Annotated in this window: 53 protein-coding genes (2 of these 53 only partly in view); 20 read left to right on the top strand and 33 right to left on the bottom strand. The window is 54.1% G+C overall.

Going from position 1 to position 57671, the window contains the following annotated elements:
• Nucleotides 1-220 carry the 3' portion of an alpha/beta hydrolase gene (locus NDQ72_19655; GenBank protein ID WKD28225.1) on the top strand. 761 nt of this gene lie to the left of the window's left edge, so 220 of the gene's 981 nt are visible here — the last part of the coding sequence; its start codon lies off the left edge, out of view; its stop codon occupies nucleotides 218-220.
• A gap of 74 nt (nucleotides 221-294) precedes the next feature.
• Here NDQ72_19655 and NDQ72_19650 read toward each other — a convergent pair whose 3' ends face one another.
• Nucleotides 295-1578, bottom strand: coding sequence for an esterase-like activity of phytase family protein (locus NDQ72_19650; GenBank protein WKD28224.1), 1284 nt, complete (start codon nucleotides 1576-1578; stop codon nucleotides 295-297).
• A complete protein-coding gene (locus NDQ72_19645) occupies nucleotides 1571-2563 on the bottom strand; it encodes an IS30 family transposase (GenBank protein WKD28223.1) in 993 nt (330 codons plus the stop codon). The genes NDQ72_19650 and NDQ72_19645 overlap by 8 nt, the downstream gene beginning before the upstream one ends.
• Nucleotides 2564-2927: 364 nt before the next feature.
• Between NDQ72_19645 and NDQ72_19640 the strand changes: the two genes are divergently transcribed.
• Entirely contained in the window at nucleotides 2928-3506 is a 579-nt protein-coding gene (locus NDQ72_19640; protein ID WKD28222.1) for an NAD(P)H-dependent oxidoreductase, read from the top strand.
• On the opposite strand, the gene NDQ72_19635 is transcribed toward NDQ72_19640, so the two are convergent.
• The 6 genes from NDQ72_19635 to NDQ72_19610 form a co-directional block, all read right to left on the bottom strand.
• Nucleotides 3503-5011 carry a YifB family Mg chelatase-like AAA ATPase gene (locus NDQ72_19635; protein ID WKD28221.1) on the bottom strand — a complete coding sequence of 503 codons (1509 nt, stop codon included), beginning with the start codon at nucleotides 5009-5011 and terminating at the stop codon, nucleotides 3503-3505. The two genes, NDQ72_19640 and NDQ72_19635, sit on opposite strands and share 4 nt — an antisense overlap.
• Nucleotides 5012-5097: 86 nt before the next feature.
• Nucleotides 5098-6003 (bottom strand): ABC transporter substrate-binding protein, encoded by a 906-nt coding sequence (locus tag NDQ72_19630; GenBank protein ID WKD28220.1) that lies wholly within the window; start codon nucleotides 6001-6003, stop codon nucleotides 5098-5100.
• Nucleotides 6004-6172: 169 nt separating this feature from the next.
• A complete protein-coding gene (locus NDQ72_19625) occupies nucleotides 6173-8299 on the bottom strand; it encodes a TonB-dependent siderophore receptor (GenBank protein ID WKD28219.1) in 2127 nt (708 codons plus the stop codon).
• Between the two features lie 172 nt (nucleotides 8300-8471).
• The gene (locus NDQ72_19620; GenBank protein ID WKD28218.1) at nucleotides 8472-9440 is read right to left on the bottom strand and encodes an AraC family transcriptional regulator; all 969 of its coding nucleotides are present in this window, start codon (nucleotides 9438-9440) and stop codon (nucleotides 8472-8474) included.
• A gap of 49 nt (nucleotides 9441-9489) precedes the next feature.
• Nucleotides 9490-11625, bottom strand: a complete 2136-nt coding sequence (locus NDQ72_19615) for a TonB-dependent receptor (GenBank protein ID WKD28217.1) — start codon at nucleotides 11623-11625, stop codon at nucleotides 9490-9492.
• 199 nt (nucleotides 11626-11824) lie between these two features.
• Nucleotides 11825-12166 (bottom strand): accessory factor UbiK family protein, encoded by a 342-nt coding sequence (locus NDQ72_19610; GenBank protein WKD28216.1) that lies wholly within the window; start codon nucleotides 12164-12166, stop codon nucleotides 11825-11827.
• A gap of 347 nt (nucleotides 12167-12513) precedes the next feature.
• Here NDQ72_19610 and NDQ72_19605 point away from each other — a divergent pair, with 347 nt between their 5' ends.
• The 4 genes from NDQ72_19605 to NDQ72_19590 all read left to right on the top strand — a co-directional run bounded on the left by NDQ72_19605 (nucleotide 12514) and on the right by NDQ72_19590 (nucleotide 16079).
• Complete coding sequence (locus NDQ72_19605; GenBank protein ID WKD28215.1) at nucleotides 12514-12852, top strand: P-II family nitrogen regulator; 339 nt, start codon at nucleotides 12514-12516, stop codon at nucleotides 12850-12852.
• Nucleotides 12853-12897: 45 nt separating this feature from the next.
• Nucleotides 12898-14145, top strand: coding sequence for an ammonium transporter (locus NDQ72_19600; GenBank protein WKD28214.1), 1248 nt, complete (start codon nucleotides 12898-12900; stop codon nucleotides 14143-14145).
• 203 nt (nucleotides 14146-14348) lie between these two features.
• The gene (gene glnK / locus NDQ72_19595) at nucleotides 14349-14687 is read left to right on the top strand and encodes a P-II family nitrogen regulator (protein ID WKD28213.1); all 339 of its coding nucleotides are present in this window, start codon (nucleotides 14349-14351) and stop codon (nucleotides 14685-14687) included.
• Nucleotides 14688-14901: 214 nt separating this feature from the next.
• Nucleotides 14902-16079 (top strand): IS3 family transposase gene (locus NDQ72_19590; protein WKD28212.1). Its coding sequence is split into 2 segments (ribosomal slippage): nucleotides 14902-15193 and nucleotides 15193-16079, totalling 1179 coding nucleotides; the frame shifts between segments, so codons are not numbered across the junction.
• Between the two features lie 58 nt (nucleotides 16080-16137).
• Here NDQ72_19590 and NDQ72_19585 read toward each other — a convergent pair.
• Nucleotides 16138-16914, bottom strand: a complete 777-nt coding sequence (locus tag NDQ72_19585; protein ID WKD28211.1) for a ferredoxin--NADP reductase — start codon at nucleotides 16912-16914, stop codon at nucleotides 16138-16140.
• Nucleotides 16915-17097: 183 nt separating this feature from the next.
• On the opposite strand from NDQ72_19585, the gene NDQ72_19580 reads away from it, so the two are divergent.
• A complete protein-coding gene (locus NDQ72_19580; GenBank protein ID WKD28210.1) occupies nucleotides 17098-18024 on the top strand; it encodes a LysR family transcriptional regulator in 927 nt (308 codons plus the stop codon).
• A gap of 20 nt (nucleotides 18025-18044) precedes the next feature.
• Here NDQ72_19580 and NDQ72_19575 read toward each other — a convergent pair whose 3' ends face one another.
• The 8 genes from NDQ72_19575 to phnD all read right to left on the bottom strand — a co-directional run bounded on the left by NDQ72_19575 (nucleotide 18045) and on the right by phnD (nucleotide 28325).
• Nucleotides 18045-19901 (bottom strand): methyl-accepting chemotaxis protein, encoded by a 1857-nt coding sequence (locus NDQ72_19575; protein WKD28209.1) that lies wholly within the window; start codon nucleotides 19899-19901, stop codon nucleotides 18045-18047.
• A 348-nt stretch (nucleotides 19902-20249) separates the two neighbouring features.
• Nucleotides 20250-22367 (bottom strand): methyl-accepting chemotaxis protein, encoded by a 2118-nt coding sequence (locus NDQ72_19570; protein WKD28208.1) that lies wholly within the window; start codon nucleotides 22365-22367, stop codon nucleotides 20250-20252.
• 10 nt (nucleotides 22368-22377) lie between these two features.
• Nucleotides 22378-24249: a methyl-accepting chemotaxis protein gene (locus NDQ72_19565; protein WKD28207.1), complete on the bottom strand. Its 1872-nt coding sequence runs from the start codon at nucleotides 24247-24249 to the stop codon at nucleotides 22378-22380.
• Between the two features lie 105 nt (nucleotides 24250-24354).
• On the bottom strand, nucleotides 24355-24786 hold the full coding sequence (locus NDQ72_19560) for a host attachment protein (protein WKD28206.1): 432 nt from the start codon (nucleotides 24784-24786) through the stop codon (nucleotides 24355-24357).
• 87 nt (nucleotides 24787-24873) lie between these two features.
• Nucleotides 24874-25683: a phosphonate ABC transporter, permease protein PhnE gene (gene phnE, locus NDQ72_19555; GenBank protein ID WKD28205.1), complete on the bottom strand. Its 810-nt coding sequence runs from the start codon at nucleotides 25681-25683 to the stop codon at nucleotides 24874-24876.
• On the bottom strand, nucleotides 25677-26486 hold the full coding sequence (gene phnE, locus NDQ72_19550; protein WKD28204.1) for a phosphonate ABC transporter, permease protein PhnE: 810 nt from the start codon (nucleotides 26484-26486) through the stop codon (nucleotides 25677-25679). Before phnE (NDQ72_19550) ends, phnE (NDQ72_19555) begins: the two co-directional genes overlap by 7 nt.
• The gene (gene phnC, locus NDQ72_19545) at nucleotides 26473-27279 is read right to left on the bottom strand and encodes a phosphonate ABC transporter ATP-binding protein (GenBank protein WKD28203.1); all 807 of its coding nucleotides are present in this window, start codon (nucleotides 27277-27279) and stop codon (nucleotides 26473-26475) included. Before phnC ends, phnE (NDQ72_19550) begins: the two co-directional genes overlap by 14 nt.
• 56 nt (nucleotides 27280-27335) lie before the next feature.
• Nucleotides 27336-28325, bottom strand: coding sequence for a phosphate/phosphite/phosphonate ABC transporter substrate-binding protein (phnD, locus tag NDQ72_19540; GenBank protein ID WKD28202.1), 990 nt, complete (start codon nucleotides 28323-28325; stop codon nucleotides 27336-27338).
• Between the two features lie 157 nt (nucleotides 28326-28482).
• Between phnD and NDQ72_19535 the strand changes: the two genes are divergently transcribed.
• The gene (locus NDQ72_19535; protein ID WKD28201.1) at nucleotides 28483-29076 is read left to right on the top strand and encodes a histidine phosphatase family protein; all 594 of its coding nucleotides are present in this window, start codon (nucleotides 28483-28485) and stop codon (nucleotides 29074-29076) included.
• Between the two features lie 124 nt (nucleotides 29077-29200).
• Here the strand turns inward: NDQ72_19535 and NDQ72_19530 are convergent, their stop codons facing one another.
• The 7 genes from NDQ72_19530 to hemE all read right to left on the bottom strand — a co-directional run bounded on the left by NDQ72_19530 (nucleotide 29201) and on the right by hemE (nucleotide 36801).
• Nucleotides 29201-29929, bottom strand: coding sequence for an amino acid ABC transporter ATP-binding protein (locus tag NDQ72_19530; GenBank protein WKD30449.1), 729 nt, complete (start codon nucleotides 29927-29929; stop codon nucleotides 29201-29203).
• A gap of 86 nt (nucleotides 29930-30015) precedes the next feature.
• Complete coding sequence (locus NDQ72_19525; GenBank protein ID WKD28200.1) at nucleotides 30016-31116, bottom strand: amino acid ABC transporter permease; 1101 nt, start codon at nucleotides 31114-31116, stop codon at nucleotides 30016-30018.
• A 21-nt stretch (nucleotides 31117-31137) separates the two neighbouring features.
• Nucleotides 31138-32328, bottom strand: a complete 1191-nt coding sequence (locus NDQ72_19520) for an amino acid ABC transporter permease (GenBank protein ID WKD28199.1) — start codon at nucleotides 32326-32328, stop codon at nucleotides 31138-31140.
• Between the two features lie 91 nt (nucleotides 32329-32419).
• Nucleotides 32420-33445 (bottom strand): amino acid ABC transporter substrate-binding protein, encoded by a 1026-nt coding sequence (locus NDQ72_19515; protein WKD28198.1) that lies wholly within the window; start codon nucleotides 33443-33445, stop codon nucleotides 32420-32422.
• A gap of 267 nt (nucleotides 33446-33712) precedes the next feature.
• On the bottom strand, nucleotides 33713-34723 hold the full coding sequence (locus tag NDQ72_19510) for an amino acid ABC transporter substrate-binding protein (GenBank protein ID WKD28197.1): 1011 nt from the start codon (nucleotides 34721-34723) through the stop codon (nucleotides 33713-33715).
• A gap of 105 nt (nucleotides 34724-34828) precedes the next feature.
• Complete coding sequence (gene speE / locus NDQ72_19505; GenBank protein WKD28196.1) at nucleotides 34829-35689, bottom strand: polyamine aminopropyltransferase; 861 nt, start codon at nucleotides 35687-35689, stop codon at nucleotides 34829-34831.
• Complete coding sequence (gene hemE, locus NDQ72_19500; GenBank protein WKD28195.1) at nucleotides 35689-36801, bottom strand: uroporphyrinogen decarboxylase; 1113 nt, start codon at nucleotides 36799-36801, stop codon at nucleotides 35689-35691. The genes speE and hemE overlap by 1 nt, the downstream gene beginning before the upstream one ends.
• Before the next feature lie 231 nt (nucleotides 36802-37032).
• On the opposite strand from hemE, the gene ribA reads away from it, so the two are divergent.
• The 4 genes from ribA (at nucleotide 37033) to NDQ72_19480 (ending at nucleotide 40328) form a co-directional block, all read left to right on the top strand.
• The gene (gene ribA / locus NDQ72_19495; GenBank protein WKD28194.1) at nucleotides 37033-37668 is read left to right on the top strand and encodes a GTP cyclohydrolase II; all 636 of its coding nucleotides are present in this window, start codon (nucleotides 37033-37035) and stop codon (nucleotides 37666-37668) included.
• A 226-nt stretch (nucleotides 37669-37894) separates the two neighbouring features.
• The gene (locus NDQ72_19490) at nucleotides 37895-39124 is read left to right on the top strand and encodes an acetamidase/formamidase family protein (protein WKD28193.1); all 1230 of its coding nucleotides are present in this window, start codon (nucleotides 37895-37897) and stop codon (nucleotides 39122-39124) included.
• A gap of 88 nt (nucleotides 39125-39212) precedes the next feature.
• Nucleotides 39213-39545, top strand: a complete 333-nt coding sequence (locus NDQ72_19485; protein WKD28192.1) for a zinc ribbon domain-containing protein — start codon at nucleotides 39213-39215, stop codon at nucleotides 39543-39545.
• An 84-nt stretch (nucleotides 39546-39629) separates the two neighbouring features.
• Entirely contained in the window at nucleotides 39630-40328 is a 699-nt protein-coding gene (locus NDQ72_19480) for a hemolysin III family protein (GenBank protein ID WKD28191.1), read from the top strand.
• Here NDQ72_19480 and NDQ72_19475 read toward each other — a convergent pair.
• The 5 genes from NDQ72_19475 to NDQ72_19455 form a co-directional block, all read right to left on the bottom strand.
• Complete coding sequence (locus NDQ72_19475) at nucleotides 40325-40951, bottom strand: glutathione S-transferase family protein (protein WKD28190.1); 627 nt, start codon at nucleotides 40949-40951, stop codon at nucleotides 40325-40327. The genes NDQ72_19480 and NDQ72_19475 overlap by 4 nt on opposite strands.
• A 62-nt stretch (nucleotides 40952-41013) precedes the next feature.
• Nucleotides 41014-41775, bottom strand: a complete 762-nt coding sequence (gene djlA, locus NDQ72_19470; protein WKD28189.1) for a co-chaperone DjlA — start codon at nucleotides 41773-41775, stop codon at nucleotides 41014-41016.
• A 29-nt stretch (nucleotides 41776-41804) separates the two neighbouring features.
• Nucleotides 41805-43730, bottom strand: coding sequence for a 1-deoxy-D-xylulose-5-phosphate synthase (dxs, locus tag NDQ72_19465; GenBank protein ID WKD28188.1), 1926 nt, complete (start codon nucleotides 43728-43730; stop codon nucleotides 41805-41807).
• A gap of 29 nt (nucleotides 43731-43759) precedes the next feature.
• Entirely contained in the window at nucleotides 43760-44656 is an 897-nt protein-coding gene (gene ispA / locus NDQ72_19460; GenBank protein WKD28187.1) for a (2E,6E)-farnesyl diphosphate synthase, read from the bottom strand.
• A complete protein-coding gene (locus tag NDQ72_19455) occupies nucleotides 44650-44946 on the bottom strand; it encodes an exodeoxyribonuclease VII small subunit (GenBank protein WKD28186.1) in 297 nt (98 codons plus the stop codon). The genes ispA and NDQ72_19455 overlap by 7 nt, the downstream gene beginning before the upstream one ends.
• 283 nt (nucleotides 44947-45229) lie before the next feature.
• On the opposite strand from NDQ72_19455, the gene serA reads away from it, so the two are divergent.
• Nucleotides 45230-46474: a phosphoglycerate dehydrogenase gene (gene serA / locus NDQ72_19450; GenBank protein WKD28185.1), complete on the top strand. Its 1245-nt coding sequence runs from the start codon at nucleotides 45230-45232 to the stop codon at nucleotides 46472-46474.
• A 73-nt stretch (nucleotides 46475-46547) separates the two neighbouring features.
• On the opposite strand, the gene NDQ72_19445 is transcribed toward serA, so the two are convergent.
• Entirely contained in the window at nucleotides 46548-47237 is a 690-nt protein-coding gene (locus NDQ72_19445) for a pirin family protein (GenBank protein ID WKD28184.1), read from the bottom strand.
• Between the two features lie 222 nt (nucleotides 47238-47459).
• Here NDQ72_19445 and NDQ72_19440 point away from each other — a divergent pair, with 222 nt between their 5' ends.
• The 5 genes from NDQ72_19440 (at nucleotide 47460) to ybiO (ending at nucleotide 53358) form a co-directional block, all read left to right on the top strand.
• Nucleotides 47460-48419, top strand: coding sequence for a rhodanese-related sulfurtransferase (locus NDQ72_19440; protein WKD28183.1), 960 nt, complete (start codon nucleotides 47460-47462; stop codon nucleotides 48417-48419).
• 106 nt (nucleotides 48420-48525) lie between these two features.
• Nucleotides 48526-49332 carry an enoyl-CoA hydratase gene (locus NDQ72_19435; GenBank protein WKD28182.1) on the top strand — a complete coding sequence of 269 codons (807 nt, stop codon included), beginning with the start codon at nucleotides 48526-48528 and terminating at the stop codon, nucleotides 49330-49332.
• A 117-nt stretch (nucleotides 49333-49449) separates the two neighbouring features.
• Nucleotides 49450-50271: a helix-turn-helix domain-containing protein gene (locus NDQ72_19430; protein ID WKD28181.1), complete on the top strand. Its 822-nt coding sequence runs from the start codon at nucleotides 49450-49452 to the stop codon at nucleotides 50269-50271.
• Between the two features lie 46 nt (nucleotides 50272-50317).
• Nucleotides 50318-50749 (top strand): DedA family protein, encoded by a 432-nt coding sequence (locus NDQ72_19425; GenBank protein WKD28180.1) that lies wholly within the window; start codon nucleotides 50318-50320, stop codon nucleotides 50747-50749.
• Nucleotides 50750-50976: 227 nt separating this feature from the next.
• Entirely contained in the window at nucleotides 50977-53358 is a 2382-nt protein-coding gene (ybiO, locus tag NDQ72_19420; GenBank protein WKD28179.1) for a mechanosensitive channel protein, read from the top strand.
• 92 nt (nucleotides 53359-53450) lie between these two features.
• On the opposite strand, the gene NDQ72_19415 is transcribed toward ybiO, so the two are convergent.
• Nucleotides 53451-53528 (bottom strand): BCCT family transporter, encoded by a 78-nt coding sequence (locus tag NDQ72_19415; protein WKD30448.1) that lies wholly within the window; start codon nucleotides 53526-53528, stop codon nucleotides 53451-53453.
• A 375-nt stretch (nucleotides 53529-53903) separates the two neighbouring features.
• The gene (locus tag NDQ72_19410; GenBank protein ID WKD28178.1) at nucleotides 53904-54650 is read right to left on the bottom strand and encodes an SDR family oxidoreductase; all 747 of its coding nucleotides are present in this window, start codon (nucleotides 54648-54650) and stop codon (nucleotides 53904-53906) included.
• 204 nt (nucleotides 54651-54854) lie between these two features.
• Between NDQ72_19410 and folK the strand changes: the two genes are divergently transcribed.
• Nucleotides 54855-55301 (top strand): 2-amino-4-hydroxy-6-hydroxymethyldihydropteridine diphosphokinase, encoded by a 447-nt coding sequence (folK, locus tag NDQ72_19405; GenBank protein WKD28177.1) that lies wholly within the window; start codon nucleotides 54855-54857, stop codon nucleotides 55299-55301.
• Nucleotides 55302-55399: 98 nt separating this feature from the next.
• Nucleotides 55400-56194 (top strand): flagellin FliC, encoded by a 795-nt coding sequence (locus NDQ72_19400; protein WKD28176.1) that lies wholly within the window; start codon nucleotides 55400-55402, stop codon nucleotides 56192-56194.
• A 17-nt stretch (nucleotides 56195-56211) separates the two neighbouring features.
• On the opposite strand, the gene NDQ72_19395 is transcribed toward NDQ72_19400, so the two are convergent.
• Nucleotides 56212-57671, bottom strand: the 3' portion of a protein-coding gene (locus tag NDQ72_19395; GenBank protein ID WKD28175.1) for a BCCT family transporter. It continues 94 nt past the right edge of the window; the window shows 1460 of its 1554 coding nt (coding positions 95-1554); the start codon falls outside the window, past its right edge; it ends in the stop codon at nucleotides 56212-56214.

Genomic DNA, 57671 nt, shown 5'->3' with positions numbered 1-57671 from the left:
ACCTAATCCGCTGCCGACGCTTATTTTGCAGGGTGAGCAAGACCTTACCGTCGATTGGGAGTGGAACTTAGCGGTGTTGGAGGAGAAGTTTCCCAATGCTGAGATCTACCGCCACCCAGAAGCGCGACACCACTTAGTTAACGAGGCCGACCCCATTCGTGAAGTGTTGTTTGAAGCTCTGGATGGCTTCGTAGATAACGTTGTTGAGCGTGGGCAATAACGTAAATATTGCAAGCCCAGGGGGCAACCCGAGGCTAGGGCGCTAGCGCGCGCCCTGCCTCACGCCTACTTTCGCTACTGAGCGTTCAGGAAGTCCTCCACATTGAGCAGTATCAGCTCATTATCATCAGCGCGTCCTTGCTGACGGCCAATCGAGAAAGGGTAGTTATTGTCATTGGCGACCACGATAGTGCTCTCATCAACACGGTCGACGTTCTCAATGGTCACAAAGGGAAAGTTAAAGGTGCCGTTGATCGTGCCGCGGGGTGCAATGCCATCTGGGTCCTGGATGTTCATCAGGTCTATATAGGCGATTTTATCAAGCACTCCCTGCTCGTCTGTACGGTCGAGGTCGATGAGATAGATACGTTTGAACTCAGCGGGGTTGTCTGCCCACGCTTCTCGCGGGTCGCCCTGGCGACTATCACGTTCGATAATCAGGCCACGAGTTCCGCCAATAAGATTGAAATCGCCAATCGCATGATCCGCTGACTCCAAGGGGTAATAGCGGGTTGTGTCGCCCCATTCTCCGGTTTCAGTATCGAGCTCGAACATTCTTAACACGGCGGTGCCGTCAATCGTTTCTGGGGCGTTGGCGCTGCTGTCCCAGATCGGTTTTTCTAGCAAGGGATAGAGCGTTGTTTGGTCTTCGGAGAGCGCCATGCCTTCATAACCGCCGGAGCGAAATACCACCACCTCATCTGCGAGAGATGCACCAGGGTTCGGGGTGAGGGCAAAAGCATTGTCAGGTGAGCGCATCAGCGTTCCACTAGGGTTAGTGGCCAGCACTTGCAGCACTTCGCCCTGATGATCGACCTGGAGAATCCAGGGGCCGAACTCATCGCCAATCCAGTAGTTATCGCCCACTGGCTGTATCGATTCAATATCGAAATCAGCGCCGGTTAGAAAGCGACCAGGCGTGGCTTCATTCATAATCGGGAAGGGCACCTTGCGGTTTGGGTCCGATAGTTGAACGGTCTCCTCAATGATGACACGCCCGGTGTCCCAGTCAGTCTTTATAATGTTAAACATCAGAATGACGTCAGAGGAGTTGGCTTTGGAACCAAAGCCGTTATCGGTTAATACCAAGAAACGGTCATCGCCCAGTGAGCGAATACCTGAAAACCCCTGTAATGGCTGGCTAGGGAAAGGGAGCGCTAAGCCGGTGGCCTGCATGTTGGTATATAGCTGCTCAGCCCGGCCCTCTGGGCCAGTAAAACGGCCTGAGACGTTGTAGTGCTCAGCGGCGCCTGAAGGAGCCGCCACAAAGGTGCTGCCGGGTAGCTGGGCATGGCCGGACAATGTGGCGCTAAAATCCTGCTGGGCGTGCGCGGCACTGGTAAACCTGAATTCAAGCAATAAGTGCAGCACCTGCTGTGTCCAGGGCTCCTGAGTACTCCCCCAGAAACACCTGTGCCGGTGTCCGGTAACCGAGTCGCTTTCGAGGGCGGTCGTTTAGTTTCTCGACCACCTTGCGCAGCTCGGCATCGGTGACCTGGCGGAAGTCTGTTCCCTTGGGGAAGTACTGCCGTATCAAGCCATTGGTATTCTCGTTGCTCCCACGCTGGCCAGAGCAGTAGGGATCGCAAAAGTAGGTCTTTGCGGTCACCGCCTTGCCTACGGCTATGTGGCCGGCGAACTCCGAGCCGTTGTCTAGGGTGATGGTCTTCACAGCACCCCGGCGAGGCTTCAACAGCCGGATCATGGCCGCTTGCGTCAGCTCCGCTGAGACCCTGGGCAACCTCGCCGCCAGCAGATAGCCGCTACGGCGCTCTACCAGCGTCACCAGCCCCGATTGCTTATGCCCCTGAATGACGGTGTCGCCTTCCCAGTGCCCGATGACGAGCCTGGCATCGACCTCTGCCGGGCGATGCTCAATGCCCACGCGGCTGGGGATCTTGCCAAGCCCAGCGCTCTTGGCCTGAGCCCGATGCTTGCTGCGACGCTTCGGTTGGCGGAGGTGCCGCCATAGATCGCCACCTTGCGCTCTGTCATCCCAGATCAAGGAGTAGATCCACTGGTGACTGACGCCTATGCCGGCCAACGGTGCCATGAAGCCGCTGATCTGCTCCGGACTCCACTCCTCTCGCAGCCGGTCGGCAACGGCGGTGATCAGGCTGGGCAAGCGCTTCGTCCACTTCCAGGCGGTGCGGCGGCGGTGATCACTGAGGGACTGGGCCTGCTCGGGGTCGTAGCCACCAGAAGTGGCGTTACGACGCAGCTCACGGCTGACCGTGCTGCTGTGGATTCCTAGCTCTCTGCCGATTTGACGCTGGCTCACGCCCAAGTCATAGCGGGCGTGGATCTGGTATCGTTGGGTCTGGGTCAGCTGTCGGTATCCCATGCTCTGCTTCACTTTGGTCGGTGAGCCGAGAAGGGTACCGGCGCTGACCCTCCTGCCTCCACCGTGGTGTCCAAAGTGCTGCGGTTATTCTATGAATCCAGGAAATACAAAGGCGAATAGAGCAGTTGCTAGTAACGGCTTGGTCATCACGGTTTCACTATTTAGGAAGAGAAAGTAGAGCAGCTTCAGAATTTGCTAATTTTCACCCGTAATAGTGATAGTTGAATGACAGAGTGCAGACGTTTTAATGGCGGCAAGCTTGCATATCGAGCTTAGCCGCTAATCAGCCAAAAACGCCTTGCTCAAAAGGCACAAATGCTAAATGGTGAGGCTTTCAAAGACATTCTTCTAAAGAGGAAGTGGTATGGCATCAGTAGCAAAAGTTCTCGTCTTAGCGGGCAGTGCCCGTGAAGGCTCGCTTAACAAACAGCTCGCGAAGCTTGCCGCCAAGCGTATTGAGGCCTTGGGTGGAAAGGCGACCTTTATCGATTTAAAAGACTACCCTTGCCCGCTGTTCGATGAAGACATTGAAGCCCAGGGCATGCCTGATAATGTACTGAAACTGCGCGACATACTGGCAGAGCACCAAGCGCTATTGATCGCCTCGCCGGAGTACAACGGTTTTATTACGCCGCTGCTGAAAAACACGTTAGATTGGCTCTCCAGGCCTTACAACGATACGCCAGGACTCAAGTTATTTGCCGGTAAGTGGGCTGCGCTGGTGGCGGCGTCACCAGGTGGGCTGGGCGGTATTCGAGCATTGCCCCTTGGACAGCAGTTGTTGGCCAATCTGAGTTTGACCGTACTGCCGCAGCCACTATCATTGCCGAAGGCAGGCAGTGCGTTTAACGAGTCAGGCGCGCTCAAGGATGAAGCGACGGGTGGAAAGCTCGACGCCTTATGCCAACGACTTGTCGATGTAATGGCCAATCACCATCGCTAGGCACCTTTCAACAGCCTATCCAACTGCCGGTAGCCGATAGCCTCGATAAAGTGTGGCTGGGTGGGCTTGGGTTCGCCTTGCAGATCGGCCAGGGTAAGCGCGACCCGCAGAACGCGGTGGTAAGCGCGGGCAGAGAGCTTGAGCTTTTCCAGCACGCCTGCCAACCAAGCGCGCTCTTCATCGTTCAGCGCGCAGGCGGCTTCTAAGGCTTTGCCGCTTAGCTGGCTGTTGAGTGCGCCTCGCGCCATCTGGCGCTCTCGGGCGGCCATCACCCGCTTGCGCACGGCGCTGGAAGGTTCGCCTTGAGTTTGGGCGGTGAGCTGCTCGGGCGGCAGGGCGGGCACTTCCACTTGCAGGTCAATGCGGTCTAGCAGCGGGCCAGAAAGCCGTGCCTGATAGCGCTGAATCTGGCTGGAACTGCACTGGCAGCGCTGACGCGGATCGCCCAAGTGGCCACAGGGGCAGGGGTTCATGGCGGCAACGAGTTGAAACTGCGCCGGATAACGACGTTCATGGCTGGCGCGTGAGAGGTGAATTTCCCCCGTTTCCAGTGGCTGCCTTAACACTTCTAAGACGTTGCGGGAAAACTCCGGCAGCTCGTCTAAAAACAGCACGCCGTGGTGAGCAAGCGAGATTTCCCCAGGTTTGGGTTTTGAGCCTCCCCCCACTAACGCGGCGGCGCTGGCGCTGTGGTGGGGCTGGCGAAAGGGTCGCTGGCCCCAGTCTGCTTCAAGCGGTAGCCCACAGACCGAACGTACAGCGGCCACTTGCAGCGCATCGTCTTCGCAAAGCGGCGGCAAAATGCCTGGTAAGCGGCTAGCGAGCATGGTTTTTCCGGTGCCAGGAGGCCCTGCTAGCAGCAAGTTATGGCCACCCGCGGCCGCCACTTCTAGTGCGCGGCGTGCCTGCTGCTGGCCGCGAACGTCGGCTAAGTCGGCAATGGGGGCCGTGGATCTCACCGAGGCAGACAGTTGGTGGGGCGGTATTTTCTCTTGTCCCAGCAAGTGAGCAACGACCTGCCATAGGGTGTCGGCAGGTAAAACCGATAAGTCGCCCGCTAACGCAGCTTCGTCGGCACAGGCGCGGGGAATAATCAGTGCTTTGTTGACGCGTCGTGTGGCGAGAGCAAAGGGTAATACGCCGGGTACGGCACGTAGTTTGCCATCCAATGCCAGTTCGCCTGCGCACTCCATGCCTTCTAGCGCATCTACTGGAATCTGGCCAGAGGCGGCCAGAATGCCGAGTGCAATCGGCAAATCAAAGCGGCCGCCCTCTTTAGGTAGGTCGGCAGGGGCAAGGTTGAGGGTAATGCGCTTGGTGTTGGGAAAATCAAACCCGGCATTGATGAGCGCGCTGCGCACCCGCTCGCGGCTCTCTTTGACGGCGGTTTCCGGCAGACCCACCAGCGTTAGCCCCGGCAAGCCGTTGGCTAGATGTACCTCGACATGCACGGCGGGGGCTTCCAGTCCAACCCCTGCGCGCGTGGCCACAATGGCTAGTGTCATGGCGCTCCCTCGCTAGTTTTTTATTCCTAACGTAACCCTACGTTAATCGGAACGTTTAAAAATAGCGTGCACCTGGAAAAGTAATTTTAGTTAACGGTTGGCTCGGTTACTTGAGCTGGGCTGTCTGCCGATAGTGCAGCAAACAATTCCCTCGCGAAACGCTGAGCGGAGGGCAGTGCGCCGAAGCTCCATACCGGCGGCAGGCGAACTATCCTGTCATGCCTGACGCTGGGGAGTTGCTGCCACAGGCCGCTGTTTGCGAGCTGCTCTTCGGCTCCGATGGGCAGTGGGTCGATGATCACCAGCGTTGCTTCTGGGTAGCGCGCCAGCGTTTCAATCCCCGCTAGTGCAAACCCCCAGGAGTTGGTGGGTTGATCCCAGGCATTGGGGAGATCGAGCTGCTCCAGCACGGCGTTGTATAAGCTGTTTTCCCCAAACACCCGCACGTGGCGGGCATCCATAAACTGTACCATCAGCAGCGGCGCAATTTCTGACTGAGAGAGGAAGCGGGATTCGCGCAGCGTGGTCATCAATATTTGGGTCTCTTCAATCAGCTGCTCGGCCTGGGGCTGGTGCTCGGTTAACTCGCCCAGCTGGCGGGTTAGTTTTTGCATCTCCTGCCAGGTATTGGTGCCGGGGGAGTAGAGCGAGAACAAAGTGACTGGCGCGATTTTCTCCAAGCGTGGCGTTAAACCTGCAAACATGGGCGAAATAAGCGTCTGTTCCGGAGGCACTTGGGCCAGCAGTTCTAAATTAGGCTGGGTGCGTAGTCCCATATCGGCGGCACTGTCGGGTATCTGTGGCTCGCCCACCCACTGGTGATAATCGCTCTGTTGAGCAACGCTGCTAACCGGCGCATCAATGGCCAGTAGTGTTTCAGCGATGGTCCAGTCGACGGTTGCCCACTGCGCCTGGGCAGTAGAAACGCTCAGCATACAAACGGCCAATAGCCCGCAGCGCGAGAGCAAAGAGAACAGGTTAGTGTGGCGCATGGTGGTGAGTGGCTATCCAGAAAATAAGAACTGTATTTAAACGATAATATTTATTGTTTGCAAACTTGTGTTCAAGGAAAAATGCCCAGGCACAGTGGCCTGGGCAGGTGGGGCTACAATAACTAATGACGCTTAGATAAGTGCTTGGAACGTTACTTAGTACAAGCGTTTAGAAGCGATAGTGAACGCTGGCGGTCACACCGCGCTCGGCGCCGAAGTAGCAGTACTCCAGCGAGTTGCAGGAGGCTACGTACTCCTTATCCAGCAGGTTGTTCACATTGAGGCGCGTTTCCACTCCTTCAACGCCTAGTTGGCTTAGATCGTAGCCAATGGTGGCATCCACCAGGGTGTAGTCAGGGACGGTTTCAGTGTTGGCTCGATCAGCGGCAATATCCGCATAGTGGCGTACGCCAACACCGACATCCACGCCGTTTAGCCAGCCCTTATTGGCCTCAAAGTGGCCCCACAGCTGTACTTGGTGGCGTGGGGAGTAAATTGCGTTGTTACCTTGGTTGCCATCATCGCTTTTGGCGTAGGTGATGTCGGTGAAGCTATAGCCTGCCTGAACCGAAAGGGTATCCGTTAGCTGGGTTTGTGCTTCCAGCTCCAGTCCTTGGGACTCAATTTCACCCACCGCGCGATAAGGATCGGACGGCTGCACCTTGGTCGCGACGTTCTCTTGGCTGATATGGAACAGCGCCGCGCTGAATTGGCTGGCGCTGCCGTTAGGCTGGAACTTTAGGCCGGCCTCCCACTGTTCGCCTTCCATTGGTTGAAGCAGGTCGCCACTTTCATCCACAAAACTAGTGGGGGTGAAGGCAGTGGAGTAACTCAGGTAGGGCGCTACGCCGTTATCAAACAGGTAGACCACACCGGCGCGGCCGCTGAACTGGGTATCGCTAAGTGAGCTGGTGTCACCGCTATCGCGGTTGGTATTGTCGATGTTTACCCAGTCGTAGCGGCCGCCTAGGGTGAAGCGCCAGTTATCGACGGCGATTTGATCCTGTAGATAAACACCGGTTTGATCAATCTCGTGGCGTTCACGGGTAGGTGCGTAAAATTCAATCGGCCCGCTGCCATAGACAGGATTAAAGGCATTGATGGGATGGAAATACCCAGAAGGCCATGAGACGTCATTTTCCCGCTGCTGGTAATCAACCCCGACAAGCAGTGTGTGATCCATAAAGCCGCTGCTGACGGTGGCTTCAAGCTGATTGTCGATAGTCCAAGCTTCTAGAGATTCATCGCTGCCAGAATAGTAGCGGGTTAATTCGTCAGAGGTGGGTGACGTCCAGCCATAGCCATAGACTTGGTTAAGCACCACATCGGAATTGAGATAACGCAGTAGCTGGCGGCCCGTTACGTCGTCATTAAAGCGATGTTCCAGGGTATAGCCAGCCATGCGCTGAGTACGCTCGTAGGCGTTGTAGTCGGCTTCGCCATCAAAGAAGTTGTTACTGATCTTCTTGCCGTTTCTGGGTACTACCGCTCCTTCATAGGGCACGCCGGAGTGGTAGCCGCCTTCGGGTTCATCCTGTAGATAGGCCTCAACCGTTAAGCTGGTGTCGTCGGTGATATCCCAGGTTAGCCGCGGTGCAATGGCATAGCGCTCCTCTTCGGCGGGGCCGAACTGGGTGTCGGCGGTGCTGGCAATGCCGGTCAGGCGAAACGCTACTCGCTGCTCTGCGCCAATCGGACCAGTGAGGTCAAAGGCGGCACTGCGCTGGTTATTATTGCCTACCCGAAAACGTAGCTCACCGCCTTGTTCAAATTCAGGGCGCTTACTGTTTAGCGCCACCACGCCGCCGGGTGAGGCACGGCCATAGAGCACCGAGGCAGGCCCGCGTACTACTTCAATGCTATCTAAAAACCACGGATCGATGCGCATCGTGCTATGGGAGTTGGCATCGCCCATCACTTTAAGGCCATCTAAGAAAGTGTTGCTCAAGCTGCCGTCAGAAAAGCCCCGTAGTACTAGGTAGTCGAAGCGGTTGGAGGCACCCACCTGGTTGCTGTAAACACCAGGCGTGTAATCGGTGGCGCGCTGAACGGTGTCTACCCCACGGTGATCCATTTGTTCACGGGTAATGGTAGAAACGCTTTGCGGCGTTTCAATAAAAGGGGTGGTGACTTTAGTGGCCGCCTGCTGGGCGGTTACCGTCACAGTGCCTAGCGCTGTACTTGCCAGAGTACTTTCCTGCGTACTTGCCTGAGCGTGAACCGATGGTGCCGCGAGCGCCGCGATAACAGCGGCACTGAGTGGAGAGCGTAACAAACGGCGAGGCATAAAAGACATGGGGGTGTACCTGCAATGAGAAGCAATTAACCAATGTGTTAATGAGAATTATTGCGTTTAATTGCTTTGAAAAGGTATGCGCTATGACAAAGAGGTTATGCGCGCTGCCAAAAAATGCAGAGCAGGGGAACTTACGGCAAGCAGTAGTGGGTAGTACGTTATGGACAGTACGTTAGCGACACTTGAAGGCCTCATGCGGCGTGACACCAAAGGCCCGCTTATATGCCGTAGCAAAGTTGCTGGCGTGGCGGTAGCCGCAGGCGTGGGCAGTTTGCTGCACGCTATAACCTTTGCGTAAGTACGTCTGAGCTTGGGTCAGGCGACAACGCCGTAGGTAGTCGAATATCGAGCAGCCGTAACAGCGCTGGAATTTGGTGCGTAGGCTACTAGGGCTCATGGCGGCATTTCGGGCCAACTGCTCCAGCCGGTAATGCTGGTTGGGATAATGTTCGAGCTGCTGGCGCAAGCGCTCCAGACGTTGGTGATCGCGATGAGAAAGGTCCGGAGGGGGGCCATCTTGTGTGTTTTTGTCGCCGGTTTCCAGGCAAGCGGCAGGCAGGCCATGAGCGAGCAACTGGAACGCGAGGCCTTGCCATAATAGGCACTGCCGTTCTGCTGGCCAGTTCGACGTCAGTGCTGTTTCTAGGCTGTGGCGAAGGAGCGGCGGTACTTGCCAAGTGTGTAGCACTGGGGTGGCTGGAGGGGCAACGTTGATAGGCGAGGAAGAAAGAGACTCGAGGCCATCTAGAATCGACACATTGAGAGTGCGTAAACGTTGTGGTGCCGGCTGGAAGACCTCAAGCCCGGTCTGCTGATTGAAGTGCGCACTGAAGGCGTCGCCAGCCTGTAATTGAAATGACTGGTGGCCGAGCCCCACGTGAATGCAGCCCTCAAGTATCACACTGAGAAACCACGGAGCGGTACGGCGGGAGGTAGAGGCATAAGCGTGCAGGACGTCAAGATCCGAGTGCGTTACGCGTAGGGTAGGGGTGATCTCGAAATCCATCACACGCCCGCGAGCCACGTAAGGCGATGGGGAGTGGTCAGGCGCTTCGGGAAAGCGGTAATCGATCCCGAAGCGCTGACCAAGAGCCAGCAGGTCATGGGTGGTGAGTGGCGCGAGTGTGTCGAGTGTCGCCATTCCCATTACCTCGCTTTTGAGCGGCTGCCTGCGAGTAGCGGGGCGGTGCTTAATACGCCATCGACCAGTTCAGGGTGTAGGTGCGTCCGCGCCCTTGATAGTCGTAGAGGTATTCTGGTCCGTAGTAGGGCGAATAGAACATAGCGGCCCGCTGGCCCCAGACGGTGGAGTACTGATCGTCGAGTAGGTTCTGTATGCCCAGACTCACGGTGCCAAAATCGGTCTCCTGGCTGAGCGATAGATCGAGGGTCGTGTTGCCGTCGATCTCACGATCCGCGTCGTCTTTCAGGTCGAAAGTATGGCTGGCTTGCAAACGCGCCGAACGCACGTAGTCGGTCCAGCCGATAAAGGCCGTGGAAGAGGAGAGCGAAGCATAGCGGGCGTCACGCTTCTCCCACTCCCCTTGGTCATTCTCCTGCTCGGAACGCACCAAGTGTAGGGTACCGCCGACTTCCAGGCCATTGTCGAAGTAACGGGTTACCGCGCTCTCTAGGCCAAAGTCGCGCTTCTTTTCATCCACTACGCTGACGCTCAGATCCTGGGCGTTCTCTACCGCCTTGTCCGACCAAGCGTAGTAGAGTGCCGTTTGAGCCATCCAGTTGCCCCCCTGGTAGCGCCAGCCTAGCTCCACTTGATCTGTCTCGATGGCAGATAGAGGGTTGCTATCGACACTCACCTCGGGGCTCTTGCCGTAGTATTTGGCCGGGTCTGGCAGCTCGAAGCCCTGGCTAAACTGCAGCCAGTTCTGGTGACCGTTGCCGTAATCGTAGAGGGCGCTGGCATTCAATAGCGTGGCTTCGTAATCGTTCTGACCGCCGGGAATACCCTTGAAATCACCCACTTCGACATCCATATGCTGCTGCCGCAACCCTGCGGAGAGCTTAAGCGCCTCGGTAGCTTGCCAGTCACCTTGAACGAAGCCGGAAAGCCCGTCCACTTGATAGCCTGGATAGCGGGGCTCAACGCCCGAAGCCTGCTGCACCAGCCCTCCGGTAGTATCTGATACATCGGTATCGAACAGCATCTGGCTGGCATCGAATTTTTCGCGATCCAGGTCGAGCCCATAGGTCAATGAGATGTCATCACCCAGGCGCGACTCAAACAGCGCTTTAATACCGCTTAAGTCAGTATTTTGTTGCGATGCACGAAACTGCAGGCCATCCGAGACAGGGTAAGGAAAGGCCTGGAAGCTGGATTCCTCTTCTCGGTGGAAGGCCTGTAGATAGAAGTTTTGCCCCCACAGATTAGCGTGGTGATAGTTGACATTGACCAGCTTGCGGTCGGTTTCCGGATCGCGCTGTGAACGGTAGCCGTCGCGAATCTCGGCATCGTTCAAGTTGGGCGTGGCAGCGTCGAGGTTGGGAAAGTAAACCCCCCGGTTACCTTCGTAGCCGGAACGATACAGCTGGGCGCCCAGTTCCAGGCTCTGTTCGTCGGTTAAACGGAACGAGAGGTTGCCCAATACATCAATGCTGCGATTGTCCTGAAGGTCGGTCTGGGCAATATCGGGAAAGATCTCTTGGCCGCCGCCATCGTAGTGACGGCCGTTGTCCACAATGGAGGTGCCCAGGTAGCCCTGAACCCGCTCATTGCCGCCGCTGATTGATTGCGACAGACGTCGATCCATATCATCGCTGTTGTTGAAGCCTGTAGTAATGCCAGCTTCGGTGCGCCAGTTCAGGCCTTCTTCGCCTTTGCGCGTAATGATATTGATCAAGCCTCCCGTAGCACCGCCGCCATACAGGCTGCTGGCGCCGGAAAGCACTTCTACACGCTCAATATTGAAGGGATCGATGGCATCGAACTGACGGGAAAGCCCACGCGAACTGTTCAGAGATACGCCATCGATAAGCACCTGTACGCCCCGGCCACGCATGTTTTGCCCATAATTGGTGCGCCCTTGCGGTGCCAGATCCAGTCCTGGCACAAGCTGACCCAATGCCGTCTTTAGGTCTGCACCATTGCGGGTCTGCTGTTGCAGCATCTCTTTGTCAATCACCCATACCGCGCCAGGTATCTGACTGATCTGGGTCGGAGTGCGGGAGCCGACCACCACCAGGGTATCTTCAGCGTTTGCGTTTAGCGTGGATCCAGACGTTGTGTTTTGGGCGAAAACAGCGCCGGAAAAGCCTAGTAATAGACCCGTGCCAATGAGTGTAGCCGTTGAAGAAGACCAGTCAGACATGGTGAACAATCCGCGAGCAGTTAGGGAATAAGAGGCGGAGAGTATCACCACAACAGTCAAAGTCAATGATATTGATTCGTGTTTATTGATTCGTGTTTGTTGATTGGGCAGGACGCTCATTACGTCATCAGCATCAACCTATTAAGCCACCCTGTAGTCGGCAATAGGCGTCGTCAACCTATTGCCGTCCGTTGTGGATTTAGGCGGGCTTGCTATCCTCTGAACCATCGCTGCTCGGTTCTGGCGTGGGGGCGGGTGGTGCTTCTGCTTCGATGGGGGATGGGGGCGTTGAGGTAGAGGCTTCCACGGCGGCCTCAAGGCTGGCCACTTGGCGCTCTAAGGCTTCAACGCGTGAGCGGGTGCGCTGCAATACATCCATCAAAATATCAAAGTCTTCCCGTGACACCAGCTCCAGCCTGTCAAAGGCACCGCGTACTACTTGCTGTACGCCTTTTTGAATATCTTCAGGGGCTTGGGACGCGTTCTGTAAACGATCCCCAATTTGCTGGGCTAAACGGCTAATGCGATCTTGAGGCGCCATCGCTCTCTCCTTAAATGACCACGCATAAATGTTCACTGCTTATTAATAAGGATACGCAACCCGCTGCCGATACGCATGCATCGTTTGCAAATTAGCCTCTGGTCTCTCTTTATCGTCGCAGTGCATCTAAATGAAGCGCCGCGTTTTTATTAATGTTCTTTTATGGTGCAAGCAGACGGTGGCGGCTGCTGCTAAGTCTTCCTTGCCACCGAATAATCTTGGTTTTTACAAAACAAACTGCTGACTTATAAGAAAAAAAAGTTGGGTGGCACGGTATGCGCATTAACGAGGTAAGCAGTTAATTCGGGCGGCGCTGCCGCTACCTAATCCAGCAGGGGAGATCCGGGATGAAACTCATCACCGCTATCATCAAGCCATTCAAACTTGACGACGTTCGTGAAGCGCTCGCTGACAACGGCGTTCAGGGCATCACGGTGACTGAAGTTAAAGGCTTCGGTCGTCAAAAGGGGCATACCGAGCTGTATCGGGGGGCAGAGTACGTCGTCGACTTTCTACCCAAGGTAAAAGTTGAAGTAGCCGTGGACGACACCCGGTTAGAGAGCGTATTGGAAGCGATCTGTAGCGCAGCTAACAGCGGCAAGATCGGTGACGGCAAGGTGTTTGTGACACCGCTTGAAGACGTTATTCGGATTCGGACAGGCGAACGCGGTGCAGACGCCGTTTGAAGCTGTTTTTTCGGATCATTTCTATAGTTCAACGGGGAACTTAAAATGAATGAGTTGACTGATCTGAGCTACGCGCTCGACACGTTTTACTTCCTAATTTGCGGCGTGCTCGTTATGTGGATGGCCGCTGGCTTCTCAATGCTTGAAGCTGGTTTGGTACGTTCAAAAAACACCGCCGAGATTCTGACCAAAAATATCGCGCTATTCGCGATTGCCTGCACCATGTACTTGCTGGTGGGTTACTACATTATGTATTCCAGCAGCGCGGGTGGCTTCCTACCCAACCTTGGTTTCTTGATTGGCGCTGAAAACAGCGTGGATGCAGTGACCGCAGGCGGTGATGATGCGCCTTACTACTCAATGCGCTCTGACTTTTTCTTCCAGGTAGTGTTTGTGGCCACTGCCATGTCGATTGTGTCTGGTGCGGTTGCTGAGCGCATGAAGCTGTGGGCTTTCCTGGCCTTCGCGGTGGTGATGACAGCCTTTATTTATCCGGTGTCTGGCTACTGGACGTGGGGCGGCGGCTGGTTGTCTGAAGTCGGTTATTCCGATTACGCGGGTTCCGGCATTGTTCACTTAGCAGGTGCCGCGGCTGCCTTAGCGGGTGTATTGGTGCTTGGCCCACGTAAAGGTAAATACGGTAAAGATGGCTCTATCCACGCGATTCCAGGCGCCAATATGCCGCTGGCCACACTGGGTACCTTTATCCTTTGGATGGGTTGGTTCGGCTTCAACGGCGGCTCTGAACTGAAAATGTCTGACATCAGCTCTGCCAACAACGTTGCTCAGGTGTTTGTTAACACCAATGCGGCCGCTGCCGGTGGCGTGCTTGCCGCACTGATTCTTGCCAAGCTGTGGTTCCGTAAAGCGGACCTTACCATGGCGCTTAACGGTGCATTGGCTGGTCTTGTCGCGATTACTGCGGATCCTCTGTCACCCTCTGCGCTAGGCGCTGCGGTGATTGGGGCGGTGGGTGGCTTGATCGTTGTCGCTGCGATCGTCACGCTGGACAAGCTGAAGCTTGATGATCCGGTCGGCGCGATCTCAGTACACGGTGTGGTGGGTATCTGGGGCGTGCTGGCGGTTCCGCTGACCAATGGCGACGCTTCTTTCGGCGCACAGCTGATCGGTATCGTTGGTATCTTTGGCTGGGTATTCGTTGCGAGCCTGGTGGTGTGGTTGGTGCTGAAAGCGATCATGGGTATCCGAGTTAGCGAAGAAGAAGAGTATGAAGGCGTCGATATTGCCGAGTGCGGTCTTGAAGCCTATCCCGAATTTAGCGTTAAGAAATAAGCTTACGCTAATAAAGTGAGCTGGCGTGCTCTTTTGGCCTCCCCTAGCGGGAGGCCTTTTTGCCTTAGTGCATTGTTACAATCCATTGGCGCTGATTTTTTATTCTCTGCCTGTAGCGGTGTATGCTTAACGCTAACGGGCTTGGCTAACAGCAGTGTCCCGCCAACCTTTAATAAAAGGCCACCAAGCTAGAGGATGTCGCAATGAAATTGATCTCAGCCATTATCAAGCCGTTTAAGCTTGATGACGTACGCGAATCGCTCTCTGATATCGGCGTGCAGGGCATTACGGTAACGGAAGTGAAAGGCTTTGGCCGTCAGAAAGGTCACACCGAGTTGTATCGTGGTGCAGAGTACGTGGTGGATTTTCTGCCCAAAGTAAAGCTAGAAGTTGCGGTAGATGACGATATGGCGGAACAGGTTATTGAGGCCATTACGCAGGTTGCCAACACAGGCAAAATCGGCGATGGCAAAATCTTTGTCATGCCGCTGGAACAGGTGATCCGTATTCGTACCGGTGAAACCGGTAAAGACGCGGTTTAGGCTTGTTAACTGTGAATGGTGAGTGGTGAATGGTAAGTAAAAAGCAGTAAATTGTTGAACTGTAGGTAGTAGGCAGCACAAAGCCCCTGTGGATCATCTCCAGCAGGGGCTTTGTATTAGTGATGTAGCCATTAAAGCGACTAGAGTTTTTCTACTCACTACTCACTTGGAATGCCCCTGAAAAAGTAGACACCTTTTTCAGAGAGAAGGTGTTATGAAATATAAGCGTAGCCCCAGGTATTCCGATGAGTTTAAACGTGAAGCCGTGCAAACGTCACTCTCTTCACCGCAGACGCAGACAACGCTTGCTGCCAAACTATGTATACATCCAAATACATTAAGTCGTTGGCGCAAGGAGTTGACCATGGATCACACATCGTCTGACAAGAAAATTGCCAATGATGGCCCTGAAAAAAGCGTTCAGGAGCTTGAAAATGAAATCAAGAGATTAAAAAAGCAGCTAAGAAGATCCCAGCTGGAGACTGAAATTTTAAAAAAGGCGGACGAGTACTTTATCAAGCACGGCAAGTAAAATTTGCTTTTATTGAGATCCATCGCCAGTTGCGGTGGCCGCTCTCAATAACTTGTGAAGTACTCGGTGTCTCTCGCTCAGGTTACTACCGATGGAAAGGTCGCCAACGGTGTCCTGGAAAAATGCAAAAGCGCCATCAAAGCATCACGTCTTTTTTGCTAGAGCGTGCCAAGAAAATGAACAGTGTGCCCGGTTATCGGAAGCTATGGATTGAAGCTCAAGATGAAGGGTACCGCTGCGGGAAGAATCAGGTTCAACGCCTCCTTCAAGAAGCAGGCTATCGTTCCTGTACCGCCTTGAAACCCGGGTATCGGCGCGCTGTGTCGACATTACCCGTTTTGCCTAACTTACTGAATCGGCGATTTTCAGTTGGCGAGCCGAACAAGGTTTGGGTCTCGGATATTACCCAGATTCGCTGTAAGGAAGGATGGCTCTATCTGGTGGCGGTCATGGACCTTGGTACCCGTCAAATCGTTGGTTATGCGCAGGGGGCAGTCAACAGTTCACAGCTGGTGTTAAACGCGCTGGAGTCAGCCTGGAAGCATTCTCAGCCGGTCGGAAAGGAATTGCTTTTTCATTCTGACCAAGGCACACAGTATCGCAGCGAAGAGGTGATGGCGTGGCTTAACGGCCGTGAGGTCACAATAAGCATGTCTCGCCGAGGAAATTGTTGGGATAATGCCTGTGCAGAAAGCTTTTTTGCCTTGCTCAAGAAGGAATGGACAAAGCCGCTAGGCACTATAGAACGAAGCGATATGGGCGATGAGGTCCGATACTATATTGATGAGTTCTATCCAAAAATGAGAAGGCACATGGCGCTAGGAGGTCTCACTCCCAGCGCCTATGCTGCGAACAGTTAAGCCCAAGTGTCTACAAAAATGGGGGCATACCAACTCCTCACTCCTCACTACTCACTACTCACTTCTCAACAAAGGCACGCTCAATCACGTAATCACCCGGCTCGCCCATTCGCGGGGAAATATTCAGGCCCAATTCGTCTAGCAGTGCGCTAGTGTCGTCGAGCATGGCGGGGCTGCCGCAAATCATCGCGCGGTCTTGGCGCGGATCAATCGGCGGAAGACCGGTATCTTCAAACAGCTTGCCGTTGCGAATGTGATCGGTCAGGCGTCCCATGGTGTGGAATTCTTCACGGGTAACCGTGGGGTAGTACACCAGTTTCTCGGCAATCTCTTCGCCTAAATATTCGTGAGCAGGCAGCTCTTTGGTAATAAAGTCGGCATAGGCAAGTTCAGATACTTCGCGCACGCCATGTATCAGCACCACTTTTTCAAAGCGCTCGTATACTTCAGGGTCTTGGATCAGGCTCATAAACGGTGCAAGGCCTGTTCCGGTGGAAAGCATGTAAAGGTTGCGGCCGGGAAGCAGGTCATCGCATACCAGCGTGCCCGTAGGCTTGCGGCTGACCATAAGTTGGTCGCCAACTTGAAGGTGCTGCAAGCGCGAGGTGAGCGGGCCATCGGGTACTTTGATGCTGAAAAATTCTAGATGGTCTTCGTAGTTGGGGCTGGCGATGGAGTAAGCACGCATCAGCGGTTTGCCGTTCACTTCCAGGCCAATCATCACAAACTGACCATTTTTGAAGCGTAGGCTACGCTCGCGAGTGGTGCGGAAGCTGAACAGGGTGTCGTTCCAGTGGTGAACGCTGAGGACTTCTTCCAGGGCAAACTTGCTCATGCTAACTCCTCCAATGGGCAGAGTGGCCTAAGCCTCGTCTGCCATATTCTAAAAAAGCATAAAAAATGGCTAAATATGTTGCTGCTAATTCTAAATAAAGAGAGATATATCTGTTAAGCAAATTATACTGATAACACTTATCTAAAAAATAGATATGCCGCCGAAACAAGATAGGTTGTCGCTATGCATTACACCCTGCGCCAGTTGGAAGTCTTTGTGGCCGTCGCCCAGCACGAAAGTGTTTCTCAGGCGGCGCGTGCCCTCGCTATGTCCCAATCTGCTACCAGTACGTCGCTCGCGGAGCTTGAGCGTCAATTTGACTGCCAGCTTCTCGACCGCATGGGAAAACGACTGAAGCTTAATGCGTTGGGCTTTCAACTGTTGCCAAAAGCGGTGGCCCTGCTGGACAGGGCCGAAGAGGTAGAGGAACTGTTGCGCGGCCAGCAGGGCGTAGGCGCATTGGATGTGGGCGCAACGCTAACCATTGGCAACTATCTAGCCACTCTGTTGATCAGCGATTTCATGCAGCGCTATCCCGGCAGTCGGGTGCGGCTAGCGGTGCGTAACACGCGTCACATTATTGAGAGTGTACGCCAGCACTCGCTTGATTTAGGGCTGATTGAAGGGCAGTGCGACGACGATATGATTATTAGCCAGCCATGGGTAGAGGATGAGCTGTGCGTCTTCTGCTCACCGCGACACCCGTTGGCGGGGCGTGAGCATCTTGAGCTGGAACAACTGCTGCGTGAAGACTGGATTATGCGTGAGGAGGGCTCTGGCACCCGCATGACTCTTGAGCACGCCGCGCGGCATCGGCGTAGTCGGTTTAATACCCTGTTGGAGCTTGAGCATACCGAGGGTATTAAGCGGGCAGTAGAGTCGGGCCTGGGGATTGGCTGCGTTTCCAGGCTAGCACTGCGCGATGCTTTCCGGCGCGGCAGCTTAGTGCCTCTGCCAACACCGGAATTAGACTTAAAACGTCAGTTCACTTTCATCTGGCACCGCCACAAGTACCTTACCACGGGGGTGCGAGAGTTCTTGCGACTTTGCCGCGAGATGACCGCGGGTGCCAAGCGCAGCGACGATATTTCACTGCCGCCGATTCCTTAGTCACTCAATACGATAGTCACTCAATACGATGGCAAAGCGCTGGTTGAGCTGATGGTTAGAGGAGCCGAAGGGTGTTGAGACAGCTTAAAGCTGCTGATGGTGCCCTTAAGATGATCAGCTTGCTCTTTCAATTGTTCAGCGGCAGTGGTGGACTCTTCCACCATGGCAGCATTCTCCTGAGTCATACGGTCAAGTTCAGACACGGCGATATTGATCTGTTTGATGCCATCGCTCTGCTCACTCGTGGCGGAGTTGATTTCCTCCAACACATCGGTGACGCGAGTGATATGAGCAACGATATCCTGCATGGTTGCGCCTGCGTTTTGCACTAATACAGTGCCGTTATTCACTCTGCTTTGTGAGTCTTCAATGAGCTTTTGAATATCGTTGGCGGCTTCACTACTGCGTCCTGCTAATTTGCGTACTTCATCAGCAACGACCGCAAAACCACGGCCATGCTCCCCTGCCCGGGCGGCTTCTACGGAGGCGTTAAGGGCCAGTAAGTTGGTTTGGAAGGCAATACTGTTCATTAGCGTGACGATTTCGCCAATTTTATGGGAGGCCTGGGAAATATCTTCCATCGTGGTAACCACATTGGCGACCACTTGCCCGCCTTCCTTAGCTACGTTCGTGGCCGTTTGAGATAGCTTATTGGCTTCTTGGGCCGATGCGGCGGTGTGCTCCACGGTGCTGGTGATCTGTTCTATTGAAGCCGAGGTCTGCTGCAGGCTAGAAGCCGCATTATCGGTACGGCGGGATAGATCCTGGCCGCCCAAGGCAATTTCATTCGCGGCATGGTGCACCGAGTCACTGCTGGTGCGTACATCGACCAATACTGCTTCCATTTTGCCCACAAAGCGGTTGAAAGCACCGCAGATCTGAGCCACTTCATCACTGCCCTGCTCGGGAAGTCGGCGGGTTAGATCGCCTTCGCCGCTGGCAATGTCATCCAGAGCATCACGCGCCCGTTCTAGGCCAGCGAAAGTACGCTTGAGCCACAAGCTCAACAGCAGCGCCGTGACAGCAATGATGGCGATTAGCGTCAACAATGAAGACTTGAGAATGGCACGTAACCCGGCCGTGGCTTCATGCTCGTCTAGTGCCACGCCGAGTTCCCAGTCGGTTCCTGCGATGGGGGTCACTGAGAGTCGCTTATCCAGGCCATCGACTTCGATAGGCTCCCACGCGTCTTGCGCAGCACTTAGCTGTTCGATGGACGCAGGGGACAGAGTGTCGCTAATTCGACTCAGCGGTTTGAGCGTCAGCGCCGCGTCGGGGTGAGCAATCACTGTTTCGCCGCCGCTACTTAGAAAGGCAAAACTCGAGGGCGTTGGCCGAATAGCGTTGACCTGACTGACTAGGTTGTCGATGACGACATCGCCGCCGATCACCCCATACAAACGGCCATTACGCTTGACTGGCGTAGCAAAGCTAACCACTAGCTGATTGCTATTAGCGTCCACGTAAGGCAGCGAGACGATCGTACGATCCTGCTTTGTTGCTGCTTGGTACCAGTCGCGCTGGCGTGGATCAAAATCACTGCCTGGTACCCAGCCATCGGACGAAAGGTGGCTACCATCGGCTTGGCCGAAAAATGCCGTTAGGAAACCGCCTGACTCTGCTAGCTGGATGAGTGGCGCAAGTGGGTCATTATCGATCACTGGCGTGCGCGCTGCCTCTAGTATGGCGGCTCGGGCATCAACCCACTCCTCAATGGCCAGGGCGTTACCCTGTGCAATAGAGGCCAACTGCTGAGTTACCTGCTGGTCATTATGTGTTTGCAGGGTCAGGTAGCTGACTGAGGCATTAATAGTCAGTGCTAGCGTAATTACCATTAACGTGATGATAAGAATACGCAAGCGTAGGGACGACAGCATGAATATAGTCTCGCTAGTTAGGAAAGCTAAGGCCTAAAACAGGCCACTTTTTAGGTACTATCTTTTACGTACTATCTTTTACGTACTATCTGTTACGCACTATCTGATAGGTACTATCTGCAGCCCTACTATCGGCACCAATGGGTGCGACTTTAGGCGTATGCTTAAGATCATGTTGTTATCGGTTCGCAAGGTGGGAAATACGCCCTGGAGTAAACCGAGCTAAGGAAGGATGGATTACGAGGTGGGCCTCGCAATGAGGCCTGGCAGGATAATGACCGCCGGAGCCCAGCGTAGCGATAAACCTGCGCTACTGCCGATCTCCTGGCGGCCTGATTTAATAGCCGTTTAGTACTGTGCCAGCGTTGGCGCAGGCAGTGTGTGTTGGCTCTGTGGGTGGCGGCTGTCATGTGCTTCAAGGGTGAAGCCACCCACCAGTGCATCGAGCCGATCCGCCTGATCTTTTAGCTGTTCGGCGGCGGTGGTGGACTCCTCCACTAGGGCTGCGTTTTGCTGAGTCATCTGGTCTAGATCGGTGACGGCAATGCTTACCTGACTAATACCATCGTTTTGCTCACGCGCGGCCGTGCTGATATCGCCGAGCATTTGAGTAACGCGCGTCACGCTTTGAGCCAGTTCATGCATAGCGGCTTCGGCATCACGCACCATTTGGGTGCCGCTTTCTACCTTGCCTGCCGAGGCATCGATGCGTTGGCGAATATCTTTAGCGGCGTCACTGCTGCGCGAGGCGAGCTTGCGTACCTCATCAGCCACGACGGCAAAACCACGACCATGCTCCCCTGCACGGGCAGCCTCTACAGATGCGTTTAGCGCCAGTAGGTTAGTTTGGAAAGCGATGCCATCAATGACGCTGACAATGCTCTGAATTTCATCAGAGTTAGTGCGAATATCCGTCATCGTAGCGACCACCTGCTCAAACGCACTGTCAGTACGAGATGCTAGCTCCGAGGCGGTTTGGGAAAGCCCACTGGCTTCCTGAGAGGCATGGGTGGTGTGGCCAACGGTACTGCTGATCTCTTCCATGGCTGAAGAGGTCTGCTGCAGGCTGGCGGCGGCCTGCTCAGTGCGCCGAGATAGGTCTTGCCCTCCTTGAGTAATCTCATTGGCCGCATGGTTTACGGCTTCGCTGCTGCGCCGCACATCCAGCAAAATGGTTTGGATTTTCTCTGCGAAGGCATTGAACTGTTCTGCTACCGCTGCGCTCTCGTCGCGGCCATGAACAGGCAAGCGTTGGGTAAGGTCGCCATGTCCTGTCGCGATCTCTTCCATCCGGTTGGCCAGGCGTTTAAGAGGGCGTGCGATTCGTCCACCAATCCACCACAGTGCGCCGACACCAATCGCGGCCAGCAATAAGCCCACTAGTGTCATGCCGAACGTGTTTTGCTGGCGCTGCTCACTGAGCACGTCTTGCAAAGCGTTCAGTTCGGCCAGTACCACTGACTCGGGGAGCTGCAGTACCAGCACCCAGGGCTGATCCGTATTGCCAAGGGCGATAGGCTGATAACGCTGGAACATACCATCGGCCATGCTGCTGTGTAGGCTGCCCTGCGTTATTGCCTGCTCAATGCCTGCCAATAGCGTGTCACTTAGCGAATCGCTAGCGGGCAAGCCCAAGGCTTCTTTGCCAGCGGTATCCGCTACCAAGCCGCCACGCCCTGCCACCAGTGTCATTCGGCCAGCGCCGTTATAAAGCGCCTGGTTGGCGTCGTTTAACAGGGTTTGGATAAAGTTAAGCGCCAAATCAATCCCTGCCACACCACGAAATTCGCCATCTACCAAGATCGGCGCGTTGAACGAGGTGACTAGCTGGGTTTCACCGCCGAAGTCGTAAGCTGCGGGGTCGATAATACAAGGAGCTAAGGTTTCCTTCGGACACAGGTAGTACTCACCTTCGCGCACGCCGCTTGCCAGGGGCGTTTCGCTCTCGATATCCTCACCTAGCGGCAGTATCGCCAGCTCGCCATCATCAGTGCGGTACCACCAAGGCATAAAGCGGCCGCTGCCGTCATGGCCGTAGCGCTCGTCGCCCGCGTAGCGAGCGTCATTTCCAAAGGCGTTGGGCTCCCAGCCAATATAGGCATCCACTAGGTCAGGGTTGTCGGCGACGGTTTGGCGTACAAGGTTTGATAGCTGTCGGCGGCTTAGGTAGAGCGCGCGTTGGCCTTCTGCATCTTCCGTCCCCATTAACGCATTGGTCATGGCGAGTTGGCTGGCCAGCGTCATCGCTTTGTCCAACTCGCGCTGAATGCGCTGGCCTTCTGCTTCGGCAATGGCGTTTAAGCGGGCATCCAGCGCGTCTTCCATGAGCTCACTGGTGTGGTCATCCACGGTTTGTTGGGTGTGTGAGGCGGCGATCAGGTTATACACCACCAGGGCGGCCACAATGGCTAACAGGCAAGGGCCTGCTAGTGCCACGACAAAAGAGCGTAATGAGCGGAAATGCATAGTGTAATCCCTAGGCGATATGGCGACGTTGGTTGTCAGATGTTTGGTAGGGCACTTGCAAAGCAGGCGTGGCAGCGTGGGACAGTTTAAAGCTGCTTATGGTCCCCGCGAGATGCTCCGCTTGCTCTTTCAGTTGCTCAGCAGCAGTAGTGGACTCTTCCACCATGGCAGCGTTTTCCTGGGTCATGCGATCAAGCTCGGCAACGGCAATATTGACTTGATTAATGCCGTCGCTCTGCTCGCTGGTGGCTGCGTTAATCTCCTCCAGCACATCGGTAACACGGGTGATATGGGCAACAATATCCTGCATCGTCGCACCCGCATTTTGTACCAGAGAGGTGCCATTGTTGACTTTGCTTTGTGAGTCTTCGATTAGCTTTTGAATATCGTTGGCAGCTTCGCTACTGCGCCCTGCTAGTTTGCGCACCTCGTCGGCCACCACGGCAAAGCCGCGGCCATGTTCGCCGGCACGGGCCGCTTCTACTGAGGCGTTGAGTGCCAGCAGATTGGTTTGGAAGGCAATGCTGTTCATCAGCGTGACAATTTCACCAATTTTATTAGAGGCTTGAGAAATGTCTTCCATCGTTGTGACGACATTGGCCACCACTTGACCGCCTTCCTTTGCAACGTTTGATGCTGCATGGGAGAGCTGGTTGGCTTGCTGGGCGGACGCGGCAGTGTGTTGAACGGTGCTGGTGATTTCCTCGATCGACGCAGATGTTTGCTGCAGGCTTGCGGCCGCGTTATCGGTACGGCGTGATAAATCCTGACCACCCATGGCAATTTCGTTGGCCGCGTGATGAACCGCTTCACTGCTCGTGCGGACATCAACCAATACGGCTTCCATTTTGCCGACAAAACGGTTGAACGCGCTGGCAATTTGGGTCACTTCATCGTTGCCTTCTTCTGGCAAACGTAGGGTTAAATCGCCATCTCCCGAGGCAATGTTATCCATCGCGTTGCGCACGCCAAGCAGTCTACGAAGCATCAATGAAAGCAGGATTCCAAATATAACGGCGGTGATGGCCGCGACAATCAGCAAAGTGATAATCGAGGTAGTCGCAATGGCACGCAGGCCTGCGGTGGCTTCGTGCTCATCAAGCGCCACGACTAACTGCCAGCCACTGCTGCCACCTACTGTGCTGCCCATCAGCAGCTTGCCACTGTTTTGCAGTTCAAGCGCTTGAGGCTCTTCGGCTTGGATAATCTTGGCCAAGCTGTCGTTGGTTAGATCGCTGCTCAACACTGAGGACGGCTCAAGCGTTAACGCGGCGTCAGGGTGCGCCACGAGCGTGCCATCTTCCGTCGTCAAAAAACCGAAGCTTGAAGGTGTCGGGGCGATACTGGCCACAATATCAATGACATCTTCAATTGTGATGTCTGCGCCAATGACAGCAGCTAGCTGCCCGTTACGATAGAAGGGGCGTGCAAAGGTAACGATTAACCCCCCTGTTTGGGCATCGACATAAGGTGTTGTGATAACGGTGTCTTTGGCGTTGGCAGCATCCTGATACCAGGGGCGTTGGCGAGGGTCATAATCACTAGGCGGCTGCCAGTTATCAGAAAAAACAGCATCAGACGTAGAGGGATAAGCCATATAGGCAGTCATGAAGCTTCCAGAATCAGCCAACTGACGCAATGCGGCAAGCGGGTCGCTGCTGCCAACAGCATCATCCATGCTGGCCAGCATGGTATAGCGAGCGTTAAACCACTCATTAATTGCCTGGGTGTTGCCGTTAACGACGGCACTGAGATTACGGCTTACTTGTTGATTGTTGTGATGCTTGACGGTGGTGTAGCTGGCTATGCCATTAATGATGAGGGCTACAATAATGGCCGTGAGGGCGGCTAGTAAGATGCGGGCTCGCAGGGACGAAAACATGGTCGCTCTCTAAATCGTCAGGGGTAAGACGACTATCGGCAAAAGCGACCACTTCTTTAGCAGAAAAGCGTGCTTAGTGGGAAAGCGAGGGTGACGTAGAGAGCATTAGCGTAAGTCGCTAACGGCATTTTGAATATCGGCCAGAGAAGCTTTACTCAAATCTTTCGAAAGCGTGTGAATGACCAGTTTGTGGGTGGTGTTGTCGAGTTTTTCTCGCAGTAGCCCAAGAAATTTCGGTGGCGCGACCATAATAAGCTTTTCCATGCTGTTATCGACGCGTGCACCATATAAGCGCTTGGCGACTTCTTTCGCAAACAGCTCATTTTCATGCTGCGAGGCAGCGCCTTCTTCTCCAGACGAGCGCGATGAGGTTGACGTAGATTCATGGACATCGGCACCGCGGCGATCGGTGATTAAGTCACCTTCGTGCAGCCTGCCTGCTGCGTGTACAAGGCTCTCATGCTCAGTGAGATTCAACGCATCACGGGTGAAAATACGCGCGCGGGCGGCATCAGCTACCACGATATAGGTGGTCATCGTCGTACGTCCTCCTTGTCGTTAGTTACCCTCTAACCATGGCAAGCGTTTGCCGTTTGGTCAAACACTTGCGAAGGTAAAAAGGGGTTAAAGCACTTTGCTGCGCAGTAGGCTAGTAATGGCTTCGCCAATCAGTACTAAGATGATAATCGCGATCAAAATAGTCGCGACTGTCGGCCAAGCAAAAGTGTCAATAGCGCCTTGCAGAATCACGCCAATGCCACCTGCGCCAACGAGTCCCAGCACGGTGGATTCCCGGATGTTGATATCCCAGCGCAGAATCACGATGGCAAAAAAGGCCGGCATTACCTGGGGCACAATGGCGTAGGCGACCACTTTTGCCTTGGAAGCCCCGGTGGCTTCCATCGCTTCCACCGGGCGACGGTCGATTTCTTCAATGGCTTCACCCATTAATTTGCCAATAAAGCCTATCGAGCGAAACACAATCGCCAGAATCCCTGCTAACACGCCGGGGCCAAAAATAGCCACGAATAACAGCGCCCATATAATCGTATTAACCGAGCGGCTGGAGACTAGAATAAAGCGCCCCAGCCATAGGCAAGCACGATTGGGGGTGGTGTTCTGGGCGGCGATATAGGCGACTGGCAAGGCGAGAAAAATAGTCAGAAATGTGGCCAACGTCGCGATATGTACCGTTTCCAGCAGCGCGTTCAGAATATTGCTTAACCCGGCAGGGCTGGGCGGCCACATGCGCGCAGCCAAATTAGACATTTGGTTGGGCGCGTCCCATACCCAGGGCCAGAAAATATCAATATCGCGAACCGCCCAGAACACCAGCATCAGTGTGCCTAGCAGTACAGCGTAGCGGATTAAGCGTCCTTTACGGTCGTAGCGATGCCAAACACGGTCGGCAAGTTGCTGAGCGTGATCTACCATATTTTTTTCCTCACCCAGCCGCTGATGCCTTCACTCAGTAAAATAACCGCAATGATGACCAGTAAAATCGCAAAGGCGAAGTCGTAATCATAGCGACCAAAGGCATTCATTAATGTGCCACCGATACCGCCTGCGCCGACGATGCCGACCACCGCAGAGGCGCGTAGGTTGCTATCAAGCTGGTACATCGATAGACCGACCTGACGGGGCAATATTTGTGGAAAGACGGCGTAATAAAGTGTGGCAATGTAGCCTGCTCCTGCCGCGCGCATGGCTTCTACCTGCCCCCAGTCAATCTCTTCGATCTCTTCTGCTAGCAGCTTTCCAACAAACCCGATGGAGTAGAGCGTCAGCGTTAAAATACCTGCCAGCGGCCCAAAGCCAACGGCCGCCACGAATAAAATAGCCACGATAACGGGGTGAAAGCTGCGCGAGATAATAATGACCGCGCGGCCAATCACGTAAATGGGCATCGGGGCGATGTTACGAGCGGCCATCACCGCAAAAGGAATCGATAGAAAAACGCCTAGTAGCGTGGCGAGAATGGCAATTTGGAAGCTCTCTTTAAAGCCTGTTAGTAGCAGCTCGTAACGTTCCAGGCTGGGTGGAAAACCCCCGCTAAAAATGCGTGCTGCTCGCGGTAAGCCTTCTGAAATGCGCGCCCAGTTAAACGGCAAAGAACCGAAAGCCCACACCAGATAAATCGCAGCGACAATAAAAATACCGTAGCGGATGATGGGGTTGGCAATGAATGGCGGTTTTTTCCAGGTGCGTGGGGGAGACGGGGAGTCAGACGGCGTCATGTCGTGGCTCCTCAGCATGGGCACCGGGCTGCTCGGTAATAGCGTCATCAGGCGCTTCAATACCACCATAAATGGCATCAAGAGCGTCTTTGTTGAAGTCTGCAGGCACGCCATCAAAAATCATTTTGCCGTGGCGTAAGCCGACAATGCGCTCAGTGTAGGTTTTTGCTTGCGCAACGTTATGAATATTGATTAATACCGGTAGCGAAAGCTCACTGGCAAGGCTCTGCAGCAGTATCATTATTTGCTCGGACGTGCGTGGGTCGAGCGATGCCGTTGGTTCGTCGGCCAGCAACAGGTCGGGTTCTTGCATTAATGCCCGCACCACCCCGACACGCTGGCGCTCACCGCCGGAAAGCTCATCGGCACGTTTATTGGCGTAATGAGCAATCCCTACGCGCTCCATAAGGGTAAATGCGCGCTCTATATCGGCTTGAGGGTAGCGACGCGAGATTGCTTGATAGAGATTAACGTAGCCAAGCCGCCCAGCCAGTACGTTCTCCATGACGGTGAGGCGATCAAGTAAGTTAAATCCCTGGAAGACCATGCCAATTTTGCGCCGGGCACGGCGTAACTCAGCGCCTTTCACATTCACCAGTTCGGTGCCGTTGAGTTTGATAGAGCCCGATGTAGGTTCTACTAAGCGATTGATACAGCGAAGCATGGTGCTTTTACCAGCACCAGACGCGCCAACAATAGAAACAACGCTGTTGTCCTCTACCTTAAGATCGAGTCCTTTCAGCACCGCCTCGTTGTGGCCATAACGTTTGACCAGATTGGTAATTTCCAGCATGTGATTGTTTCCATCGAAAGGCGAATAATTGCGCCGCTGGGGCGGCGCAATCGTTGTTACTCCAGGTTTTCTCGTGTATAGCTCACGTCATTAGCCGCCTGGATGGTACGAATCACTTGCCAGTTATCTTTGTAATTAATCGGAATAAACTTTTCGACGCCTTCAAACTCCTCGCCAAGCTCGGTGCCGACGAAATCGAAGGTAAAGAAGGCTTCCTCGATTTTTTCTACAAGATCCGGGTGTAAGTTATGGGCGTAGTTATAGGAGGTCGTGGGGAAACGGTCAGATTCGTAGATCAGACGCACATCTTCCTCATCGTAAAGACCACGTGCTGCCATACGCTCGACTACTTCAGAAGCCACCGGCGCGGCATCGTAATCCCGAGCGACGACGCCTAACATCGATTGATCGTGGCTGCCCGAGTAAACGATGTCGTAATCCTCTTCGGGAGTGATGCCAAGCTCTGGCAGTAAGGCACGCGGCGCTAGATTACCGGAGTTGGACGTTGGCGAGGTGTGGGCAACACGCTTGCCCTTGAGGTCTTCCAGGCTCTCAATATCTGAGTCTACATGGGTAAATAGCTGCAGGGTGTAGCCGAACTGACCATCATCTGACCCCATCAGTGCGAAGGGCACCGCGCCTGCTAAGTTAACGGCAAAAGGAGTCGGGCCGGTCGAGAAGCCAGCAATGTGTAAGCGCCCGCTGCGCATGGCTTCGACTTGTGCGGCGTTAGATTGGACCGCAAAGAAGCGCACATCGCGTTCGGTAACCTCGGATAGATGATCAATAAAGGGCTGCCAGATATCCGAATAAATGGCCGGATCTTCTACCGGGGTATAAGCAAAAATAAGGGTGTCCGGGTTTGCCCATCCAGACTCGTCGCTTGGCCGATCAGCCACCATGTCGCCGTTTTCATCGCAGTACAGTGAATCCAGGTCACCGCGCTCGCACTCTGCCAAGGCATGGGTAGAGAGGAGTGCGAAGGGGAGCAGTGATGCAGCCGCTAGCATGGCAAGCGGACGCTTGCAGAAACGTGATGTTTCCATAGTTAGCCTCTTATGTGCGTTATTTTTGTGTTGTGCTATCCACTATCGAATTCAGCGCTTCTTTTACTGCGCGTACGTTTCGCAAGTGGACATTTGTAGCGCTAGATGTTTATTTTTCGAAAACGATCTCTTTCAATCTAGGGTTTATTACGAAGATATGTCAAACACTTTCACAGCCGCCTTCTACCATTGGCGAAATCGCTATCTGTTGATGCGCCATGGCCATAGCCAAGCGAACAAACAAGGCCTCATTATTAGTTCGCCTGGGCGTGGGCTTTGCGACTTCGGCTTGTCATCTTTGGGTGAAGAGCAGCTTTCAACAGCCGTTGCACAATGGTGTTGGCCGACGCCCACCAAAGTTGTGCACTCAGACTTTTTGCGGACAACACAAACCGCTGATCGAGTCGCTACAGCGTTTGGCTTAACGCTGGAGAAAGAGGAGCGCCTTCGTGAGCGCTACTTCGGTGAGCTCGATGGCCAATCGGATCGGCATTACCCTGACGTCTGGGCGTTAGATGCCCAAGATGCTGACCATCAACAGCATCAGGTGGAGGCGGTAAGTCACGTTGCCAAGCGTATGTGTGCAGTGATTGAGGAGCTAGAGCGCCGCTGTGAAGGCGAAACGGTGCTGGTGGTGAGCCATGGCGATCCACTACAGATATTGCTCACAGCACTCGCCAATAAACCGCTGACGCAACACCGCGAGCAACCTGCCCTGCAGCCTGCCAGTATTACCCCACTGGGGAGTTAGTCGGTTTCTGGTGCGGACTGGCAGTGGTTGCGGGAGAGCGGGCAATGAATCGGCATCGTTTGAGATAACAATGGGCCTTCGCTGAGGCCCATTGCTTTATCAACTGCTTTACCAATTGCGTTACTTAGTGCCCCAGAATCTGGCTTAAGAATAGCTGGGTACGTTCTGACTGCGGGTTATTGAAGAACGGTTCAGGTGCGTTTTCTTCGATGATTTGCCCTTGGTCCATAAAAATCACCCGGTCGGCGACGGTTTTGGCAAAGCCCATTTCGTGGGTCACACACAGCATGGTCATGCCTTCATTGGCAAGTTCGACCATGACGTCTAGCACTTCCTTGATCATTTCTGGGTCAAGGGCCGACGTTGGTTCGTCGAAGAGCATGACGTCAGGGTGCATGCACAGTGAGCGGGCAATGGCGACCCGCTGCTGCTGGCCGCCGGAAAGCTGACCGGGGTACTTAAGCGCCTGTTCCGCAATACGCACCCGTTCTAAGTACTGCATGGCCATTTCTTCCGCCTCGCGGCGCGGCTTTTTTTGCACCCACATGGGCGCGATACAGCAGTTTTCCAGCACGGTTAAGTGAGGGAAGAGGTTGAAGTGCTGGAATACCATGCCCACGCTACGGCGGATTTGCTCGATACGCTTAACGTCTTGGGTAAGCGGTACGCCGCCTACCACGATATCGCCTTGCTGGTGCTCTTCCAGATGGTTAATGCAGCGAATCAAGGTTGACTTGCCTGAGCCTGACGGCCCGCAAATAACGATACGCTCGCCGCGCTTTACTTCCAGGTCGATATCGCGCAGCACGTGAAAATCGCCGTACCATTTATTAACGCCGCGCATTTCAACCATCAGGTCAGAAGTAGGGGTACCAGAGATGTTGGTGGCTGCTTGAGTCATGTCTTTATCCTGCTAAAAAATCGTTAATAAAAGCGGCGTTAGCGCTTATGGCCGGTGTGCAGCTTGCGTTCTAAATACTGGCTATAGCGCGACATGCTGAAACAGAAGACCCAGAACATGAAGGCGGCAAAGACATAGCCTTCCAGCGAGAAGCCCAGCCAGCGTGAGTCGGCCAGCGCCGCTTGCACGATCCCCAATAGGTCAAATAGTCCGATGATCATGACCAGGGTGGTGTCTTTAAACAGCGAAATGAAGGTATTCACGATACCGGGAATCATCATTTTCAGCGCCTGGGGAAGCACAATCAGCCCCATCCGCTTCCAGTAGGTCATGCCGAGCGCAGCAGCAGCCTCTTCCTGGCCTTTTGGAATGGCTTGCAGGCCACCACGAATCACCTCGGCCATGTAGGCGCTTTGGAATAGCGTTAGGCCGCTCAGTGCCCGTACTAAACGGTCTACATTCATCTCAGAGGGAAGGAACAGCGGCAGCATTACCGAGGCCATGAATAGCACCGTAATCAGCGGTACTCCGCGCCAAAACTCGATAAATACGACGCAGAAACTTTTCACGATGGGCATATTGGAGCGCCGCCCCAGCGCCAGCACAATGCCGATAGGCAGTGCGCCCACCATACCGACGGTAGCCAGCAGCAGGGTTAGCAGCAAGCCACCCCAGCGATGCGTAGGCACGCGAGGCATGTCAAAGTAGCCGCCGTGCAGCAGCACATAGGCAACGATGGGGAAGCCAACAAGAGCAAATATCGCCACCCAACGTTTGAGGGGCAGGCGGGGAATGGCCAGCCAAGCTATCAGCGTAAAGAAACCAGCAAAGACGATGTTGGCTCGCCAGATTTCCTCACGGGGATACAGGCCGTAGATGAATTGGGTAAAGCGTGCATTGATGAAAACCCAGCAAGCCCCTTCCCGAGAGCAGTCATCCCGTGTGGTACCTATCCAATCGGCATTCAAAAACGCCCACTGAACGGTGGGAACGACCAGCAAATAGAGTATGTAAAGCCCGATTAGGGTAAAGATAGTATTGATCGGGCCGTTGAACAGATTGGCACGTAGCCAGGCAACCGCCCCGACAGAACTACTGGGGGCTGGCCGCTCTTTAATAATTGTTTGATTATGGATCATGTAAATATCCTCACCGTCGGCCTAGCGTTCAACCAGTGCCACTCGGGCGTTGAACCAGTTCATAAACATGGACACCAGCAGGCTGATGGTTAGGTAGACCGCCATGGTCATTGCAATGACCTCAATGGCTTGGCCGGTCTGGTTCAGCGTGGTACCTGCAAACACCGAGACAAGGTCGGGATAGCCGATGGCGGTTGCCAGCGACGAGTTCTTAATCAAGTTCAAGTACTGGCTGGTTAGCGGCGGAATAATGACGCGCAGTGCCTGAGGGATAACCACCAGACGAAGTACCAGGTTACGTGGCAGGCTTAGTGCCTGGGCAGCTTCCGTTTGCCCGTGCGAAATTGCCTGAATGCCAGAGCGGACAATTTCAGCAATAAACGAGGCGGTATAAATCGACAGTGCCAGCCAAAGCGCGAGGAACTCAGGGATTACCGTAATACCGCCACGGAAATTAAAGCCGCGCAGTTCCGGCATTTCCCAGGTAACCGGCACGCCAGTAGCAACGAGCACTAATAGCGGTAAGCCAAAAATCAGTAAAAATGAGATCCAGTAAGCTGGCAGGCGTTTACCTGTGGCTTCATGGCGACGCTTGTTCCATATCACCAGGGCAATACTGGCAACAATGGCGACAAGGAAGGTCAGAGGGATCAGGCCAAAGCCAGACTCAAACAGCGGTTGGGGTAAATACAACCCGCGTACGTTGAGAAAGATGGCTTCGCCAAATGCCAAGCTATCTCTGGCGCTTGGCATCGTGCGTAATACCGCAAAGTACCAGAAGAATATTTGCAGTAGCAGCGGAATATTGCGGAAAGTTTCGATATAGGCGGTGGCTAAGCGCGCTAGCAGCCAGTTAGGCGACAGGCGGGCGATGCCAACAATAAAGCCAATGATGGTCGCGGCCAATACCCCTAGGCCACCCACCAGCAACGTATTCAGTAAGCCGACCAAGAAGGTACGGCCATAAGTGCTTTGAGATGAGTAGTCGATCAGACTCTGCACAATCCCAAAACCTGCGGTGTTGCCCAAGAAACCAAACCCGGTGGTGATACCACGTGCAGATAAGTTGTCTTGGACATTACCGACAATGTAGAACAAAAAGGCTGCCACAGCGGCGACGAGGAGTAGCTGGAAAATAAGCGCACGTTTGGCGCGATCTCGCCAAAACGGCGGCTTGTGGCCAGCGGGACGAGTGTTAGGACTTACGGACATGGAAGGCGTCTCCGCGATACGGACGGTCAATCAAATGGCCCGCCGATGCCCTTGGAAGGATGGAGCGGCGGGCCGGGGTCAAACGAGACGCTTAGCGAATCGGCGGTGCGTACTGGAAGCCACCTTGGTTCCAGAGGGCGTTAACACCACGTTCAATTTCAAGCGGAGAGCCCATACCGACGTTGCGCTCAAAGCTTTCGCCGTAGTTACCGACTTGGCTCAGGATGTTGTAGGCCCAATCGGCTTCTAAGCCCATACCTTCACCGTAGTTGCCATCTTGGCCAAGTAGGCGGGCAACATCAGGATTCTCAGAGCTGAGCATCTCCTCGGCATTTTCGCTGGTGACGCCATACTCTTCGCCGTTAATCATGGCGAATAACGACCACTTCACGATGTTAAACCATACGTCGTCGCCTTGACGTACGACAGGGCCCAGAGGCTCCTTGGAAATAATGTCGGGTAGAATGACCGCGCTGTCCGGGTCATCTAGCTGAATACGTAGTGCCGCCAGCTGAGAAGTATCCGAGGTTAATACATCACAGCGCCCAGACTGGAAGCCACCCACGGTTTGTTCAGAGGTATCAAATACAATGGGGTCGAACTGCATATCGTTGGCGCGGAAGTAGTCGGCTACGTTGAGTTCGGTCGTGGTGCCAGACTGAATACAAATAGCGGCACCATCCAATTCGTCGGCACCACTAAGCCCCAGATCGCGGTTAACTAGGAAGCCGATACCGTCGTAAAAGGTCACGCCAGTGAAGTTGAGGCCCAGGGTGGTGTCACGAGTGGTGGTCCAGGTGGTATTACGTGATAGTACGTCGACTTCGCCAGACTGCAGGGCCGTAAAACGCTCTACCGCGTTCAGAGAAATGTAGTTCACCGCATCAGCATCACCGAGAACGGCGGCGGCAACGGCACGACATACGTCAACGTCGAGTCCTTGCCAGTTACCTTCATCGTCCGGGGCGGAGAAACCTGGCAGGCCATCGCTGACGCCGCACTGAACGGCGCCGCGTTCCATCGTGTCTGCTAACGTATCAGCTTGAGCAGTGGCGACACCGGCCAGCGTGATAGCACCCGCGGAGGCCAGCAGTACCAAGTGTTTTTTATTCATCATGGTCGTTCCCCTTACTCGATTTAATGTCGTTATGCATGCAAATGCATGACACTAGAAGCTAGCAAGGAAGGTGCCAGAAAGGATATGTCGTCAAATTCAGCGCTTTTCAACGCAAAATGCCTGCTGTATACGAAAGTATTGGTGCAAAAAGAAACATTAGCGACTAGTGATTGCTCTATTTTGATGCATAGTCGCTAATGTGGCTGTTAGCTTAAAAAATAGTGTCGCTCAGTGTGATGGATTAACGGGCTTGAAGGATGAACAGGATTAACGAATAGGTGGTGCGTATTGAATGCCACCGTCTTTCCACAAGGCGTTTAAGCCTCTGGCAATCTTGAAGTCAGAGTCGGCACCGACGTTTCTATCAAAGATATCGGCGTAGTTACCCACCTGCTTGATGATTTGGTACGCCCAATCGGTACTGATGCCCATCGGCTCGCCAAAGTCACCATCTTGACCAAGCAGGCGCATGACATCAGGATTCTCCGAATTAAGCTGTTCATCTACGTTAGCTTGTGTAATGCCCAGCTCTTCCGCATTTAGCATGGCAAACAGCGACCACTTCACAAGATTGAACCATTGGTCATCATTTTGACGAACGGCTGGGCCCAGCGGCTCTTTCGAGATAATTTCAGGGAGCACGACCGCCATGTCGGGATCAGCAAGCTGCATCCGCTGGGCATACAGTTGGGAAGCATCGGAGCTTAAAACATCGCAACGGCCTGCTTCAAAGCCCGCAATAGACTGTTCAGGCGCATCAAAAACGACAGCATCATAAGTCATGCCGTTGATGCGAAAGTAATCAGAAAGATTGAGTTCGCTGGTGGTGCCAGACTGGGTACAAACTGCCGCGCCATCAAGCTCTTTGGCGCTTTGCACGCCTAGGTCGCTGGCCACCATAAAGGCTTGGCCATCGTAGTAACTTACGCCGGTAAAGTTCATCCCCATCGTCGTGTCACGGCTCGAGGTCCAAGTCGTGGTGCGTGATAGGACATCGACTTCGCCAGACTGCAGCGCGGTGAAGCGTTCTACCGAGTCGAGTGGCACGAAATCTACTTTTGTCGCGTCGCCAAGCGCCGCAGCGGCTATGGCACGGCATACATCGGTATCCAGGCCTCGGTATTGGTCGTCGTCATCTAATGACGAAAAGCCTGGTTGGGCAGCGTTAACGCCACAACGTACGCGATCGCGTTCCTGAACGGTTTCCAGCGTGCTGGCCATGGCCATCGCAGGTACTAAAACACCAATTCCTACTCCCAACCAACGAACGGTTTTCATTTGTTATTCCTTAACGTGAAAGGGCAAGTAAACGTAAGCTCAAAACGTAAGCACATAAAAAAAGCCGAGCAATGCTCGGCTTTTTGGCTATTCGCAGACGCTAAGTTATGCGAAGGCTTTACGCATAAAAGGCGGCAGCGATAGTGCACCACGGTGAGCATCACCAGTGTAGTACTGTAGCGGCATTTTATGTTCAGCGGCAGCTTGTTCGCGGAAGCTTTCAACGCTGGTCGCTTTGCCGGCCAACGTGACGCTCCACCAGCCAGAAGGGTAAACCGGCTGTGGGAAGGGCAGTGTGGCCACGCTATCAAAGCCCGCTTCACGCATGTCGTTACGCAGTTCGCGAATAATAGAGCCGCTGTGGTAAAGCGGTGATTCGCTTTGCTGCACCATCACGCCGCCATTTTTTAGAATACGGTGGCAACGCTTCAGGAAGTCGGTTTTAAATAGCCCTTCGGCGGGGCCGACCGGGTCGGTAGAGTCGATAATCAGCACGTCGATGCTCTCATCGGCAGCGTCGTCTACCCACTTCACACCATCCGCAAACAGCAGCTCGGCACGCGGGTCGCCGTTAGCTTCTACCAACGCTGGGAAGAAGCGCTCGGCGGCCTTGGTCACTTCTTCATCGATGTCGATTTGCGTCACTTTTTCAACACCAGGGTGACGTAACACCTCTTTTAACGTGCCGCAGTCGCCACCACCAATAATCACTACCCGTTTGGGGTCTTGATGGGTGAACAGTGCTGGGTGGGCTATCATTTCGTGATAGAGGAAGTTGTCGCGATCGGTCAGCATCACGCAGCCATCGAGCACCATCAGGTTGCCGTAGGTCTCTGTGGTATACACTTCCAGGTGCTGGTAGGGGCTTTGCACATCCAGCAATTTCTCAGTGACTTTCAGCGAGAAAGCGCTGCCGTGGCTATCAAATACTTCGGTAAACCACTGGTCGTCGCGTAAATCGCTCATTACTTGGCTCCTGGGCGCGGGGCGTTCGTTTGGGTAGGAATGCCTTGATGATACTGCGGGCTTAAATCGTGCAGCGCCTCCATAAAGGCGGTGACGTGATCGGGGTTGGTGAACTGGCTGATGCCATGGCCCAAGTTAAAGACGTGGCCCGGGCCGTGGCCATAGCTCTCCAGTACGCGAGCCACTTCGGCGCGAATGGCCGAGGGGCGGGCGAACAGCACGTTGGGGTCGAGATTACCCTGCAGCGCGACTTTATGGCCCACGCGAGAGCGGGCGTCGGAAAGTTCGGTCGACCAATCGATACCAAGCGCATCGGCTCCGGCACAGGCGATGTGTTCCAACCATTGGCCGCCATTTTTGGTAAACAGAATAACCGGCACGCGGCGGCCATCGTGCTCACGAATCAGGCCGGAGACAATTTGCTCCATGTAGCGCAGCGAAAATTCCAGGTAGGCGGGGGTTGAAAGCGCACCGCCCCAGGTATCAAAAATCTGTACTGCTTGAGCGCCCGCGCGAATTTGCGCGTTTAGGTAGTCGGTTACCGACTGCGCCAGGGTATCCAGCAATTGGTGCATGGTGTCTGGCGTATCGTAAAGCATGGTTTTCAGATGGCGGAAATCTTTGCTAGAACCGCCTTCCACCATGTAGGTGGCTAGCGTCCAGGGGCTACCCGAAAAGCCGATCAACGGCATGCGACCGTTCAGCTCACGACGAATGGTCGATACGGCGCGCATCACATAATCGAGATCGCGCTCGGCGTTGGGTACCGTTAACGCTGCAACCTCTTCTGGAGTGCGCACGGTTTTTCTGAATTTCGGACCTTCACCGGTTTCGAAATAAAGCCCTAGCCCCATCGCATCTGGGATGGTGAGGATGTCGGAGAATAGAATGGCGGCATCTAGTGGGTAACGCTCAAGGGGCTGTAGCGTTACTTCACAAGCTAGGTCATGGTTGCGACACAGATCCATAAAACTGCCAGCATCGGCGCGGCTGGCGCGATATTCTGGCAGGTATCGGCCTGCTTGGCGCATCATCCACACCGGAGTGCGGTCGACAGGCTGGCGAGCCAGCGCACGAAGAAAACGGTCGTTTTGCAAAGGTGTGGTGGTCATAAACACTTGCTCTTGAGAAGTTTGCCCGCATTGTAAGGGAGTCATTGTACTTGAAGATAACGGTACTTGAAGATAACTGTGTCTGAAGGCGGCAATTGTACTTAAAAAACGTACTTAAAAACGCCTCTCCCTGTTGAGACCGTGAGGCTACCGCCGCTTCCTGGTAGAATGTTTTCTTATTTTTCCAACACCGGTGTGGTTAGCTGGTTTGGTTAATCGACGAGGTAACCTGTGACCATTCGCTTCATTGCCGCTTCCCGGCTGCCCACACCTTGGGCCACATTCACCATGCACGGCTTCGAAGACGAAGCCACGGGTAAAGACCATATCGCCTTAACGCTAGGTGATGTGAGCGGCGGCGAGCCAGTACTGGGGCGCGTGCATTCTGAATGTTTAACCGGCGATGCGCTGTTTTCCATGCGCTGCGACTGCGGCTATCAGTTACAAGAAGCGCTCAAGCGTATTGCTGAAGAAGGGCGTGGCGTGCTGTTTTACCTGCGCCAGGAGGGGCGAGGTATTGGGCTGCTGAATAAAATTCGCGCTTATCATCTGCAAGACCAAGGTGCTGACACGGTTGAAGCCAACGAACAGCTTGGTTTTGGTGCGGACATGCGTCGCTATGACCTGTGTGTGCCGATGCTTAACCACTTGGGTATTACGGCATTAAAACTGATGACCAATAACCCTCGAAAGGTGGATGCCTTAACCCGGGATGGCGTGAATGTGGTTGAGCGCCTGCCGATTACCACAGGCCTAAACCCCCATAATGAGCACTATCTCTCCACCAAAGCGGGCAAACTTGGCCATATGATGGCGCTGGACGATTTTACCCAAGCCAGCGACGTCGATATTGAACGTAAAGGGTGACTAAGCCCTTTTGTCACCCTACTGAACCGCTCTTCTGTCTGAAAGCTTCTAAAGCCCGCTCTCCTGAGTATTTGTTGAGCAGATACTCGGCTGAGTTTAGTTAAGGCTGCGTAATAATCTAGATGTAATTAGCTTATAACTGTCTGAGTGACTATTTTGCATAGTGGGGTAGGGGAAATGATCTTCTCTACGCTGACTATCCTACGTTACGTGACAGAGGTTTGTTATGGCTGAAACAATTATTAAAATTGACCTTAAACAATCACCTTACGAGAACGAACAGATCCATAATCGCTGGCATCCCGATATACCCATGGCCTGCATGGTAAAGCCTGGCGACGACTTTATCGTTGAGTGTCATGACTGGACTGGCGGGCAAATTCATAACAATGATAGCGCCGACGATGTACGCGATGTTGACTTAACCCAGGTTCACTTTTTATCAGGTCCCGTGGGGGTTGAAGGTGCTGAGCCTGGCGATTTGTTGGTGGTCGATATTCTTGATATTGGTACCTTTGAGGAGAGTCAGTGGGGGTTCAATGGCTTTTTTTCTAAACAGAATGGCGGTGGTTTTTTAACCGAGCACTTCCCAGAGGCTCAAAAGTCGATTTGGGACTTTAATGGCATGTTCACCAAATCCCGACATATTCCTGGTGTCGAGTTTGCTGGTTTAATCCATCCGGGCTTGATTGGTTGCCTACCGTCAAAAGAGATGTTGGCTGAATGGAATAAGCGAGAAAAAGCACTTTACGATACCGAGCCTGACCGTATCCCCCAGTTAGCCGCGCTGCCCTACGCCGATACGGCGCATATGGGTAAATTATCAGGCACTGCAAAGCAACAAGCTGCCGCTGAAGGCGCGCGAACAGTGCCGCCCCGTGAGCATGGTGGTAATTGTGATATCAAAGACTTATCGCGTGGGTCGACAATTTATTTTCCTGTGTACGTTAAAGATGGTGGCTTGTCGGTAGGCGACCTGCACTTTAGCCAAGGTGATGGGGAAATCACCTTTTGTGGCGCCATTGAGATGGCTGGTTGGATCCACTTGCGGGTTAACCTGATCAAAGGCGGGATGGAGAAGTACGCCATCAAGAACCCTATTTTCAAGCCAAGTCCTATCACGCCGAAATACGATGATTACCTGATTTTTGAAGGGGTATCGGTAGACGAACAGGGCAAGCAGCACTACCTGGATGTGCATGTGGCTTATCGTCAGGCCGTTCTCAATGCCATCGAATATCTCAAAAAGTTTGGTTACACCGGTGCTCAAGCCTACTCGCTGCTAGGCTGCGCGCCCGTACAAGGGCATATCAGTGGCGTTGTCGATATTCCCAATGCTTGCGCAACACTTTGGCTGCCAACGGATATTTTTGATATTGATGTGAAGCCGAATGCCAATGGGCCTGGAGCGCAAGTCGCCCAGGGAGCTGATCTGCCGCTCTCCAAGGACAAGTAGAGCGCCTTACCACCGCTGCATTGAGAAAGGCAGCGACACGCCAGTATCGCTGCCTGTTTAAAATGGATGCTAACAAGGAGAAAGCGGTATGCCTCTCTACGACTATAAATGTGCTACCCATGGCTTGTTCCACGAACTGGTTCCACTGTGCGAAGTCGGTGATGCTTGCGCTTGCCCAACTTGTGGAACCTTGTCACCACGAGTATTGCTGGTCGCCCCTCAGTTATTAACGATGGATCCAGCACGGCGCAGTGCCTTTGCACGGAATGAAAAAGCCGCACACGAGCCCAGACATGGCAACCAGCATAGTGAGCACGAAAAAGGTTGTTGTCATAAAGAACGTCATAAGCCCCAGGTATTTTATACGGCGGAAGGTAATAAAATGTTCCCTTCCGCACGGCCTTGGATGATAAGTCATTAAAGCCACGTTACCTGCGCCAGCGTTGTAGGCATTGAACGCATGGAGTGATAATGGTGGGGTGTGGCATAGCAGGAGCGCCCCAGGATGACAGCTCTAGATGAACAACGGTGTGACGTGCTGCCTCAAGAGCAGGGTGAGTTCAGCATTGTCGAAGAGTGGTTACACAGCATTACCCACGGGGTTGGCGCTGTGCTCAGCTTGGTGGGTATGGTCGTGCTGCTGGTAATAGCGAGCTTAGCCGCCCACGTCGACCCTTGGAAAATTGTCAGCCTGAGCCTGTACGGCACCACGCTAGTCCTGCTTTATACTGCCTCGACTTTCTATCATGGCATTGCTCATCGACGCTGGAAGCAACGCTTCCAGCTGCTTGACCACTGCGCAATTTACTTGCTTATCGCGGGCACTTATACGCCTTTTCTGCTCGTTAATATGCGCGGCACCACGGGCTGGATCTTATTTACCGCCGTGTGGTCGCTCGCGCTAGTGGGAATTGGCTGCAAACTGCTTTGGCCACAGCGTTTCGCGGTACTACGCGTGGCTATCTACTTACTGATGGGCTGGATGATCGTCCTGGCCTCTAGAGAGATGGCAGCCAGTTTATCGGTGACCGGCATCGCTCTGCTTGCCGCAGGGGGAATCATCTACACGCTAGGGGTTATCTTCTATGCCGTGCGTGCCATTCCCTACAATCACGCTATTTGGCATCTGTTTGTGATTGCCGGAAGTATTTGCCACTACTTTGCCGTCTACAGCGCTGTTCTACCTCATGGGGCGGTTACCTAGCGATCAACTGCCGCTTCTTGCTCTTTTTCCACGGCACGGGCTAACGCTGGGCGCTCAGCGTGACGTGCGCGGTAGGCCGCTAGAGGTTCAGGCAGTCGGTGTTTCATACTGGCTGCCCACGTTAACGTATGGGTAAGGAAGATATCTGCCAGGGTGAACGTCTCGCCGACTAACGTCTCCTGGCCCTGGTAACGGCGTTCTAGTGCAAGCAGTGCCCGCTGAAATTCCCAGGCGGCGGTGGGCAAGACTGAAGGCACGCGCTGATCTTGAGGGAGCGCAAATTTATGCTTGGCCTGAAGCCACAGCGGTTGCTCGATTTCGGTGACGATAAAGCTTAGCCACTGGTCGACTTGCGCTCGCTCAGCGGCGCTTTCTGGCAGAAGGCGGCCATCACCGTATTGCTCGGCTAGATAGCGGCAGATAGGTGCCGATTCAAACAGCGTTAGCTCGCCATCTTCAATCACTGGCACCTTGCCATCTGGATGGCGGGCTAGATGCTCAGCAGTTTGTCCTTCGCCGCTATCCAATGCGACATGCTGGCAGAGGTACTCCAGGCCAAGCTCTTCAAGTGTCCAGGTAACCCGCAGCGAGCGAGAGTTCGGAAAACTGTAGTTCGTTATCATTAGGCGGCTCCTAAGCAGCGCGGTGAGGCTTTAATGTAGCGAGTGCTTAGAAACCTGTCGAGCTACCGGTCTCGGGCGCTACGGATGCGTTCGTATGCGTTGCCAATTTCGCTGGTGCGTGCCTGGGCCACTTCACGCATGCTTTCAGGCAGCCCTTTACCGGCGAGTTTGTCGGGGTGGTTTTGGCTCATTAGGCGGCGGTACGCTTTTTTGATTTCGGCGTCGCTGGCGTCTTCACTCACCCCTAGTACTTGATAGGCGTCTTTCAATGCCTCTTCGCTGGAGCCCTGCGAATTCGCGGCGGCACCGTGAAGCATGGCTTCAATCTGCTGCACTTCGGCGTCGCTACAGCCTACGCCACGGGCCACGCGCAAAATCATCTCGTGCTCGGCAGGGTGCAGTACGCCGTCGGCAGCGATGGCGGTTAACTGAACCTGCAAAAACACCTGGCGTAAAACCGGTTGGCGCTGGGTCAGTCGGTTAACGTTCGCCAGTTCTGCATCTAAGTTGAAGTCGTCGGCGCGTCCGCGCTCGAAGGCGGCTCGCGCTTTGGCCCGCTGTTCGCCCTGAAGATGCATTTGGTCGAACAGCTTTTCGGCCACGCCAAGCTCGCCATCGGTGACTTTACCGTCGGCTTGGCACAAGCAACCCATTACCGAGAAGATCGACTCTAAAAAGCCTTCTTGGATTTGTGTGCGGGCAGCGTTTAAGCGGCGGCTAATGCGTCGCCCTAGCCACCAGCCCAACCCACCGCCTACCAGCAGGCCAATGGGGCCGCCGACAGCAAGGCCAATCAGGCCAAACAAAATAATCAAAAATAGCATGGTGTTCTCAACCGTTGAAAAGTTAAAAGTTACGGGAGACGAGCACGAATAGCGCGCTCGATACCGTCGGCATCCAGACCGCAGTCGCGTAGCAACTCTGCGGGGGTGCCGTGTTCAACAAAGGTGTCAGGCAGGCCTAAATTAAGCACCTCGATTTGTACGCCTTCCGCGTGCAGCAGCTCGTTCACTGCGCTGCCGGCACCACCGGCAATCACGTTCTCTTCCAGCGTGACCAGCAGCTCATGCTCATCGGCGGCATGCAGTACGGTGTCTCGGTCCAGTGGCTTGATAGAGCGCATATTGATATGCGTTGCGTCGAGCTTTTCGGCAACCTCAGCAGCAGCGCTGTTGACGCTACCAAATGCCAGCAATGCAATGCGCACCCCCTCATTCCCAGCGTCGCGGCGTAGCTGTGCTTGGCCAATGGGCAGCGGTTCTAAGTGTTCAGGAATGGCTGCGCCAGGGCCCGTGCCACGCGGGTAACGAACCGCTGCTGGGCCTGGGTGATGGTAAGCGGCGCTAAGCATGGCGCGGCACTCTGCTTCATCAGCAGGGGCTAAAATCACCATGCCTGGAATGCAACGTAAAAAAGACAAATCCATGCTGCCGTGGTGCGTTGGCCCGTCTTCGCCCACAAGGCCTGCGCGGTCAATCGCAAAGGTTACGTCTAGATTCTGGACGGCAACATCGTGAATAAGTTGGTCGTAGCCGCGCTGTAAGAACGTGGAATAGATCGCCACAACAGGCTTCATGCTCTCGCAGGCCATGCCCGCAGCGAGCGTTACGGCATGCTGCTCGGCGATCGCGACATCAAAATAGCGCTCGGGATACTGCTGGGAGAAGCGAATTAAATCCGAGCCTTCGCCCATCGCGGGGGTTATTCCCATCAGCCGTGAATCCGCGGCTGCCATATCGCACAGCCAGTCGCCGAACACGTTGCAGTACTTTTTCTTGGCCGGGGCCTTGGGCGCTGCCGCGGGCTTCACCAGTGGCGCATTGGCAGTGGCGCTGGGCTTTTCTAGCTTAGTGATGGCGTGATAGCCAATCTGGTCAGCTTCGGCGGGCAGAAAACCTTTACCTTTGACCGTTTTGATATGCAGGAATTGGGGGCCGTCCTGGTCGCGCAGGTTGCGCAATGTTTCGGTGAGCGCCTCCAAGTCGTGGCCATCGATCGGACCGATGTAGTGAAAGCCCATTTCTTCAAATAGCGTGGCAGGGCTCACCATGCCTTTCATGTGCTCTTCGGTGCGCTTGGCAAGCTCGAGTGCGCCTGGCAGATGGGAGAGTACTTTTTTGCCTTCTTCACGCATTTTAAGGAAGGGCTTGCTAGACAGCACACGGGCTAGATAGGTCGCGATGCCGCCAACATTTTCCGAGATCGACATCTCATTGTCGTTCAGCACCACTAGCATATTGGCGTTAACGTGGCCTGCATGGGCCAGCGCTTCAAATGCCATTCCCGCAGTGAGTGCGCCATCGCCAATAATGGCGCACACGCGGCGCGGGTCGTTTTTCGCCTGGGCGGCTAGAGCCATCCCCAAAGCGGCTGAAATCGACGTGCTGGAGTGGCCAACACCGAAGGTATCGTAATCAGATTCTGCGCGGCGTGGAAACGCTGCTAGGCCGCCATGCTGGCGAATACTGAGCATCGCTTCGCGTCGCCCAGTTAAAATTTTATGCGGATACGCTTGATGGCCTACGTCCCATACCAAACGGTCTTTGGGCGTATGAAAGGCGTGGTGCAGCGCTACGGTCAGTTCCACAACGCCCAGACCTGCACCGAAGTGGCCGCCTGTCACACCCACGCTGTATAGCAAGTAGGCACGTAGTTCGTCAGCCAACTGGGCAAGCTGCCTAGCATTCATGGCCCGCAGCGCAGCGGGATGATCAAAAGAGTCGAGCAGCGGCGTTACCGGGCGCTCGCGGGGAATCTCGTCGAACAGCTTCATAGGCATGTTTTCATGGACAGGGTCATGGACATCGTTTAGTGGTCGCGCTCGATCATATAGTGGGCAAGATCGGCCAGTGGTGCGCCTTGCTCGCCAAGCGGGGCGAGGGCGGCAATGGCCTCTTCGATAAGCATATTGGCTTTGTGCTGTGCGCCGGAAAGTCCCAGTAAACTAGGGTAAGTCGGCTTGGCACGTGCAGCATCAGCGCCAGAGATTTTACCCAGTGTGACGGTATCGCCCGTCACATCAAGGACATCATCATGAATCTGGAAGGCTAGACCAATGGCGCGGGCGTAGCGAATCAGAGCGGCAAGCCGAGGGTCGTTCTCATCCACCGCGATTAAGCCGCCTAAGCGCACTGCGGCTACAATCAGCGCGCCGGTTTTGTGGGCATGCATATGAGCCAAGGCATCCACGTCCGGATGGCCACCTACGGCGGCTAAGTCGAGCGCCTGGCCTGCGACCATTCCTGCCCGGCCAGAGGCAACGGCCAGCGTAGTGACCATGCTGCCAAGCCGCGGATGAGGCTGGCTGGCAAGCACCTCAAAGGCCAGTGCTTGCAGTGCGTCTCCCGCTAAAATCGCGGTGGCTTCATCGAACGCTTTATGTACGGTGGGTTGGCCGCGCCGCAGATCGTCATCGTCCATGGCTGGCAGATCGTCATGAATCAATGAGTACGCATGAATCAGCTCAATGGCTGCTGCAGGGGCATCCAGCGCGTCGTCCCGCGCCCCTAGCGCGTTACCTGCGAGATATACCAGCAGTGGCCGCAAGCGTTTACCACCTACCAATAGGCCGTGACGCATAGCGGCTTCCAGGCGTGGCGCGACGGCTGGTTGGGAGTCAAACAAGGCTGAAAGTGTGGCATCCACCCGCGCGTTACTCGCGTGGCGCAGCGTCGCCAGTTGAGAAGCATTAGCCATCGTTACCATGGCGGCGTTTCCTCGCTGTCGTTGCCGTGATGAGTGGCATTGTCCGTTTCTGGAACCGTCGCGAAAGAGGTAACGTCAAGCTTACCATCGCGGTCTTCACTTAATGCGCGAACTTTTAGTTCGGCGTTGTCGAGCCGCTGCTGGGCTTCACGCGTGAGTCGCACGCCTTGTTCAAACGCGGTCAGAGCGTTCTCCAATGAGAGTTCGCCGGACTCAAGGCGTTCCACAATGGTTTCAAGCTGTGAAACCGTTGCGGCGAAATCTTGCGCTGGTGGAGTGTTATCGCTCATTGGGTAAGGCCTACTATTTTGCTGGCGCCCTGACGCTGATTACGGGCGGCGAATGTGACTATAGCCGTGTTATCAAAAAATAAACGCCCAGTATACACCGAGCTAAGGGGGTGGCGTCTGCCCTCATCCTGGGTCAATTCTGCTACTTGCGTCTGGTTCATCTTGTAAACGCACACTTTTCATCATCTCAAGACGCCGAGAGCGGCAGTGATTGTGCTACTATATGCGCCTTCCGTGAACCGATACACGGCGCATGCCGCCGACCATAGAGGTTGATTCAGCCATGGCCAAAACGTCCCTGGACAAGAGCAAGATCAAGATCCTGCTGCTCGAGGGCGTCCACCAAAGCGCGGTGGACAATTTTCACAACGCAGGTTACGAGAACATCGAGCACCTGCCGACATCGCTAGATGAAGCGTCGCTGATCGAAAAGATTCGTGATGTGCACTTCATCGGCATTCGCTCGCGTACGCAGCTCAATGAGCGCGTATTTGACGCGGCAGAAAAGCTGGTGGGCGTTGGCTGTTTCTGTATCGGAACGAACCAGGTTGACTTGACGGCAGCCCTTAAGCGCGGCATCGCGGTGTTTAACGCGCCGTACTCCAATACCCGTTCGGTCGCAGAGTTAGTGCTGGCGGAAGCCATCATGCTACTACGTGGTATCCCCGAGAAGAATGCTCGCGCCCACCAAGGCGGCTGGCTGAAATCGGCGAAAAACTCCCACGAAGCGCGGGGCAAAACCCTGGGTATCGTTGGTTACGGTAGCATCGGTGCGCAGCTTTCAGTATTGGCTGAATCGCTTGGCTTCAATGTTATCTATTACGATGTGATCACCAAGTTAGGCATGGGCAATGCGAATCAGGTAGCGAGCCTGGAGCAGCTGTTAGCATGCTCTGACGTGGTTAGCCTACACGTTCCTGACTTGCCTGCTACGCGCTGGATGATTGGCGAGAAAGAGATCGCCGCCATGAAACAGGGCGCCATCCTGATTAACGCAGCCCGTGGTAGTGTTGTTGAGATTGAACCACTGGCCGAGGCGATTAAGGCTGGCAAGCTTAACGGTGCCGCCATTGATGTCTTCCCGGTAGAGCCGAAAGGCAACGATGAAGAGTTCCAAAGCCCGCTACGCGGTCTGGATAACGTGATTTTAACGCCCCATATCGGTGGTTCTACCCTGGAAGCTCAGGAGAATATCGGTATTGAGGTGGCTGAAAAGCTGATTACTTATTCGGATAATGGCACCACGGTTACTTCTGTTAACTTCCCCGAAGTGGCGCTGCCTGCTCACCCGGATAAGCATCGCCTGTTGCACATTCATGACAACGTGCCTGGCGTGTTATCGCAAATTAACCGCGTACTGTCTGAAAACGGCATCAACATTTCAGGTCAGTACCTGCAAACCAATGACAAAGTGGGCTACGTGGTCATTGATGTCGATAAAGCCTACGGCCCACAGGCCCTAGAAGCGTTGAAGAAAGTTGAGCACACGCTGAAAATTCGCGCGCTGTACTCGTCGCATAATAGTTAAACGCTGTTATCAGCGTGATCATCTAAAACGGCCTCCTTTCGAGGCCGTTTTTCGTTTCAGGGCTGAGGCTGCGCTAGGCTAGATCAAACAGCAGCACTTCGGCTGCTTGTCCGCCTGCCACGCTAAACGTCTCACCCGGTTGAAAGGCGGCGGCATCTCCAGAGCCAAGAGTTTCGCCGTTAACGTCAATCGTGCCTTTTACCACATGCAGCCAGGCATAGCGTGATGGTGGGGCCGCCGCCTGGTCGCCAGCGTCGAACAAACCAGCGTAAAGGTTAACGTCTTGGTTAACGCTCACCGAGCCTTCGCGACCATCTTGAGAAGCGACTAAGCGCCACTGTCCCTGGCGTTCAGCGGTTGGAAAGGCTTTCTGCTCATAACTAGGAGCAATGCTGCGCTTGGCGGGCTCGATCCAAATCTGCAGGAAATGCAGCCCGTTCTCTTTTGAATGATTAAACTCGCTGTGCAACACGCCAGTACCTGCGGACATGCGCTGCACATCACCCGGGCGCATGACTTCACCGTTACCCATATTATCGCGATGCTCCATTTCCCCTTCCAGCACATAGGAGATGATCTCCATATCCTGGTGAGGGTGGGCGCCAAAGCCATTGCCAGGGGTTACCCGATCTTCGTTAATTACCCGCAGCGCGCGGAATCCCATATGGTTAGGGTCCACATAGTTGGCGAACGAAAAGGTGTGGAAAGAGCGCAGCCAGCCGTGGTCGGCATAGCCTCGCTCGTTAGAACGACGGATGTGCATGGTGCTCTCCGAAAGCGTCGTAAGGAATAACACCAATATACGCCCGCTCGACGGGCGCGTGGGGTGAAGCTTTTTAGATGGTCAGATCGAATAAATCGACGATTGATCAGCGCCCCCTAGTCATCGTCAGGCAGAGCAGCACTTTACCTGAATTGTTTGCTAAACTATGCGCGTTTATTTACCCGGTCCGCCCTTTGCGAGGGCGACTACCAGGAGTATTCCATGACGGAAACCACCCAAATGCCGCCCATTGTGGTCGCGGCACTGTATAAGTTTGTCACTCTGAACGACTTTGAAGCCCTGCGTGAACCCTTGCGTCAGACGATGGTTGATAACGATGTTAAAGGCACGCTGCTGTTGGCTAAAGAAGGCATTAACGGCACCGTGGCGGGCACTCGTGAAGGCATTGATGCCCTGCTGGCCTGGCTGACCGCTGACCCTCGCTTAAGCGATATCGATCACAAAGAGTCCTACTGCGATGAAACGCCGTTTTATCGTACTAAGGTGAAACTGAAAAAAGAGATCGTCACCCTGGGCGTGCCGGATATTGATCCTAACGACACCGTTGGCACCTACGTGGAACCGGAAGATTGGAATGACGTGATTTCCGACCCAGACGTGCTGGTGATTGATACCCGCAATGATTACGAAGTGGCGATTGGTAGCTTTGAGCGGGCGATTGACCCAAAAACGACCACCTTCCGTGAGTTTCCCGAGTACGTGCGTGAGCACTACAACCCAGAAAAGCACAAGAAAGTTGCGATGTTTTGCACCGGTGGTATCCGCTGTGAAAAGGCCTCCAGCTTTATGCTGAAAGAGGGCTTTGAAGAGGTCTATCATCTTAAAGGTGGTGTGCTGAACTACCTCGAAAAGGTGCCGGAAGAGCAGTCTTTATGGCGCGGTGAGTGTTTCGTGTTTGATAACCGCGTCACCGTGCGTCATGACCTTAGCGAAGGTGAGCATGAGCAGTGCCACGCTTGCCGTATGCCTATTTCGCTTGATGACATGCAGTCGTCGGCCTACGAGCCTGGCATCAGTTGCCCTCACTGCATCGACTCACTCCCCGAAAAAACCCGTGCTGCCGCCCGAGAGCGTCAACGCCAAATCGAGCTGGCTAAGGCCCGCGGTGAACCCCATCCTCTAGGCTATAACCAGCGCAAGGGCAACCGCGCAAACACGTAACTCACGAGGCCTCCTGCTCTTCAGGAGGCCTCTTTGGTCGTATCTCGCCAACATTAGCCTTTGTACGCGCTAGACTGAGCAACACTCGACTGTCTAGGAGCTTTCTATGTCTGCCTCTGCAGGTGCGCCACTGGCGTCTTCAAATCTTCTTCAACGCACTGATTATCAAGGGGTAACGACCCTTACTTTAAACCAGCCTGAACGCTTTAATGCATTGTCTGAGGACATGTTGACGGCGCTGCAACGTGCGTTTGATGACATTGCCGAGGATGAGCATGTGCGCTGCGTGGTGTTGGCTGCGAACGGCAAGGCATTTTGCGCAGGGCATGACTTAAAGCAGATGCGTGCAAACCCTGATAAAGCCTACTACCAAACACTGTTTGCTCGCTGCGGCGCGGTGATGCAGAGCATCGTTAACTTACCTGTCCCTGTGATTGCTAAAGTTCAGGGCATTGCGACGGCCGCTGGCTGCCAGCTCGTCGCTAGCTGTGATTTGGCGGTGGCAGCTAGCAATGCTCGATTTGCCGTGTCAGGGATCAATGTGGGGCTTTTCTGTTCGACACCTGCAGTAGCACTGTCGCGTAATGTGTCGCGAAAGCGGGCGATGGAAATGCTGCTGACCGGAGAGTTCATCAGCGCCTCCCAGGCCGCGGACTGGGGGCTTATTAACCGGGTTGCCGAAGAGAGCGAACTCGATAGTGCCGTGGGTGAACTCACTGCGAGCATCTGCGCCAAGAGCGCAGTGGCGGTGCGCACTGGCAAAGCCATGTTCGCACGGCAGCTAGCGATGCCGTTAGAGGAAGCCTATGCGTTTGCTGGCGAAACCATGGCGTGCAACATGTTGGCAGACGATGCAGCTGAGGGTATTGATGCCTTCATTGCCAAGCGCCCACCTCAGTGGCGCCATCGCTAGCAACTCTTGAGATATCATTGGTGGAATTTGTTTCCGTAAACGCGACAGCGGCCCCGCTGGCGCGTTATCCTCCCTCACTTTATGCCTTCAGGAGAGGCGCTTTCAGGAGAAAGTAAGGTGAGTGACGTAAAGCGTAGGTCAGTCGGACGTCCGGCGGGGGCCACCAAGGCGAGCGGTGGGCACAGCCAATCATTAGTACGTGGCCTCACGCTGTTAGAGCATTTGTCGGCAAGCCCATTAGGGTTGGCTTTATCGGAGTTGGCGGAAATGGCTGATCTTGCGCCATCCACCACTCACCGATTGTTACAAGCGCTACAAAGTCAGGGGTTCGTGACGCAAGAGAGCGAGCAGGGGCTTTGGCGCATTGATGTTAAAACCTTCCGCATTGGTAATAGCTTTTTAGAAGCACGTGATGTCGTCGCCCAAAGCCGGCCCTTTTTACGCCGTTTAACCGCAGAAACGGGGGAAACGGCGAATTTGGGGATTCGCGATGGTGCGACGGCGGTCTTTCTTGCCCAGCATGAGTCGCCGCAGATGATGCGGATGATTACTCGTCTAGGCTCGCGGGCGCCGCTGCATGCTTCTGGGGTGGGCAAAGCCCTACTGGCTTGGATGAGCGAAGACGAGCGTACCGCGTTGCTCAAAGGTTACGACCTTGCCCGAGTGACTGAAAATACCCTGCATCAATCCGATGAGCTGTTGATCGAAATGGCGACTATTCGTGCTCAGGGGTTTGCCTGCGACCGCGAGGAGCATGCGGTGGGTTTACACTGCGTGGCCGCCTGTATTCACGATGAGCATGGCACGCCGCTGGCGGCCATTTCAGTCTCTGGACCCATGGCGCGTATTCCTGAAGAGCGCCTATTGGCACTAGGTGCGTTAGTGCGCACCATCGCTGACGAAATTACCCTGCAACTGGGTGGCCAACTGCCTCGATAAGCGGCGCTTTGCGCACCTGCAGTGACTGACAAAGACGGCACTCATTATGTTTAGCCTATTCTGGGTGGCGTTGGCTAGCGCCACCTTACTGCCTGGCGGCTCAGAAGTATGGCTGGCACGGTTGTGGTGCCTAGGCGAGCCCGCGTTTGGGCTCTGGCTCGTCGCAACCGCTGGCAACACCCTGGGCAGTATGATCAATGTGGCGCTGGGACGTTATGCTCGCCAGTTTCAACATCGCCGCTGGTTCCCCGCGTCGCCCACTGGATTAGCGCGTGCAGAGCGTTGGTATAAACGTTTTGGTGAAGTGAGCTTGCTGCTTTCGTGGGCACCTGTTCTGGGTGATCCCCTCACGGTACTCGCAGGTATCTTTAGATTGCCCTGGTGGCGTGCGTTGCTCTGGATTGTGGTGGCCAAAGGAGCGCGCTATGCACTGTTGTTGGCGCTAGCCCACCAGTGGCTGGCGCCGCTGTGCGGATAAACCTACAGATGAGGCCAACTTAACTAGCGTTGATGTCACAAATATTGACGCGGCTAGTGGCGAGCCACGCTCTTTTTCTCATGTTACCCTGTTTATCAATTATACAAATCTTGCACTCACCGAGAGTGCAATATGAATAGCGTGCACTATGATGTGCATGGAACGATGTGCATAAACGAGTTAGCAATGACATTGAGTAAAAGATTCATCCAAAGGGAGGTTTAGGTGTGACGCCATTACGTTTATTCCCCTGGCTAGGCGTCTGGTTATTGATGCTATTCGCCATGCTGACAACGCCTGCACTCGCTCAAACCACGTTGAGTGCGGGAAGCGAAGACACCGCTAACGCAGAGGAGCAGCCCTCTTATTCGGCACTTGCCGATCTGCTGGAAGATGAGCAGGCGCGCCAAGAACTGATTGAGCTGCTGCGAAATCAAGCGTCAGTGTTACCCAATGAACTGACCAGTGAGTTATCACCGGAAGCAGCCGCCCAGGGGAGCGACCTTGCCCCTGAGGATGTATCACTGCCCCGTCAGCTGGCAGAGCTAACCAGTCGTGTGGTTGGCGATGTCGGCGGGCAGATCGAGCAGGCAGTGGCCGTGGTAGGCGACCTGTTTACCGGCCAAGGCGCTAGCTCGTTCGACATGGCTGCGTTTGTTAGTGCAGCAATTAATCTAGGCACCGTGATTGTTGCGACGTTCGCGATATTTTTACTTTTCCGCCGTTTGATTAAACCGCTATTTACTAAAATCAGTGGTTGGTCTCAGCAGGGCAGTGGCTTAACACCTGTGCTGCGTTTGGTGTTATGTGTTGCCATTGCTGCCGTCGTAGATGTGTTGCTGGTTGCTTTTGCCTATGTTGGCGGCAACTTGGTGGCGACGTTTGCGGTGGGTGAAACCGGTGAACTCTCTACCCGTGCTTCGTTATTCCTAAACGCCTTCTTGGTGATTGAACTGCTGAAAGCGGGTATGCGTATGCTGTTCTCTTCACGCTATGAAGGGCTGCGCCTGTTGCCTATTTCAGCGAAAGAGGCTTCCTACTGGAATCGCTGGTTAGCACGTTTAATTGGCATGGTCGGCTATGGCTTGATGGTGGTCGTGCCGCTGGTTAATTTCTATATCGCGGCAACCCTAGGCCAAGCCGTAGGCACCTTTATTATGTTGCTGGCCTTCATCTACGCGGTCGGCGTCGTGCTTAAAAACCGTGTGCGCCTGCGTGATAATCTTAACCAGATGGCATCTCGGGCAACGATGACCGCCAGCCGCGTGTCGCTGCGCTTGTTTGCTCGAACCTGGCACTTGTTTGCGTTGCTCTACTTCCTGATGGTGTTTGTGCTTACCTTGTTACGCCCTGGGGATGCATTGCCGTTTGTGCTGTTTGCCACTTTGAAAACATTGGCAGCCGTGGTCATCGGGCTTTTGTGCTCGGCGTTCCTTACACAAACGATTGGCCGGCGTATTCGGCTATCCGATGATCTGCGTCGCAAACTGCCGATGCTGGAAGTGCGCTTAAATAGCTATGTGCCCAATGCCCTGCGCGTGCTGCGTACCGTGCTATTAATAGCGGTCGTTATGGTCGTCTTGGATGCCTGGGGAGTGTTTAACCTAGCGGCATGGTACGCCTCCGAACGTGGCGCGAACCTCGTCGGGAAACTTACCAGCGTCGCCATAATCTTGATCGTTGCGTTCGGTGTGTGGCTGGGGCTAGCAAGCCTGATTGAGCATAAGCTCAACCCAGAAACCGGCCATGGCGAACCCTCTGCGCGTGCTAAAACGCTGTTGAGCCTGTTCCGTAATGCCTTAGTGATTGCCATGGTGACAATTACCGGCATGATCGTGTTGTCGGAAATAGGCATTAATATCGGGCCGCTCATTGCTGGTGCCGGTGTGCTGGGTTTAGCGATTGGTTTTGGTGCTCAAAAACTGGTTCAGGATGTTATTACCGGTATCTTTATTCAGGTAGAGAACGCCATGAACACCGGTGATGTGGTAACGGTAGGCGGTATCACTGGTACCGCTGAGCGATTAAGTATTCGTTCGGTAGGGATACGTGATTTGTCTGGCACTTATCATATCGTGCCGTTCTCCAGCGTTGATACTGTGTCGAACTATATGCGTGAGTACGGTAACCACGTCGGTGAATACGGTATCGGCTATAACGAGAGCATCGATGAAGCAATTGAGCAGCTGCAGTTGGCGTTCGAAGACCTGAAGGAGAGCGAGGAGCACAGCCATAAACTGCTGGCTGACCTGACAGTGGCAGGCGTTACCGCGTTGGCCGACAGCTCTGTCAATATTCGTGTGGTGATCAAGACGACGCCGGGCGATCAGTGGGGTGTTGGGCGTGCCTATAACCGTTTAGTGAAGTTGCGCTTTGATGCAGCAGGCATCGAGATTCCATTCCCGCATACCACACTCTATTTCGGTGAAACTAAAGGTGGCAAAACACCTCCCGCTAATGTGCGCGTGTTGGACTCCACTGCTGAACGGAAAAAGGTAGAAACATCGCCAATCCGTCAGGAAAGCGAACAGCCATCCAATCAGTCAGTGCAGGCCACAAAAGAGTCTGATCATCTAAAACCTGATCATGGTGATGTTGACGGTGTGTAATAGAATGCCGGTTATTGACACGGCTAACTAAACAACAACGCCGCCCCAAGGGGCGGCGTTGTTGTTGAAACATCCGCTTTAATTCATATTCGTCAGAACGTTAGAACGCCGTACTCCGGCCGATCGTCTTCGCCGCCCAAGCGAATATTGCCGTAACGGCTGAGTGCTATCCACAGCAGGAGAATCAGCCAGAAACAGCAGCATCAATCCTGCAGAGAAAAAGAAAATAGTTGGGTCTGTGCGCAGCCCCAGTTGTTGCGCGAGTTTGTCCAAGAGAAATTCCTTTTTATTGTTGGAATAGTCGCCTAGATGAGTTGTATGCCAGCTGAAATAAGACGACTTTCACGAGTCTACAGACAACTCTTCTGTCCATGGAAGGTGGGAAATGTGACCTTTGATTAAATCGTGCAGGGCTTAACGTACCGTCAACGAAAAGCTGCCGAATGACTTAATAAGCATCGGCAGCGTATGGCGTAAGAGGGCGTTAAAGACAGGTTTTAAAGATAAGTTTGAAAGATAGATTTGAAAGATAGGTTGGAATGCTTTCAGCCTGGATAGTTTTCGGAATGTTGCCCTTCAAGATTGATCGACTCCCCCCCATCGACAAAGAGAATTTGCCCAGCAACAAAGTCATTGTCTAATAAATAGTGCAACGCTTGTACAAGGTGGGCGGGATCACCCTGGTGTTTAACGGGTATACCTTCAATTCGCCATTGAATATAGTCGCTGGTGCGTTGAGAAGCGGGCAGTACCACGCCGGGAGCAATACCATTAATACGCAGGCGTGGTGCAAACTCTAGCGCTGCCATACGCGTCATATCAGCAAGGCTCTTTTTCGATAATAGATACGCGGCATACGGGTACTGGTGATATGCCACTTTATTATCAATAATATTAATGACCTGGCCTCTATCGACGGCGTCTGCAAAGTAACGTGTGAGCAGCAACGGTGTGAACATATTGACCCTAAACTGCGTTTCCAGCATGGCCATGTCGGTGCCTGAAATGGGAGCAGGTTCATATGCAGAGGCGCTATTAAGAAGCACGTTTAAGTTTGGGAAGTGTTGTTTGGCGGTTGTCACAAGCTCTTCAAGAGAGTCGCTTAGGAAGTTGCATGGCAGTATTTCGCAGCGCTGTCCTTTGGCGCGAATCGTCTTGGCAACGTCTTCGGCTTCACCACGTGAGCTATTCACATGTAAGGCAATATCATAGCCCTTAGCCGCTAGGGCTTCGGCGAAATAGCGTCCCAAACGTGTTGCGCCGCCAGTGATCAGTGCAGCTGATGAACTCATGCAAGTTCCCCAAGTGGATTAACGTTAGCGTTGTGTATGACTTTCTGCGTGAGCGTAGCGTTTGTCAATATCTTGTACATAGCTTGAACAAAATAGCAGGCAAGCTAATCTTACGTATCATCAATATGACCTGACAACCGCCTTCGAATTTTGACGCTAAGCGCCGGGTTTCTAAATTAGGGTCTACAAGATTAGGATGCAGCTATGCCACTCTCGTCGTTAAGCACTACGCCAGATACGGCCCTCCATGAATGCTTAATCTCTCTCGGTACCAATATTGAGCCGGAACACCACTTTCACGAAGCTCTGACTATTTTGCGCAGCGAGTGTGAGCTGATAGCCAGCTCAGAAGCGATTCGCACAACGCCGGTTGGCTATCAACACCAGCCGGACTTCCTGAATGCCGCGTTACTCGTGCGTACCTCCCTTGATCACGACGCTTTCCGTGCTTACTTAAAAGAGGTGGAAAACCGTCTGGGACGTGTGCGAGGTCCCATTAAATCAGGGCCTAGAACCATGGACTTGGATATTGTGGCGTGGGACGGAGACGTCATCGATGAGGGGTACTACCTGCATAGTTACGTGCGTCGCCCGGTAGATGAAGTACTTGCTGCCAGCCGCCGCACACTTAAACAACGAGCATATTCATGATTTTTGCGTCGCGGCCGATAATAGCAGTGTAGCCTCCTACTGTTGGGCAGGCTGACCTCCCTCGGAGACGAGCGTTGCTAAGCCTAAACACAAACCTGATGTCTCTTATCGTGCAGAATAATCTGCGCAGCAGTCAGCAAGCGATGCAGACCGCTATGGAGCGTCTTTCTTCTGGGCTACGCATCAATAGTGCTAAGGATGATCCGGCAGGGCAGGCGATTGCCAATCGCATGGGGGCTCAGCTACGTGGCATGGAGCAAGCCATTCGCAATACCAATGATGGCATTTCCATGGCGCAAACAGCGGAAGGTTCGCTCGATCAAATTAACGATAACTTGCAACGTATTCGTGAATTGAGTGTTCAAGCGGCTAATGGCACTAACTCTTCCGATGATCTTGGTTCAATTCAAAATGAGATCGATCAGCGTCTAGAAGAGATCGATCGCCTTGCCGAGCAGAGTAATTTCAACGGCATCAAGTTGTTTGATAGTAGCAAAGCGGTAAATATTCAGGTGGGTGCTAACGATGGCGATAGCATTGCGGTGCGCTTCGCAGCCATGAATAGGCAGGCATTGGGACTGGAAAGCTTTAGTGTTTTAGATGGCAGCGCAACGGATAACCCGCTAAAGGCGATGGATGATGCTATCAAAAAGGTGGATCGCCAGCGAAGCTATTTAGGCGCGGTACAAAATCGCTTCGAAAGTGTGATCGATGGACTCAATACCAACATTATTAATACGTCTGCTGCTCAGTCGCGCATCCAAGACGCTGATTACGCCCGTGAAGTTTCCAATCTAATTCGCGCGCAAATTCTACAGCAGGCCGGTATCGCTATCTTGGCTCAAGCCAACCAGCAGCCGCAGATGATTCTGCGCCTACTGGAAGGTCTATAACATAAGGGCTTTAACCGTTACTCGATAATGCCTTGCTCGCGCGCCATGGCGTAGGCTGCCTGTGGGCCATTCCACAGCGATGGCAGTAAAATCAGTGAAACGGGAATCGCGGTAATCACGATAAATTGCTGTAAGGCGCCAATTTGCCCTGCTCCCATATACAGCAGCACCGCCGCCATTAGCGCCATGGCAATCCCCCAGAAAGCACGTACGTATGGGCTTGGGTCATCATGGCCAGCCCCTACTACGGCAATGGCATAACTCATCGAATCACCTGTGGTGGCCACAAAAATTGTCGTCAATAACAAAATTGCCAGTGCCATCCAGGTGCCGCCGGGGAGCGCTTGGGCCACGGTAAGCGTCGCTACATCAAACTGGAAATTATTCAGTGCTTCTGTCAGATCAATGACGCCCGTGAGCTGATAATAAATGCCTGAGCCGCCCAGCAGAGTGAACCATACGGTCGTCGCGATAGGGGCGAGTACCGCCACGGCAAGAATCATTTCGCGAATACTGCGTCCGCGTGAAATACGCGCCACGAAAATCGCCATCAGCGGTGCATAGCCAATAAACCAGGCAAAGAAAAAGACCGTCCACCACTGCATCCACCAAGCGGGAGCGGTGTCGGCGGTCATGGTTGCCATGGTAAAAAACTTACTAATGTAAGCGCCCATGCTCGACACATAGGTGTTGACTAAAAACAGCGTAGGGCCAAACACGATGATCACCGCGCCAATAGCAAGTGCCAGCAGTACGTTAAAGCGGCTAAGCAGTTGAATGCCTCTATGAACACCACTCATCGAAGAGAGCACGTAAATGCAACCTAGTACCGCAAGGATAATAAGCTGCCCGAGGTAGCCTTCGGGAAGGCCGAACAGCTCATGCAAGCCAAAACTTACCTGAGTAGCTAGAAATCCGATGGGGCCGACAGTACCTGCTACCAACGCAATCACGCAGCAAGCGTCTACCACGCCGCCTAGCGGGCCACGCATAAGCCGCTCGCCAAAAACCGGGTAAAGCAGTGTGCGTGGTTGCAGTGGCTGGCCTTTCACATAGTGGGCGTGGGCAAGAACCACCGCGGTTAGCGAGCCAAGTACCGCCCAGGCCAAAAAGCCCCAGTGCATGAACGATTGGGCAAGGGCGCTTGAGACGGCTTCGGCGGTGCCAGCTTCGGTGTTAAAAGCAGGAGGGGTTACCACAAAATGATAGACCGGTTCTCCGGCGGCGAAGAAGACACCACCCCCTGCTAGCAATGTGCACAGAATAATCGATAGCCACTTGAATGTACTCATTTCTGGTGCATCGAGATTGCCAATCTTGGCTTTTGCCGCTGGCGTAACAGCTAGACCAATGGCAATAAAAAAAGTCAGTAACAGTAACAATTGAAAGTAGCTGCCTAGCACCAGGGCTGTCCAAGCAAAGCCGGCGCTGATTGAGTTGGCGACAAGATCAATGTCATAAAAGGAGAGGCCAAGAA

Source organism: Halomonas sp. KG2 (assembly GCA_030440445.1).
In the GTDB taxonomy this organism is placed as follows: Bacteria; Pseudomonadota; Gammaproteobacteria; order Pseudomonadales; family Halomonadaceae; genus Vreelandella.
This window is presented reverse-complemented; position numbering and strand designations above follow the sequence as displayed.

Coding starts and splice junctions, on each gene's coding strand:
- NDQ72_19645 (WKD28223.1), bottom strand. CDS start 2,563: ATGGGATACCGACAGCTGACCCAGACCCAACGATACCAGATCCACGCC.
- NDQ72_19640 (WKD28222.1), top strand. CDS start 2,928: ATGGCATCAGTAGCAAAAGTTCTCGTCTTAGCGGGCAGTGCCCGTGAA.
- NDQ72_19635 (WKD28221.1), bottom strand. CDS start 5,011: ATGACACTAGCCATTGTGGCCACGCGCGCAGGGGTTGGACTGGAAGCC.
- NDQ72_19630 (WKD28220.1), bottom strand. CDS start 6,003: ATGCGCCACACTAACCTGTTCTCTTTGCTCTCGCGCTGCGGGCTATTG.
- NDQ72_19625 (WKD28219.1), bottom strand. CDS start 8,299: ATGTCTTTTATGCCTCGCCGTTTGTTACGCTCTCCACTCAGTGCCGCT.
- NDQ72_19620 (WKD28218.1), bottom strand. CDS start 9,440: ATGGCGACACTCGACACACTCGCGCCACTCACCACCCATGACCTGCTG.
- NDQ72_19615 (WKD28217.1), bottom strand. CDS start 11,625: ATGTCTGACTGGTCTTCTTCAACGGCTACACTCATTGGCACGGGTCTA.
- NDQ72_19610 (WKD28216.1), bottom strand. CDS start 12,166: ATGGCGCCTCAAGATCGCATTAGCCGTTTAGCCCAGCAAATTGGGGAT.
- NDQ72_19605 (WKD28215.1), top strand. CDS start 12,514: ATGAAACTCATCACCGCTATCATCAAGCCATTCAAACTTGACGACGTT.
- NDQ72_19600 (WKD28214.1), top strand. CDS start 12,898: ATGAATGAGTTGACTGATCTGAGCTACGCGCTCGACACGTTTTACTTC.
- glnK (WKD28213.1), top strand. CDS start 14,349: ATGAAATTGATCTCAGCCATTATCAAGCCGTTTAAGCTTGATGACGTA.
- NDQ72_19585 (WKD28211.1), bottom strand. CDS start 16,914: ATGAGCAAGTTTGCCCTGGAAGAAGTCCTCAGCGTTCACCACTGGAAC.
- NDQ72_19580 (WKD28210.1), top strand. CDS start 17,098: ATGCATTACACCCTGCGCCAGTTGGAAGTCTTTGTGGCCGTCGCCCAG.
- NDQ72_19575 (WKD28209.1), bottom strand. CDS start 19,901: ATGCTGTCGTCCCTACGCTTGCGTATTCTTATCATCACGTTAATGGTA.
- NDQ72_19570 (WKD28208.1), bottom strand. CDS start 22,367: ATGCATTTCCGCTCATTACGCTCTTTTGTCGTGGCACTAGCAGGCCCT.
- NDQ72_19565 (WKD28207.1), bottom strand. CDS start 24,249: ATGTTTTCGTCCCTGCGAGCCCGCATCTTACTAGCCGCCCTCACGGCC.
- NDQ72_19560 (WKD28206.1), bottom strand. CDS start 24,786: ATGACCACCTATATCGTGGTAGCTGATGCCGCCCGCGCGCGTATTTTC.
- phnE (WKD28205.1), bottom strand. CDS start 25,683: ATGGTAGATCACGCTCAGCAACTTGCCGACCGTGTTTGGCATCGCTAC.
- phnE (WKD28204.1), bottom strand. CDS start 26,486: ATGACGCCGTCTGACTCCCCGTCTCCCCCACGCACCTGGAAAAAACCG.
- phnC (WKD28203.1), bottom strand. CDS start 27,279: ATGCTGGAAATTACCAATCTGGTCAAACGTTATGGCCACAACGAGGCG.
- phnD (WKD28202.1), bottom strand. CDS start 28,325: ATGGAAACATCACGTTTCTGCAAGCGTCCGCTTGCCATGCTAGCGGCT.
- NDQ72_19535 (WKD28201.1), top strand. CDS start 28,483: ATGTCAAACACTTTCACAGCCGCCTTCTACCATTGGCGAAATCGCTAT.
- NDQ72_19530 (WKD30449.1), bottom strand. CDS start 29,929: ATGGTTGAAATGCGCGGCGTTAATAAATGGTACGGCGATTTTCACGTG.
- NDQ72_19525 (WKD28200.1), bottom strand. CDS start 31,116: ATGATCCATAATCAAACAATTATTAAAGAGCGGCCAGCCCCCAGTAGT.
- NDQ72_19520 (WKD28199.1), bottom strand. CDS start 32,328: ATGTCCGTAAGTCCTAACACTCGTCCCGCTGGCCACAAGCCGCCGTTT.
- NDQ72_19515 (WKD28198.1), bottom strand. CDS start 33,445: ATGATGAATAAAAAACACTTGGTACTGCTGGCCTCCGCGGGTGCTATC.
- NDQ72_19510 (WKD28197.1), bottom strand. CDS start 34,723: ATGAAAACCGTTCGTTGGTTGGGAGTAGGAATTGGTGTTTTAGTACCT.
- speE (WKD28196.1), bottom strand. CDS start 35,689: ATGAGCGATTTACGCGACGACCAGTGGTTTACCGAAGTATTTGATAGC.
- hemE (WKD28195.1), bottom strand. CDS start 36,801: ATGACCACCACACCTTTGCAAAACGACCGTTTTCTTCGTGCGCTGGCT.
- NDQ72_19490 (WKD28193.1), top strand. CDS start 37,895: ATGGCTGAAACAATTATTAAAATTGACCTTAAACAATCACCTTACGAG.
- NDQ72_19485 (WKD28192.1), top strand. CDS start 39,213: ATGCCTCTCTACGACTATAAATGTGCTACCCATGGCTTGTTCCACGAA.
- NDQ72_19480 (WKD28191.1), top strand. CDS start 39,630: ATGACAGCTCTAGATGAACAACGGTGTGACGTGCTGCCTCAAGAGCAG.
- NDQ72_19475 (WKD28190.1), bottom strand. CDS start 40,951: ATGATAACGAACTACAGTTTTCCGAACTCTCGCTCGCTGCGGGTTACC.
- djlA (WKD28189.1), bottom strand. CDS start 41,775: ATGCTATTTTTGATTATTTTGTTTGGCCTGATTGGCCTTGCTGTCGGC.
- dxs (WKD28188.1), bottom strand. CDS start 43,730: ATGCCTATGAAGCTGTTCGACGAGATTCCCCGCGAGCGCCCGGTAACG.
- ispA (WKD28187.1), bottom strand. CDS start 44,656: ATGGTAACGATGGCTAATGCTTCTCAACTGGCGACGCTGCGCCACGCG.
- NDQ72_19455 (WKD28186.1), bottom strand. CDS start 44,946: ATGAGCGATAACACTCCACCAGCGCAAGATTTCGCCGCAACGGTTTCA.
- serA (WKD28185.1), top strand. CDS start 45,230: ATGGCCAAAACGTCCCTGGACAAGAGCAAGATCAAGATCCTGCTGCTC.
- NDQ72_19445 (WKD28184.1), bottom strand. CDS start 47,237: ATGCACATCCGTCGTTCTAACGAGCGAGGCTATGCCGACCACGGCTGG.
- NDQ72_19440 (WKD28183.1), top strand. CDS start 47,460: ATGACGGAAACCACCCAAATGCCGCCCATTGTGGTCGCGGCACTGTAT.
- NDQ72_19435 (WKD28182.1), top strand. CDS start 48,526: ATGTCTGCCTCTGCAGGTGCGCCACTGGCGTCTTCAAATCTTCTTCAA.
- NDQ72_19425 (WKD28180.1), top strand. CDS start 50,318: ATGTTTAGCCTATTCTGGGTGGCGTTGGCTAGCGCCACCTTACTGCCT.
- NDQ72_19410 (WKD28178.1), bottom strand. CDS start 54,650: ATGAGTTCATCAGCTGCACTGATCACTGGCGGCGCAACACGTTTGGGA.
- folK (WKD28177.1), top strand. CDS start 54,855: ATGCCACTCTCGTCGTTAAGCACTACGCCAGATACGGCCCTCCATGAA.
- NDQ72_19400 (WKD28176.1), top strand. CDS start 55,400: ATGTCTCTTATCGTGCAGAATAATCTGCGCAGCAGTCAGCAAGCGATG.